Annotated in this window: 42 protein-coding genes and 1 tRNA gene; 13 read left to right on the top strand and 30 right to left on the bottom strand. The window is 58.9% G+C overall.

What is annotated here, in order from left to right:
• Positions 1-93: 93 nt before the first annotated feature.
• A complete protein-coding gene (nadA, locus tag KGB20_RS20295) occupies positions 94-1152 on the bottom strand; it encodes a quinolinate synthase NadA (protein WP_007995624.1) in 1059 nt (352 codons plus the stop codon).
• Between the two features lie 352 nt (positions 1153-1504).
• Between nadA and KGB20_RS20290 the strand changes: the two genes are divergently transcribed.
• On the top strand, positions 1505-2461 hold the full coding sequence (locus KGB20_RS20290) for an alpha/beta fold hydrolase (RefSeq protein WP_154860425.1): 957 nt from the start codon (positions 1505-1507) through the stop codon (positions 2459-2461).
• Between the two features lie 98 nt (positions 2462-2559).
• Here the strand turns inward: KGB20_RS20290 and KGB20_RS20285 are convergent.
• The 17 genes from KGB20_RS20285 to KGB20_RS20205 all read right to left on the bottom strand — a co-directional run bounded on the left by KGB20_RS20285 (position 2560) and on the right by KGB20_RS20205 (position 15661).
• Positions 2560-2635: transfer RNA gene (locus tag KGB20_RS20285), tRNA-Lys, on the bottom strand.
• A gap of 63 nt (positions 2636-2698) precedes the next feature.
• Complete coding sequence (gene queC / locus KGB20_RS20280) at positions 2699-3391, bottom strand: 7-cyano-7-deazaguanine synthase QueC (protein ID WP_090457445.1); 693 nt, start codon at positions 3389-3391, stop codon at positions 2699-2701.
• A gap of 1 nt (position 3392) precedes the next feature.
• A complete protein-coding gene (gene queE, locus KGB20_RS20275) occupies positions 3393-4040 on the bottom strand; it encodes a 7-carboxy-7-deazaguanine synthase QueE (RefSeq protein WP_053155342.1) in 648 nt (215 codons plus the stop codon).
• 166 nt (positions 4041-4206) lie between these two features.
• Positions 4207-5040 (bottom strand): tol-pal system protein YbgF, encoded by an 834-nt coding sequence (gene ybgF, locus KGB20_RS20270; RefSeq protein ID WP_057713519.1) that lies wholly within the window; start codon positions 5038-5040, stop codon positions 4207-4209.
• Positions 5041-5046: 6 nt separating this feature from the next.
• Positions 5047-5544, bottom strand: coding sequence for a peptidoglycan-associated lipoprotein Pal (pal, locus tag KGB20_RS20265; RefSeq protein ID WP_003178634.1), 498 nt, complete (start codon positions 5542-5544; stop codon positions 5047-5049).
• A gap of 52 nt (positions 5545-5596) precedes the next feature.
• Positions 5597-6877: a Tol-Pal system beta propeller repeat protein TolB gene (tolB, locus tag KGB20_RS20260; protein WP_167362903.1), complete on the bottom strand. Its 1281-nt coding sequence runs from the start codon at positions 6875-6877 to the stop codon at positions 5597-5599.
• 17 nt (positions 6878-6894) lie between these two features.
• A complete protein-coding gene (gene tolA / locus KGB20_RS20255) occupies positions 6895-7974 on the bottom strand; it encodes a cell envelope integrity protein TolA (protein ID WP_056726036.1) in 1080 nt (359 codons plus the stop codon).
• The gene (gene tolR, locus KGB20_RS20250; protein WP_162135951.1) at positions 7974-8426 is read right to left on the bottom strand and encodes a protein TolR; all 453 of its coding nucleotides are present in this window, start codon (positions 8424-8426) and stop codon (positions 7974-7976) included. The genes tolA and tolR overlap by 1 nt, the downstream gene beginning before the upstream one ends.
• Before the next feature lie 23 nt (positions 8427-8449).
• On the bottom strand, positions 8450-9145 hold the full coding sequence (tolQ, locus tag KGB20_RS20245; RefSeq protein WP_007897030.1) for a protein TolQ: 696 nt from the start codon (positions 9143-9145) through the stop codon (positions 8450-8452).
• Positions 9135-9602, bottom strand: a complete 468-nt coding sequence (ybgC, locus tag KGB20_RS20240; RefSeq protein WP_057713518.1) for a tol-pal system-associated acyl-CoA thioesterase — start codon at positions 9600-9602, stop codon at positions 9135-9137. Before ybgC ends, tolQ begins: the two co-directional genes overlap by 11 nt.
• 127 nt (positions 9603-9729) lie before the next feature.
• Complete coding sequence (gene ruvB, locus KGB20_RS20235; protein ID WP_057713517.1) at positions 9730-10791, bottom strand: Holliday junction branch migration DNA helicase RuvB; 1062 nt, start codon at positions 10789-10791, stop codon at positions 9730-9732.
• On the bottom strand, positions 10792-11400 hold the full coding sequence (gene ruvA / locus KGB20_RS20230; RefSeq protein ID WP_008052450.1) for a Holliday junction branch migration protein RuvA: 609 nt from the start codon (positions 11398-11400) through the stop codon (positions 10792-10794). It abuts the gene before it with no gap.
• 113 nt (positions 11401-11513) lie between these two features.
• Positions 11514-12038, bottom strand: coding sequence for a crossover junction endodeoxyribonuclease RuvC (gene ruvC, locus KGB20_RS20225; RefSeq protein ID WP_008015799.1), 525 nt, complete (start codon positions 12036-12038; stop codon positions 11514-11516).
• 158 nt (positions 12039-12196) lie between these two features.
• On the bottom strand, positions 12197-12943 hold the full coding sequence (locus KGB20_RS20220) for a YebC/PmpR family DNA-binding transcriptional regulator (protein ID WP_007995641.1): 747 nt from the start codon (positions 12941-12943) through the stop codon (positions 12197-12199).
• Between the two features lie 129 nt (positions 12944-13072).
• Positions 13073-14848, bottom strand: coding sequence for an aspartate--tRNA ligase (aspS, locus tag KGB20_RS20215; RefSeq protein ID WP_150813302.1), 1776 nt, complete (start codon positions 14846-14848; stop codon positions 13073-13075).
• 119 nt (positions 14849-14967) lie between these two features.
• On the bottom strand, positions 14968-15189 hold the full coding sequence (locus KGB20_RS20210; protein WP_032829812.1) for an FmdB family zinc ribbon protein: 222 nt from the start codon (positions 15187-15189) through the stop codon (positions 14968-14970).
• A 136-nt stretch (positions 15190-15325) separates the two neighbouring features.
• Entirely contained in the window at positions 15326-15661 is a 336-nt protein-coding gene (locus KGB20_RS20205) for a ribbon-helix-helix domain-containing protein (RefSeq protein WP_057713516.1), read from the bottom strand.
• Positions 15662-16173: 512 nt separating this feature from the next.
• Between KGB20_RS20205 and KGB20_RS29140 the strand changes: the two genes are divergently transcribed.
• Positions 16174-16776: a cold-shock protein gene (locus KGB20_RS29140; protein WP_057713515.1), complete on the top strand. Its 603-nt coding sequence runs from the start codon at positions 16174-16176 to the stop codon at positions 16774-16776.
• A 64-nt stretch (positions 16777-16840) separates the two neighbouring features.
• Here the strand turns inward: KGB20_RS29140 and KGB20_RS20195 are convergent, their stop codons facing one another.
• Both KGB20_RS20195 and KGB20_RS20190 read right to left on the bottom strand, forming a co-directional pair.
• Entirely contained in the window at positions 16841-17044 is a 204-nt protein-coding gene (locus KGB20_RS20195; protein WP_154860426.1) for a SlyX family protein, read from the bottom strand.
• 3 nt (positions 17045-17047) lie between these two features.
• Complete coding sequence (locus KGB20_RS20190) at positions 17048-17473, bottom strand: HIT domain-containing protein (RefSeq protein ID WP_150813356.1); 426 nt, start codon at positions 17471-17473, stop codon at positions 17048-17050.
• Between the two features lie 908 nt (positions 17474-18381).
• Between KGB20_RS20190 and KGB20_RS20185 the strand changes: the two genes are divergently transcribed.
• On the top strand, positions 18382-19710 hold the full coding sequence (locus KGB20_RS20185; protein ID WP_154860427.1) for an OprD family porin: 1329 nt from the start codon (positions 18382-18384) through the stop codon (positions 19708-19710).
• Positions 19711-19854: 144 nt separating this feature from the next.
• Here the strand turns inward: KGB20_RS20185 and KGB20_RS20180 are convergent, their stop codons facing one another.
• Positions 19855-20697: a mechanosensitive ion channel family protein gene (locus KGB20_RS20180; RefSeq protein ID WP_057713512.1), complete on the bottom strand. Its 843-nt coding sequence runs from the start codon at positions 20695-20697 to the stop codon at positions 19855-19857.
• 137 nt (positions 20698-20834) lie between these two features.
• The gene (locus KGB20_RS20175; RefSeq protein ID WP_007990750.1) at positions 20835-21320 is read right to left on the bottom strand and encodes a YajQ family cyclic di-GMP-binding protein; all 486 of its coding nucleotides are present in this window, start codon (positions 21318-21320) and stop codon (positions 20835-20837) included.
• 135 nt (positions 21321-21455) lie between these two features.
• On the opposite strand from KGB20_RS20175, the gene KGB20_RS20170 reads away from it, so the two are divergent.
• Genes KGB20_RS20170 through KGB20_RS20160 form a run of 3 tightly spaced genes read left to right on the top strand, consistent with a single transcriptional unit; the run spans position 21456 to position 25039 of the window.
• Positions 21456-22373 (top strand): putative 2-dehydropantoate 2-reductase, encoded by a 918-nt coding sequence (locus KGB20_RS20170; protein WP_150813305.1) that lies wholly within the window; start codon positions 21456-21458, stop codon positions 22371-22373.
• 45 nt (positions 22374-22418) lie between these two features.
• On the top strand, positions 22419-24455 hold the full coding sequence (locus KGB20_RS20165; RefSeq protein WP_150813357.1) for a sensor histidine kinase: 2037 nt from the start codon (positions 22419-22421) through the stop codon (positions 24453-24455).
• Positions 24456-24457: 2 nt separating this feature from the next.
• Positions 24458-25039: a cob(I)yrinic acid a,c-diamide adenosyltransferase gene (locus KGB20_RS20160; RefSeq protein ID WP_057713510.1), complete on the top strand. Its 582-nt coding sequence runs from the start codon at positions 24458-24460 to the stop codon at positions 25037-25039.
• A 106-nt stretch (positions 25040-25145) separates the two neighbouring features.
• Here the strand turns inward: KGB20_RS20160 and KGB20_RS20155 are convergent, their stop codons facing one another.
• From KGB20_RS20155 to secA, 4 genes are all read right to left on the bottom strand, one after another.
• The gene (locus tag KGB20_RS20155) at positions 25146-26093 is read right to left on the bottom strand and encodes a Nudix family hydrolase (RefSeq protein WP_150813306.1); all 948 of its coding nucleotides are present in this window, start codon (positions 26091-26093) and stop codon (positions 25146-25148) included.
• Positions 26090-26722 (bottom strand): glutathione S-transferase family protein, encoded by a 633-nt coding sequence (locus KGB20_RS20150; protein WP_154860428.1) that lies wholly within the window; start codon positions 26720-26722, stop codon positions 26090-26092. The genes KGB20_RS20155 and KGB20_RS20150 overlap by 4 nt, the downstream gene beginning before the upstream one ends.
• Before the next feature lie 179 nt (positions 26723-26901).
• Entirely contained in the window at positions 26902-28119 is a 1218-nt protein-coding gene (gene argJ, locus KGB20_RS20145; RefSeq protein ID WP_056726069.1) for a bifunctional glutamate N-acetyltransferase/amino-acid acetyltransferase ArgJ, read from the bottom strand.
• 120 nt (positions 28120-28239) lie between these two features.
• On the bottom strand, positions 28240-30975 hold the full coding sequence (secA, locus tag KGB20_RS20140; RefSeq protein WP_150813309.1) for a preprotein translocase subunit SecA: 2736 nt from the start codon (positions 30973-30975) through the stop codon (positions 28240-28242).
• 307 nt (positions 30976-31282) lie between these two features.
• On the opposite strand from secA, the gene KGB20_RS20135 reads away from it, so the two are divergent.
• Positions 31283-31738, top strand: coding sequence for a DUF721 domain-containing protein (locus KGB20_RS20135; protein ID WP_154860429.1), 456 nt, complete (start codon positions 31283-31285; stop codon positions 31736-31738).
• Between the two features lie 121 nt (positions 31739-31859).
• Here the strand turns inward: KGB20_RS20135 and KGB20_RS20130 are convergent, their stop codons facing one another.
• Entirely contained in the window at positions 31860-33338 is a 1479-nt protein-coding gene (locus KGB20_RS20130) for a helicase HerA-like domain-containing protein (protein WP_154860430.1), read from the bottom strand.
• A gap of 188 nt (positions 33339-33526) precedes the next feature.
• Here KGB20_RS20130 and KGB20_RS20125 point away from each other — a divergent pair, with 188 nt between their 5' ends.
• From KGB20_RS20125 to KGB20_RS20110, 4 genes are all read left to right on the top strand, one after another.
• A complete protein-coding gene (locus KGB20_RS20125) occupies positions 33527-35416 on the top strand; it encodes a methyl-accepting chemotaxis protein (RefSeq protein WP_150813312.1) in 1890 nt (629 codons plus the stop codon).
• A gap of 210 nt (positions 35417-35626) precedes the next feature.
• Positions 35627-36739 carry a glycosyltransferase family 4 protein gene (locus KGB20_RS20120; RefSeq protein ID WP_154860431.1) on the top strand — a complete coding sequence of 371 codons (1113 nt, stop codon included), beginning with the start codon at positions 35627-35629 and terminating at the stop codon, positions 36737-36739.
• Positions 36732-37508 (top strand): DUF2334 domain-containing protein, encoded by a 777-nt coding sequence (locus KGB20_RS20115; protein ID WP_154860432.1) that lies wholly within the window; start codon positions 36732-36734, stop codon positions 37506-37508. The genes KGB20_RS20120 and KGB20_RS20115 overlap by 8 nt, the downstream gene beginning before the upstream one ends.
• Entirely contained in the window at positions 37505-38500 is a 996-nt protein-coding gene (locus KGB20_RS20110) for a YbhN family protein (protein ID WP_154860433.1), read from the top strand. The genes KGB20_RS20115 and KGB20_RS20110 overlap by 4 nt, the downstream gene beginning before the upstream one ends.
• Here the strand turns inward: KGB20_RS20110 and KGB20_RS20105 are convergent.
• Both KGB20_RS20105 and purU read right to left on the bottom strand, forming a co-directional pair.
• Positions 38487-38663: a hypothetical protein gene (locus tag KGB20_RS20105; RefSeq protein WP_173677941.1), complete on the bottom strand. Its 177-nt coding sequence runs from the start codon at positions 38661-38663 to the stop codon at positions 38487-38489. The genes KGB20_RS20110 and KGB20_RS20105 overlap by 14 nt on opposite strands.
• A gap of 86 nt (positions 38664-38749) precedes the next feature.
• Positions 38750-39598, bottom strand: coding sequence for a formyltetrahydrofolate deformylase (gene purU, locus KGB20_RS20100; protein ID WP_057713501.1), 849 nt, complete (start codon positions 39596-39598; stop codon positions 38750-38752).
• Positions 39599-39934: 336 nt separating this feature from the next.
• Here purU and mvaT point away from each other — a divergent pair, with 336 nt between their 5' ends.
• Positions 39935-40312, top strand: coding sequence for a histone-like nucleoid-structuring protein MvaT (gene mvaT / locus KGB20_RS20095; RefSeq protein ID WP_007933316.1), 378 nt, complete (start codon positions 39935-39937; stop codon positions 40310-40312).
• Between the two features lie 99 nt (positions 40313-40411).
• Here mvaT and sbcB read toward each other — a convergent pair whose 3' ends face one another.
• On the bottom strand, positions 40412-41842 hold the full coding sequence (sbcB, locus tag KGB20_RS20090) for an exodeoxyribonuclease I (protein WP_154860434.1): 1431 nt from the start codon (positions 41840-41842) through the stop codon (positions 40412-40414).
• 200 nt (positions 41843-42042) lie between these two features.
• Between sbcB and KGB20_RS20085 the strand changes: the two genes are divergently transcribed.
• Positions 42043-42535 (top strand): RDD family protein (locus KGB20_RS20085; protein WP_223532952.1); only part of this gene is annotated, 493 nt, incomplete at its 3' end.

Raw genomic sequence — 42535 nt, 5'->3', positions numbered from 1 at the left:
GGCGTAGTGTCAGCTGATATCAATGCTGCCTGACACTACGCCTTCGCGAGCAAGCCCGCTCCCACAGTTTTTGCTACCAGCTGACAGATAATCTCAGGCGTTACCGGCCAGCTTCATCCGCGCCGCCTGGGTGAAATCAAGCATGCGCTTGAGCGGCCGAATCGCCTGCGGAATCAGTGCCGGGTCGACAAAGATCTCGTTCGCCCCTTCCTTCAACGCCTTGAGCGTGCGCTCAAGGGTGTTCATGGCCATCCACGGGCAATGTGCACAACTGCGGCACGCCGCGCCGTTACCCGCCGTTGGGGCTTCGATAAAGACCTTGTCCGGGCACAACTGCTGCATCTTGTAGAAAATGCCGCGGTCGGTCGCAACGATCAGAGTCTTGTTCGGCAGGCTCTGTGCCGCCGCGATCAACTGACTGGTGGAGCCCACGGCATCCGCCAGTTCGATCACCGAGGTCGGCGACTCCGGGTGCACCAGAATCGCCGCATCCGGGTACAGCGCCTTCATGTCTTCAAGCTGCTTGGACTTGAACTCTTCGTGAACGATGCAGGCACCGTCCCACAGCAGCATGTCGGCACCGGTCTGGCGCTGGATGTAGGTCCCCAGGTGCTTGTCCGGGCCCCAGATGATGGTCTCGCCGTTGTCCATCAGGCTTTCGACGATCTCCAGCGCACAGCTTGAAGTCACCACCCAATCCGCTCGGGCCTTTACCGCAGCCGAAGTGTTGGCGTACACCACCACCGTGCGCTCCGGGTGCTGATCGCAGAACGCGGAAAACTCGTCCACAGGGCAACCCAGGTCGAGCGAACAGGTCGCTTCGAGCGTAGGCATCAGCACGCGTTTTTCCGGGTTGAGGATCTTGGCAGTCTCACCCATGAACTTCACGCCGGCGACAACCACGGTCTTGGCCGGATGGGCGTTGCCGAAACGGGCCATTTCCAGCGAGTCGGAAACACAACCGCCCGTCTCTTCGGCCAGCGCCTGAATGACAGGGTCACAATAGAAGTGGGCCACCAGCACCGCGTCCTGAGCCTTGAGCTCGGCAGCGATGGCAGCACGGTAATAAGCCTCTTCATCGGCAGTCAGCGGCTTGGGCTGTTTGGCGTCGAGGTGGGCTTGAACCAGAAGGCGTTCGGAAATTTGCGTCATGTTCGCAAGACCTGCAGGCGCATTCGCGCGAAAGTCGAGTATACACCCGGCTCCGGACCCTACGGGGTACCGCCGGGAAAGTGAGTATTCATCAGGCACGGACAGCCTTGAAGCTGCGCAAGGCTACAGAATATCCGATGGATGCAAAAGATGATTCTGACCAGGGTGATGAATAGACGCGCCCTGATACAAAGCCTATGGCCTTGATCCTTCGGGAAAAACATTCGCCGTTGCAGTTATCGCACAAAACCTGAATGGCTTTGCCACTAACCTGCGCAAGGGCGGATAGAAGGGTGACGCCGATTAAAGGAAACCGCCCAACCGAAACTGGAACAACCAAAGGACTGAACACATGTCGATCCAACGCCTGATCAAAATCATGACCGCCTCAACCTTGCTGCTCACGGTATGGCTGATGTCTTCAACACTCGTCCTGGCGGGCGCTGATCTGAATCCAGCCGCGACAACCCGGCATTGTGAAACCCCACCCCTCTGCGCGCGCCTGATCCAGGCAGGCAACAGCACCTGGTCGTATTACGAAAGCGAGCGGCAGGGGCCAACGGTGATCCTGATCCACGGGTTTTCATCAAGCAAGCAAGTCTGGTTCGAACCTGGCAAGGCATTGAGTTCGCGTTTCCACGTCATCATCCCCGACCTCCCGGGCTGGGGAGCCTCCACTGACAATGACCATTCCAACTACGACATCGAAGCGCAAGCGACTCGGCTCCGTGACTTTATCCTGGCGCTCGAAGCCGAGAACATCACCCTCATCGGGCATTCAATGGGTGGAGCCATCGCCGGCGTGTATGCAGCCGATCAACCGCAGCGCGTCAGCCGGCTGGTATTGGTAGGCGCGCTGGGGCTGAGCTTCAAAGACAATGATTTCATGCGGGAATTGAATGCTGGAGGCAATCCATTTATCTACGACGATCGTGCAGGCGTCGAACGCACTGCCCGCCTCGTCTATCTGAACCCTCCACAGATGTCTGACCGACAAGTGCAGGAAGCAATCCTTGCCAACCGCGCACAGCGAGCGTTTATCGAATCCACCCTGGCGCAGATTCGCCCCTCCTCGCAATGGCTCGCCCTCGACCACCGGCTGACAAAATTGAACATGCCGGTACTCGGCATCTGGTGTCGCGAGGATAAAGTGATTGATGTCTCGGCGCTGGACACGTTGCGCAACGGTCTTCCTGCCAGTTCAGCGAACGACTCGGTCATCCTTGAAGGGTGCAACCACCTGCCGATGGTCGAACGCCCGGCCGAGACGCTTCAAGCATTGGACGCCTTCATTGCAACGAGTGACTAGCCCAATGCAGCGGTGGCAAGGGCACGTTCTTGCGGGCAAAAAAAAACCCGGAAATCCTCACTTGCGTGGGCCTTCCGGATTTTCTAAACCGCCAAAAATGGTGGGTCGTGTGGGATTCGAACCTACGACCAATTGGTTAAAAGCCAACTGCTCTACCAACTGAGCTAACGACCCGCTGTGTGGTGGCGCGTATAATACTGATTTTTAAGGACTATTCAACACCTATTTTGAAATAAATCAAAAATAAGGGGTTGGATCGCTGATTCCGGCCGCTGCAAAGCCTTCCGCACGCAGTCGGCAGCTGTCGCACTTGCCGCACGCACGGCCTTCATCGTCGGCCTGATAGCAGGAAACGGTCAGCCCGTAGTTCACGCCAAGCTTCACGCCCGCCTGGACGATTTGCGCCTTGCTGAGGTTTTGCAGCGGTGCCTGAATACGGAAGCCATTGCCTTCAACGCCGGCTTTGGTTGCCAGGTTGGCCATGCGCTCGAACGACTCGATGAACTCGGGACGGCAGTCCGGGTAACCGGAGTAATCCACGGCGTTGACGCCGATGAAGATGTCCCGTGCGCCGAGTACTTCTGCCCAGCCCAGCGCCAGGGACAGGAACACCGTGTTACGCGCAGGCACGTAAGTCACGGGAATGCCTTCACCGAGCTCCTCTGGAATATCGATGCTGCTGTCGGTCAGGGCCGAGCCGCCCATGCCGTTCAGGTTCAGGCCTATCACCTTGTGCTCGACCACACCCAGGTCCCGCGCCACACGCTCGGCGGCGTACAGTTCGGCGTGAGAGCGCTGGCCGTAGTCGAAGCTCATGGTGTAGCAGCTGTAGCCTTCGGCGCGCGCCATGGCCACGACGGTCGCCGAGTCCAGGCCACCGGACAGCAGGATGACCGCACGTTTTTCAGCAGTATTGAGTTGTTCAGTCATTTCAGCGCCCCGGCTCGTCATTCCATAGATATTTATGCAGCTGCAATTGCAAACGCACTGGCAGGTTGTCCGCCACCACCCAGTCCGCCAGATCCCGGGCATTGAGATCATGGTGACTTGGCGAGAACAGGACTTCACCGGCACGCCGGTCCAGACCGTACTGGATCAGCTTGGAAACGGACCAGTCATAGTCCTCTCGCGAGCAGATGACAAACTTCACCTGATCGTTGGGCGTGAGCAGCTCGATGTTTTCGTAGCGGTTGCGGTGCGCTTCTTTCGAACCCGGGGTTTTCAGGTCGACAACGCGACTGACCCGGGAATCTACTGCCGAGATATCGATGGAGCCACTGGTTTCCAGTGACACTTCGTAACCGGCGTCACACAAGCGCTTGAGCAAGGGAATGGCGTTGGGCTGTGCCAGGGGCTCGCCGCCCGTGACGCAGACGTAACGCGGGCGAAATCCTGCGACCTGCTCGAGGATGTCGTCGAGCGTGCGAATGGTCCCGCCGGTGAACGCGTAGGCGCTGTCGCAGTATTGGCAACGCAGAGGGCAACCGGTCAGGCGCACAAAAACAGTGGGCAGGCCGGCAGTCCGCGTTTCACCCTGCAACGAGTAGAAAACTTCGGTGATTCTCAATGTGTCTTGCATAGTCGCCACGGGCGTAACAGCTAAACAGGCTGTCCGCCTCCGTCAGGCACTTGAAGGAACCCCGGCAAAGCGCAGGCCCCCAAAAGCGTGTTTCATAAAAAGGGCGTGAATTCTAACGAAAAAACCCGCGACAAGCGCGGGTTTCTTTGAAACGGGTCAAGCAGGCTTACATTTTTTGCAGATCGCGCTGGGCCAACTGAGCGGCGGAAGTGCCCGGATACTGGGAAACCACCTGCTGCAGAATGCCTTTGACTCGGTCGGTATGCCCCAAGCGGCGCTCTACATCAGCGAGCTTGTACAGCGAGTCCGGCACTTTGGCGTGCTTGGGATACAACTGCGAAACCTTGGCAAATGCCTGACCTGCGCCCTGCAGATCGCCTTTGGCCAGGTTCACTTCGCCCAACCAGTATTGGGCGTTGCCCGCGTACTGGCTGTTCGGGTATTTGCGCAGGAATGCGGCAAAAGCCTGACTGGCCTTGTCGAAATCCTTGGCTTTGATCAGGTCGAAGGCAGCATCGTAGTAGAGCTTTTCCTTCGCCGGATCCGCCGGTTCGCTACCAGCGGCCGGTGCCTGGGCGGCAGCTGCCCCTGCACCTGCTGCTGCACCGGGGGCGTTCAAATCGCCACCGGTGGAAGAATTTTCAGGAGTCGCGGCTGGTGCAACGCCGGTTCCTATGCGCCGATCAAGATCCTGATATCGCTCCAGGTTTTCCTGCTTCATGCGCGCTACATCATTTTGCAGAACTTCAATCGCACCTTGCTGGCGCTCGATCTGTTGCTGCATTGATTGCAGTTGGTTGAACAGCTCGCCCTGTGCCGAGACAGGGGCCGAAACCCCTCCCCCGGCATAGGCGCCGTTCGTACCGTAACCTGCAGGCGGATAACTGCTCCCGCTATTGTTATAGCCGGAGTCGTTATCGACCACAGGAACCGCAGCCCACACCGCAAGCGGCGCGAGGCTGAGAGCCAGAACAGTTACAGCACGACGGCACGTTCGCATGACGAATTACTTACGCAGTTCGACGCGACGGTTTTGAGCCCAGGACTGCTCGTCGTTGCCGGTAGCAACTGGACGCTCTTCGCCGTAGGAAACCAGTTCCAGCTGAGCTGGGGAAACACCTTGCAGTACCAGGTAGCGCTGAACGGCTTTCGCACGACGCTCGCCCAGTGCCATGTTGTACTCACGAGTACCACGTTCGTCGGTGTTGCCTTCCAGAACAACGCGAGCGCCGTTTGCTTTCAGGTCTTTGGCGTGAACGTCCAGAGCGCGCATGGCTTCTGGCTTCAGGTCCGAACTGTCGTATTCGAAGTAGAAAGTGGTGATAGCGCGCAGAGCAGCTTCTTCGCTCAGGGAGCCGTCAACTGCACCAGTGTTTGCGCCGTAACCAGCGTTTGGATCTACCGCGCCTTCACCGGCATTGTCGCCGCCTTTGGACGAGCAACCTACAGCTACAGCCATGGCCAGTGCCAGCGCAGCAAATTTACCAAACTTCAGCATTTCCATCGTGAAACTCCTAATGAACCCCAGTGTGTTAAGTACAACGTATAGCGCCGCGTCAGTTCAGGTAAGGGGACCAGGAAGGTTCTCTGACTTCGCCTTGTGCGGTAGGAAGCGGGAGCCTTACGCGTCCATTGATGGACACGAGCATCAAGACTCCCCGGCCCTGCTGGCGGGTGGCGTAGATTACCATGGTGCCGTTGGGCGCGACAGTAGGCGACTCGTCCAGAGTGCTATCAGTGAGGATTTTTACACTACCGCGCTGCAAATCCTGGGCCGCCACCTTGAAATTGGTGAAGCCATCCTGACGGTGAATCATGACAAGCGTCTTTTCATCGGCCGACAGTTTAGGGTTGGCGTTGTAGTTACCGACGAAAGTCACGCGTTCGGCACCGCCACCACCGGCACTGGTCTTGTAGATCTGCGGTTTGCCGCCACGGTCGGAAGTGAAGTAGATGGTCGAGCCATCCTTGCCCCAGAACGGTTCGGTGTTGATGCCAGGACCGTTGGTGACGCGGCTGATCTGACGCGAACCCAGGTTCATCACATAGATGTCCGGGTTGCCGTCTTTCGACAGTACGAACGCCAGGCGATTGCCATCCGGCGACCAGGCTGGCGCACCGTTCAGGCCTTCGAAGTTGGTGATCTGTTCACGGCGACCGGTGTCGATGTTCTGCATGAAGATGCGTGGACGCTTCTGCTCGAAGGAGACATAAGCGATGCGCTTGCCATCCGGCGCGAAACGCGGCGACAGGATCGGCTCGCGCGACTGCAGCAGGGTCACGGCGCGAGCACCGTCGTAGTCCGAACGTTGCAGGGTGTAGCGAGTGTTGTTCTCGGAGAAACGCTCGGCCGTTACGTACAGCAGGCGAGTCGAGAAGGCACCCTTGATACCCGTGAGTTTTTCGAACGACTGGTCGGAGATGTAGTGCGCCATGTCGCGCAACTGATCGACGCCGCCGGACACGCTGCCGGTCAGCACTTGCTGCTCGGTGGCCACGTTGAACAGTGCGTATTGCACCTGCAGGCGACCGCCCGCCGGCACAATGCTGCCGACCATGACGTACTGGGCACCCAGCGCCTTGAAGTCACGGAAGATGATTTCGCTGGCCTGGCTCGGCTGGCTGATCATGTTCTGCTTTGGAAGCGGCGAGTAGTAACCCGAGTTGCGCAGGTCGTTACCGATGATTTCCGCCATGTCGTCCGGCAGTACGCTACCGCCCTGGAAGCCGAACGGCACGACTGCGATCGGGGTCGCCCGATCGCTGCCGCTGGTAACCAGAATGTTTTTCTCATCTGCCATCGCCATCCCTGCCATGCAGCAGATAACGACCAGCATTCCTCGAAGAAGGTTTCTCACAAGGCTAGATCCTCAGGTGTGAATGTCATCTTGAATGAACGATACGGAGCGAAATCACTCGGCTTCATTCCCTGCATTTCTGTCAAACGTCCAATATTCTTCACCGCTGCAACAGCCGATGCGTCAAACGGACCGTCGCCACTGGACTTGGACACGCTGACCGAAGTCACCGTACCGTCCGGCAACATGCCGATTTGCAACACGACCGTCATGCCTTTGCGTGCCGAAGGTGGACGAGCCCAGCCTTCCGCTGCACGCGCACGAATCAGGTCATCGAAACTGCCGGCGACTTCGTCGCCCTGCTCATCGGCCAAGGCCTGCTGACGCTGCGGCGTGTCTGAAAGCAAATCTGCCAGGGCCTGGGCCTTTTTGTCTTCGGCGGATTTACGCGCCGCATCCTGCGATTTCTTCTTCGCAGCATCGGCAGCAGCTTTCTTCTTCGCTTCCTCGGCGACTTTCTTCTTCGCCTCTTCAGCTTCAGCTTTCTTCTTGGCGTCTTCCGCGGCTTTCTTCTTCGCGTCTTCGACGATCTTTTTCTTGGCTTCTTCAGCGGCCGCTTTCTTGGCCTCTTCTTCAGCAGCCTTCTTGGCTTCTTCTTCAGCTTTCTTCTTGGCTATATCAGCCAATTGTTTCTCTTCTGCCTTCTTGGCTTCCGCGGTTTTCTTCGCATCGTCGGCTTTCTTGGCTTCATCAGCCTTTTTCGCCTCGTCCGCTTTCTTCGCCTCGTCGGCCTTCTTGGCTTCTTCGGCCTTTTGAGCAGCCTCTTCTTTCTTTTGTTCCGCAGCCTTCACCGCTTCCTGCTCGACCTTTTTCTGTTCCATCTGCTCGACTTCGGTCTGACGCGCAGCAGATTTCTGCGCCTCACCGGCAATCTTCTGATTGGTCTGGGTGGTGGCCCGACTTTTCGATTTCAGCTGGTACAAGGTCGCCTGGACAATCGGCTTGGCCGGCGGCAGTTCCGGGGTAAAGGCAAAGCTGACGAACAGCATGCCGAACACCAGCACGTGCAAGCCAATCGCCCAGACACTAGGCCAGAAGTAGCTTTCCGAGGCGGACGGCTCTCGCTGTTGCTGCATCAGGGCGCCTCGGTAATCAAGCCAACATTACCGACCCCGGCTTTCTGCAACCCGCCCATGGCGCCCATTACGGAGCCGTAATCGACACTCTTGTCGCCGCGAATGAAGACCTGGGTACGCTTGCCGCCTTCGTTGCCGACGCGAATGATCTTGGTCACCGCGTCAGTCATCTGCGGCAGGGTCATGGCCCGATCCTGCTGTTTTTCGGTGTCGACTTCGCTACCAAGGTTCCAGTAGTAGGTCTTGTCGGATTTGATGGAAATGGTCAGGACCTGGGTGTTGTTGTCCTGCGGCAAGGCTTCGCTGGAAACCTTGGGCAGATCAACTTTCACGCCTTGATTGAGCATCGGCGCGGTCACCATGAAGATGACCAGCAGTACCAACATCACGTCGATGTAAGGCACTACGTTCATCTCGGCGACCGGCTTGCGCTTTTTGCGAGCTCGAGCGATTAAAGCCATTGGAAATTACCTGCTTATTCTTCGCTGGTGTGCACTTTGCGGTGCAGGATCGCCTGGAACTCGTCGGCGAAGGTGTAGTAGCGGCCCAGCAGGGTTTCACTGCGCGCAGCAAAACGGTTGTAAGCGATAACGGCTGGAATGGCAGCGAACAGACCGATCGCGGTGGCAATCAGTGCTTCGGCGATACCCGGGGCCACAGTGGCCAGGGTCGCTTGCTGGGCGGTCGCCAGACCGCGGAAGGAGTTCATGATCCCCCAGACCGTACCGAACAGACCGATGTACGGGCTGACGGAACCAACGGTGGCCAGGAAGGGCAGGCTCTGCTCAAGCTTTTCTTCTTCACGGGAAATGGCAACGCGCATGGCACGCGCCACGCCTTCCATGACCGCTTCCGGATCAACGCCTGACTGCTGGCGCAGACGGGAGAACTCCTTGAAACCGGCACGGAAGATTTGTTCGACACCAGAATCAGGGTCCGGATTGCTTCCGGCCTGACGGTACAGCTTGGACAGGTCGATACCCGACCAGAAGCGCTCTTCAAAGCTCTCCAGGGCACGTCGACCGGCGCGCAGCAGGTTGCTGCGCTGAAAGATCATGATCCACGAGGTCACCGATGCGGCTACCAGGATCAGCATTACCAGTTGCACTACGATACTGGCATTGCTGACCAGGCTCCACATGGAGGAATGGTCGACGACGTTAGCTTCCACGCTTTATCTCCTGCTTTGAGTGTGTACCCGCGCCGCTCACGTCGGCAAAGGCCGCTCGTAGAGCTTCGGGAATGGCCCGGGGTTTTAAACTTTCAGTGCGCACACAGGCCACCAGAAACTGCCCTTCGCAGAGCAGTGCATTATCCGTTGCTCGCCTGACCTGCTGCTTGAAGCGCAGGCTGGCACGGTTCAATTCGATTACTTCAGCGCTTACCAGCAGCTCGTCATCCAGTCGCGCCGGCGCGTGGTAGCGCGCTTCGCTGGAATGCACGACGAACAACAGGTCCTCCCCTGCCAGCTGCGATTGGGCAAAGCCCAGATCTCGTAGCCGCTCGGTTCGAGCCCGTTCCATAAACTTGAGGTAATTAACGTAATACACGATGCCGCCCGCATCGGTGTCCTCGTAATAAACGCGACAACGATGTGCGAAAGGCTCAAGCCCGTTTTGCGCGCGCATACTCTAGTGCTTACTCCTCAGGTTGCCAATCCGGCATGGCAACTGTTTTTCATTGTTCTGCGGCTTTCACGTGAAAGTACGGTCCTGGGACCCTACATTGCCCGAAAAAATCAGCACGCAATGTTAATTAATCGTCAGCGGCTTCAAGAAACTCGTCTACCACGGGCATTTCGCCCAATCGTGACGGAATGTTTAAGCCGAAATGCAGGTAGGCATGCCGCGTCACCACCCGCCCCCGTGGCGTGCGCATGATGTAACCCTGCTGGATCAGGTAAGGCTCCAGCACGTCTTCGATTGTGTGACGCTCTTCACTGATGGCGGCAGCCAGGCTGTCGACCCCGACTGGCCCGCCGTCGAACTTCTCGATCATGGTCAACAACAGACGCCGGTCCTGGTGATCGAAGCCACGTTCGTCGACGTCCAGCAGGTTCAGCGCCAGGTCGGCAATCGGCTTGGTGATATGCCCCTTGGCGCGAACTTCGGCGAAATCACGCACCCGGCGCAGCAGCCTGTTGGCGATCCGTGGCGTGCCACGGGCACGGCGGGCGATTTCGAAGGCGCCTTCCGGATCCAGCGGCAAACCGAGGATGCTCGCCGAACGACTGACAATCGTCGACAAGTCGGCGTTATTGTAGAACTCAAGACGCTGAACGATGCCGAAACGGTCACGCAACGGGTTGGTGAGCATCCCCGCCCGCGTCGTTGCGCCCACCAGGGTGAACGGCGGCAGATCCAGCTTGATCGAACGCGCGGCCGGACCTTCGCCGATCATGATGTCGAGCTGGAAATCCTCCATGGCCGGGTACAGCACCTCTTCAACGATGGGCGACAGGCGATGGATCTCGTCGATAAACAGCACATCGTGGGGTTCAAGGTTGGTCAACAGCGCCGCCAGGTCACCGGGGCGCTCCAGCACCGGCCCCGAGGTGCTCTTGATCGACACGCCCATTTCCTGGGCGATGATGTTGGCGAGGGTGGTCTTGCCCAGGCCGGGCGGCCCGAAGATCAGCGTGTGATCCAGGGATTCATTACGACCGCGCGCAGCCTGAATGAACAATTCCATCTGCTCGCGAACGGTCGGTTGGCCAATGTACTCGGCCAGGCTGACCGGGCGAATGGCTCGGTCCTGGACTTCTTCGCGCTCACGCGGACTGTGCGTGGCAGCGATCAGACGATCAGCTTCAATCACTTAGATCATTCCCTTCAAGGCGCGGCGGATCATGTCTTCACTGCTCAAATCTTTCTCCTTGATCGCAGACACCGCCTTGCTCGCTTCCTGGGGCTTGTAGCCCAGGGAAATCAAGGCGCTGACGGCGTCAGTCTCGGCAGTGTTCACCGGGGCCGGACCGTCCGGCTGGTTCGGCACCAGGGCGAACATGGCCGGTACGGTTTCCCAGGCCTTGAAGCGATCCTTGAGTTCCACCAGCAAACGCTCGGCGGTTTTCTTGCCGACGCCCGGGACCTTGGTCAGCGCCGACGTGTCCTGTGACTGTACACAACGAACCAGTTCGTCGACTTCCAGGCTCGACATCAAGGCCAGGGCCAGTTTCGGCCCGACGCCATTGAGGCGGATCAATTCACGAAAAAAATCGCGCTCACGCTTGCCGACAAAACCATAGAGTAACTGTGCGTCTTCGCGCACGACCAAATGCGTGTGCAAGGTTAGCGGCTCACCGACCGACGGCAAGCGGTAAAGGGTCGTCATGGGCACTTCAAGTTCATAGCCCAGGCCATTTACATCCAGGATCAGATGGGGAGGCTGCTTCTCAGCCAGGGTGCCGCGCAAACGTCCAATCACGTTACAAATCCTTGAGCGTTGGCCAGCTCATGGCCAGCGACTGATAGAGCGAGGAATACCGCCGACAACACAGGCGGAATGCCCTCACTCCATGAAAATGATTGCTGATGCTATCAGAGACGCAGGCGCCCGCCACGACTGCGTGCAGCTCCCAGACCATGGGGCAACAGACTGGAACGGGTATGAGCGTGGCAGATGGCAATGGCCAGGGCATCCGAAGCATCGATCTGCGGTTTGCTGGTGAGTTTGAGCATGTGCATGACCATCATCTGCACCTGTTCCTTGTTGGCCGCACCGGTGCCGACGACCGCCTGCTTGACCTGGGTTGCAGTGTATTCGGCAATTTCCAGGCTTTCCTCGGCTCCCGCCACGATCGCGGCACCACGGGCCTGCCCCAGTTTCAGGGCGGAATCGGCGTTACGGGCCATGAACACCTTTTCGATCCCCATGGTCACCGGGTGGTAAGTCTGAATGATCTCCCGCACCCCGCGGTAGACAATCTGCAGTCGCTCATGCAACTCGCCGGCACCGGTGCGGATACAACCGGAGGCAACGTACTCACAGCCACGGCCGGTATCGCGAACCACACCGTAACCGGTGATGCGCGAACCGGGGTCGATACCAAGAATTAAAGTCATAACGCCTGCGGGTTAAGAAAAAACACGATCTTCAGCTCAGCGAAAAATAAATGTGGGAGCGGGCTTGCTCGCGAATGCGGACTATCAGACAACATCGTTGCTGAATATTAAACCGCTTTCGCGAGCAAGCCCGCTCCCACATGGGACATTGTTGCCCTTTAGCCGAGCTGTGCGGCCACCGACTCCGGAATCTCCGCGTTGGAATAGACGTTTTGCACGTCATCCAGGTCTTCGAGCATATCGATCAGCTTGAGGACTTTCTCCGCACCTTCAAGATCGAGCTCGGCGCTGGTGGTCGGCAACATGACGATTTCCGCGTCGTCACCCTTGAAGCCCGCCGCTTCCAGTGCGTTACGCACGGAATAGAACCCGGCAAACGAGGTGAAAACGTCGATCGAACCGTCTTCGTTGGTCACCACGTCATCGGCGTCGGCTTCCATGGCGGCTTCCATCAGTGCGTCTTCGTCAACGCCGGCAGCGAAGGAGATCTGCCCCTTGCGCTCGAACAGATAGGCCACAGAACCGTCAGTCCCCAGGTTGCCACCGCACTTGCTGAACGCGTGACGAACAGCGGCTGCGGTGCGATTACGGTTGTCGGTCATGCATTCGACCATCACCGCCACGCCGCCCGGACCGTAACCTTCGTAGGTCAGTTCGACCACGTCGTCCGTGTCGGCAGCGCCGGTTCCGCGGGCGACGGCACGATCGATGATGTCACGGCTCATGTTCGCACCCAGGGCCTTGTCCAGGGCCAGGCGCAGACGCGGATTGGAGCCCGGATCACCACCACCCTGACGGGCAGCGACGGTCAGCTCACGAATCCACTTGGTGAAGATCTTGCCCCTCTTGGCATCCTGACGTTCTTTGCGGTGCTTGATGTTCGCCCACTTGGAATGACCTGCCATAACTCGCTCCGAATTCTCTTTGAAACATTGCCCGCCGCGCTGCATTGCGCCGGCCGGCAAACAAAAATCTTGAACTGCTCTGCCTATAAAGGAAAGGGCGCATCCACAGATGCGCCCTTCAGGTCAGCCTTACTCGGCCTTAGGCGTTTCGCGCAGACGAATGTGCAGCTCGCGCAATGCCTTGGCATCCACCTGGCCCGGCGCCTGAGTCATGACATCCGCCGCGCTCTGGGTTTTCGGGAAGGCGATCACTTCACGGATCGACTGGGCGCCGGTCATCAGCATGACCAGACGGTCCAGACCGAAGGCCAGGCCACCGTGCGGCGGCGCGCCGTATTTCAGGGCATCGAGCAGGAAGCCGAATTTCTCTTCCTGTTCCGCTTCGTTGATGCCCAACAGACGGAATACCGACTGCTGCATCTCTTTACGGTGGATACGGATCGAACCGCCACCCAGTTCGGTACCGTTCAATACCATGTCATAGGCACGGGACAGAGCGGCAGCCGGGTTGGCCTCCAGCTCTTGCGGGGTGCACTTCGGCGCGGTGAACGGGTGGTGCAAGGCGGTGAAGCTGCCGTCGTCGTTTTCTTCAAACATCGGGAAGTCGACGACCCACATTGGTGCCCACTTGCAGGTCAGCAGGTCCAGGTCGTGGCCAAGCTTGATCCGCAGCGCGCCCAGGGCTTCGCTGACGATCTTCGCCTTGTCGGCGCCGAAGAACACGATATCGCCGTCGACCGCACCGACGCGATCGAGGATCACGTTGAGGTTGTCTTCAGGGATGTTCTTCACGATTGGCGACTGCAGGCCTTCAACGCCCTTGGCACGCTCGTTGACCTTGATGTACGCCAGGCCCTTGGCACCGTAGATGCCGACAAACTTGGTGTAGTCGTCGATCTGCTTGCGCGGCATGCTCGCCCCGCCAGGTACGCGCAAGGCGGCGATACGGCATTTCGGGTCGTTGGCCGGGCCGCTGAACACCTTGAAGTCGACTTCCTTGAGCTGATCGGCCACGTCCACCAGTTCCAGCGGGTTACGCAGGTCTGGCTTGTCGGAACCGTAGCGGCGCATGGCTTCTTCGAAGGTCATGTGCGGGAACTCGCCGAATTCCAGGCCCAGCACTTCCTTGAACAGGTTGCGGATCATTTGCTCGGTCAGGCCCATGATCTCTTTTTCATCGAGGAAGCTGGTCTCGATGTCGATCTGGGTGAATTCCGGCTGACGGTCGGCACGCAGGTCTTCGTCACGGAAGCACTTGGCGATCTGGTAGTAACGGTCGAAGCCGGCCACCATCAGCAGTTGCTTGAACAGCTGCGGCGATTGCGGCAAGGCGAAGAACGAACCGGCATGAGTACGGCTCGGCACCAGGTAGTCGCGTGCGCCTTCCGGGGTGGCACGGGTCAGGATCGGCGTCTCGACGTCGAGGAAGCCGTTCTCGTCCAGGAAGCGGCGGATGCTTGTGGTCATGCGCGAGCGCAGACGCAGCTTCTCGGCCATTTCCGGGCGACGCAGATCGAGGAAGCGATAGCGCAGGCGGGTTTCTTCGCCGACGTCGGAGAACTCGTTCAGCGGGAACGGCGGGGTTTCCGACTCGTTCAGCACTTCCAGCTCGTAGCCCAGGACTTCGATCATGCCCGACGCCATGTTGGCGTTGGTCGCGCCGGCCGGACGCAGGCGAACCTTGCCGGTGATCTTCACGACGTACTCGCTGCGCACGCGATCGGCAGCGGCGAAGGTTTCAGCACGGTCCGGATCGAACACGACCTGGGCCAAGCCATCACGATCACGGATATCGAGGAAAATCACCCCACCGTGGTCACGGCGACGGTGGACCCATCCGCAAAGGGTAATTTCCTGGCCGTCCAGGCTTTCGTTCAGTTGGCCGCAATAATGGCTGCGCATCATGGTCGTGGTTTCACTTCTCGTAATTCGAAATTCGGTGGAGATCCTGCAGCAGCCCCGCCTTTTAAAAAGTCGTCGGGTGATGCAAGAGCACGCGTGTCGTTCAACTCAGGTTCCAGACCTTAGTCAGCTTTGTCGCCGCCGGCCAGGTTCTTCTTGGAACCGGTCTTGAAATCGGTTTCGTACCAACCCGTGCCGCTGAGGCGGAAGCCCGGCATGGACAGCAACTTTTTAAGCTCTGGCGCCTGACAGGCAGGGCAGTCGACCAGCGGTGCATCGCTGATCTTTTGAATGGCTTCCAACTGATGACCACAGGAAGCACATTGATAATCGTACATCGGCATGGAGGTTGTCTCGGCGATCAGATTGCTACCGCAAACGCAGGGTTTTGCGGCAAAGAGCGGGATTATATCCATTAAATGCGGCCTGTGCAGCCGTAAGACTGCACAGACCGACACTCTGCTGTTTTCGCCGTCCAGACTAGGCCGTGGCGATGCAACCCCCTTCCTTGAGACTGTGCACGACACAGACAACCCGCACCAATCCACTGAAGTTCCTTACCCCGCCGTGACGCAAGTGAACTTCGCGATCCACATGAGACAACAGGTTGTTGACCGAGCAACCATTGACCCGCGCCATCCCCCCCAAAATATCCCAATAAACCTGCTCGAGCCGCAAACAGGTGGCGAAGCCATTCAATCGTACGGAGCGGGACAAGGGCTGCGCCAGCCCCATATCGAACTCGCGAACAAACGGATCAACCTTTACATCCTTGTGCGAACCGTATCGCCCCTCTTCCTGCCTTTCATAAACCATAACGCTGACACTCCTTTGCCATCCTGGTTTTTAAGAGCAACTGCCTGTCGACTAATAAAAACGCAGGTGCAAAGGTATATCCAGACGACTTTCATGACCCTCGACGTAGGATAAGCCAACAACTATTGGCAGACCCTGGAGAACGTCCTACTCCGGATATTTTCCCACACTGCGAAGCGATACCCCCTTCAGAAGCACCTTATGGAATGGCGTAGGAAAGAAGAGCGCGAACAACACTCCAAGGTGCCTGGCACAACCCGCCGTTGTGCCGCAGCCCCGGAACTTCGGGCAACCCGCGGCAAATCCCCCTCCCAAAAGAGCCGCCGGACGCCCTGATTTGAGTAGCCTGCGGCTTTGCTGTTAAATAGACAGCGTGTCGCCAGTGCCCATTTTTACCGGGCTCGGCGCATAGGCTGATACCGGGTACGTGTCCAACGCCTCTTTATTATCTTGAAGCGAACCGTGCGCCATCAGCTCTTCCTTGTGAGCTGTCTTAACGTGAGTTAATCAAAATGTTGAAAATCGTCCATCTGTTGATAGGCGCAGCGGCCTTGCTGCTGTCCTTCATCCCTAGCCTGCAATCCGAAGCCTTACCTTACCTGCAACAACCCGACGCGCTGTACCTGGCCTTTTTCGGTCTGCTCAACCTCACACTTGCGCCTGTCATCCCTTACTGGAACAAAGGCCCGCGTCACCAACTGCAAAACCTGGTCAGCGCCCTGCTGGTTCTGAGCGTGGTCCTGCAGACCCTGACGCTGATCGCACCGATGCCCGTCATCGCCGGTCAACCCGCCGTACTGTTCAGCCTGGTCGCTGCCCTGATCGCCGTTACCCTGCACCTGGGCATCAGCTTCTACAAGTCGTCACCAGCCGCCACCTCGCCAAGCTACGACATGAGCAACCGCGATACCGGCACCGTCAAGTGGTTCAACACATCCAAAGGCTTCGGCTTTATCTCCCGCGACTCCGGTGACGATATCTTCGTCCACTTCCGAGCCATTCGCGGCGAAGGCCACCGTGTCCTGGTCGAAGGCCAGCGCGTGGAGTTCTCCGTCATGAATCGTGACAAGGGCCTGCAAGCCGAAGATGTGATCGCCGCACTGCCGCGCCGCTGATTCAAGGCTAAAAAAAACCGCGCACAGCCGAGCTGTCCGCGGTTTTTTCATGCCTGCGACACTCTTAATAGTGCGGCGGCGCCTCTTCTTCGAATGACTCGAACTGCCCGACCATTTCCTCCTGCCGCTTGAGCAGCGCAGCCATTTGCAGCTGCAGGCGCTCGACCACCCGCTGCTGCGCCACCAGCACATCGTTCAACGCCTGGATGGTGTCATCCTGAAACGCCAGACGGCTTTCAAGCTCGGTAACGCGCTCTTCCAGGCTCATGCTTCAGCCCTCCAGAAACGTAAATTCATCGGTCAAAATCAAGCGCAAACGTTCGCGAATCGCGGCGATCTGCTCCGAACTGTAGGGTTTCGCCGGATGCTTACCCCAAACCGGCGCTGGCCAGGCGGCATCTTCGCGCTTGCGCACAATCACATGCATGTGCAACTGACTCACGACATTGCCCAGCGCCGCCACATTCAACTTGTCCGCATCGAACGCGTCCTTGAGCACTTGCGACAGCACTGTTGTTTCCTGCCAAAGCTGTTGCTGCTCTGCGACATCCAACTGAAATATCTCGCTGATAGCCTCGCGACGAGGTACCAGGATGAACCAGGGATAGTTCGAATCGTTGGACAGCAGCAACCGGCAGAGCGGAAAGTCCCCGATCGGTAACGTGTCTTGTTGAAGTCGTGGATCTAAAGTGAACACTGCGCGTACTCCCGCCGGGCCATCATTTTTCAGCTTAGCGCCCATCCAGAGGGACAGCGCACCAAGCGACCGGACGGCAGCATACCTGCGAACGGCGCAGGCTTCACGGCGAACCTTGCATCGAAGCCACGAGCGCCAGTGGAAATCTGACAGCCGCCCCCGAATGGGACAATTTTCGCTGCCGCGCACCTTTACAGAACCGAACGACAGGCAACAAACGCCGAAATGACTGATCAACAAGGAAAAGTTCGCTTCAGGCAAGCGGCCGACAGAGATGAATTCAGTACAGGGCTAAAATTTTTTGCACCAAAACCGCACAGTGGGTCTACGCTGAACGCTTCGACATCCGCCATTTACTCAGTGGTGGGGTGAACCGGTAACATTTTTGGTTGCCAGACTGTCGACCAGAAGGCCGCAACATGATGTCAGGCAAGGCGTCAAGCCCAAACCAAAAGCGCTTGAACCCCCCGGTTTTATGAGGTTTTTACAGCACCTGGCAGCCAACAAGAAAAAAATCGAAAAAAAGACGATTTTGTGCACGCTTGTTGCATTCATACCCAACATCGCCCGAGTCGCACCCGCTGGAAGCGGAGGCCCTCAGGCAAAAAAAACAGTGGCAAGGTAGCCCGATGGAGATTCAAACGTTTCACCAGGACTCTTTTTACCGACGACAAGGCGCAAAAAACAGCATTAAAGTTGTCCGCCCGGTTGCGTCGGAGCTGGAAATTTGCGACATCTACCACGCTGTTTGCGACAGGGTCGTAAAGAAGGCGAAAGGTTAGATGCGCAAGTATCGCCAACATTGTCGGCGTGATATAAGTTTGCGCCGACACAAAAAGAAAGAGCCGCCCAGATAATAAAACAGGTGGGACGGCAGTACTCTTCTAAAACCAAAGGAGCAAATCACGATGCGCGTGATGAAGTGGAGCATGATCGCACTGGCAGTTGCAGCAGCAGCCAGTACCCAATTGGCTACGGCCGCCCCTTTCGTAAGTGACCAGGCTGAAGCCAAAGGTATTGTTGAAGACAGCACGCTGAACTTGCTGGTTCGCAACTACTACTTCAACCGTGATAACAAAGACGGTGGCCGAGACCAGAAAGACTGGACCCAAGGCATCTGGGGCAATTTCAGCTCCGGTTACACCCAAGGCCTGATCGGTGTTGGTGTTGATGCATTCGGTTACCTGGCAATCAAACTGGACGGCGGTGATGGCACCGGCGGCACCGGCAACATGAGCCGCGACGCCGATGGCGAAGTCAACGACAGCCAGGGCAAAGCAGGCGGCGCAGTTAAATTCCGCGTATCCAAAACCGAGCTGAAAGTCGGCGACATGCAGCCAAGCACTGCTCCAGTGTTTGCAGTTGGCGGTTCCCGTATCCTTCCTCAAACTGCCAGCGGCATCCAGCTGCAGAGCAGCGAAGTCAAAGACCTTGACCTCGAAGCCGGTCACTTCTACTCGGCGACCAGCCAGGACCGCAACGCCCGTGACGGCGGCCTGTTTGCAACCTACGCTGGCGTAGAAGCCAACAGCATCGACTACTTCGGTGGTAAATACGGCATCACCGACAACCTGTCGGCATCGCTGTATGGCGCCAAGCTGGAAGACATCTGGAACCAGTACTACGCCAACCTGAACTACACCATCCCGCTGGGTGGCGATGAGTCGCTGAACCTGGACGGTAACATCTACAACACCAAAGATACCGGTGACGCCAAAGCGGGCGAGATCAGCAACACCGCTTACTCCCTGGCAGCCGCTTTCTCGTTCATGAAAGCACACACCATCACCCTCGCCTTCCAGAAGATCAACGGTGACACTCCGTTCGACTACATCGGCGTGGGCAAAAACAACCGCGGTGGCGACTCGATCTTCCTCGCCAACTCCATCCAGTACTCTGACTTCAACGCTCCGAACGAGAAGTCTGCCCAGGTTCGTTACGACCTGAAAATGGCTGAGTACGGCGTTCCAGGTCTGAGCTTCATGACCCGTTACGTTAAAGGTTGGGACATCGACGGCACCAAGGCTCCAGTTGGCGGCGCTTACGAAGGCATCTACGGTGCAGACGGCAAGCACAACGAAACCAACTTCGAAGCCAAGTACGTTGTTCAGTCTGGCCCGGCAAAAGATCTTTCCTTCCGTATTCGTCAAGCATGGCACTTCGCTAACGCTGACGAAGGTGAAGGCGACGTGAAAGAGTTCCGTTTCATCGTCGACTACCCGCTGTCGGTTTTGTAATCGCATCCAGTTAGTTTGCGGTAACAAAACAAAAGGCCCATCTCCGGATGGGCCTTTTTTGTTGGCTGTCGCCTGACTGCTTTAACGACCTGCCCCTTACAGAACATGCCTGACCAAAGAGTCAGACATTGTTCAAATGACCTGTTACTGCACCGCAGACTCCTGAACCACACGAATAACCCGCTGTGGAAACGGAATATCGATGCCGGCCTCTCTCAGGCGATCACGGGATAGTTCGTTGAACATGAACAACACATCCCAGTAATCGGCAGTCTTTACCCAGACACGAAGCGAAAGCGTGATCGAACTGTCACCCAGGGTAGAAACAACTGCCTGTGGTTCCGGATCTGTCAATACTCGCGGGTCCCTGGCCAATTCCAGTAAAACTTCACGGGCTTTCTGAAGGTCCGCTTCGTAATCAACGCCTACATCAAACACGACTTTACGAGTCGGCTGACGGTTTGTGTTAGTGATGATGCCATTCGACAGATTGCCGTTCGGCACGATGATGGTCTTGTTGTCACCAGTACGCAGTACGGTATGGAAAATCTGGATGCTGTCGACAGTACCGGCGATACCCTGAGCCTCGATCCAGTCGCCGATGCGAAACGGACGGAACAGCAAAATCAGCACGCCACCGGCGAAGTTCGCCAGGCTGCCCTGCAAGGCCAGGCCAATGGCCAGGCCTGCCGCACCAATCGCCGCCACAAACGAAGTGGTTTCCACACCGATCATCGAGGCCACGCTGACGACCAGCAGGATCTTGAGGATGATATTCGCCAGGCTGCTGATAAAGCCTTGCAGCGCCAGGTCGGCATTACGTAATGCAATCAGGCCGCCGAGCTTTTTCGTGACCTTGTTGATCAGCCACCAGCCGATGGCCAGGGTGATGACCGCCAGCAGTACACGGCTGCCGTATTCCATGATCATCGGGATCCAGCTTTGGGATACCTTGACCAGATTGTCTACCTCGGCATTTAAGTCCATCTACATTCTCCTGTTTTCCGGCTACCCGGCATGCGTAAAAAAAGCGGCAGAAAGATCTAACCGCGACGGGCTCAATCGTTTCTGCCGTTGCTGGGGTCTGCGACGTCGCAAACGCCAGGAGGTTCCCGCTTTCAAGATCAGTCGCGGAAGTTGTTGAACTGCAGCGGCATACCGAATTCTTTGGCCCGCAGCACTGCAATGGCTTCTTGCAGGTCATCACGCTTTTTACCGGTGATGCGAACCTGCTCGCCCTGAATGGCTGCCTGGACCTTGAGCTTGGCATCTTTGACATGAGCGACGATTTTCTTCGCCAGCTCCTTGTCGATGCCTTCCTTGAGGACGGCGTCCTGCTTCATCAGCTTGCCCGACGCGAACGCGTCCTTGACTTCAAGGCACTGCACGTCGATTTTGCGCTTGACCAGCGCCAGCTTGAGGATCTCAATCATCGCTTCGAGCTGGAAATCCGCTTCGGCGGTCAGGTTGACGGTCAGGTCTTTTTCCTTGAACTCGAAGCTGCCTTTGCCTTTCAGGTCATAACGACGATCGAGTTCCTTGACGGCGTTCTCGACCGCGTTGGTGACTTCGTGTTTGTCCAGTTCGGATACCACGTCGAACGACGGCATGTAATCTCTCCAAATTTAAAGGCGCACTGATGGAGCACGCCTGGCTTGCGGTTAAAATCCGCGCTGATTATAACGGGTCTTTCCCATCATTCACTGCGAGCTGCCGATGCACGCCTTAAACAGAGCAAAAAGCTGATGTCCACCACCTGGCATGTACTGGGCGCCGGCAGCCTCGGCACATTATGGACGACACGTCTGGCACGGGCTGGCGTGCCGGTCAGGCTGATCCTGCGGGACACCGCGAGACTGCAGGCCTATGAGGCGGCCGGTGGATTGACACTGGTGGAACACGGCGAGGCACAACACTATGCCGTGCCCGCCGAGACAGCCGACAGCCCGCAACCGATCCACCGCCTGCTGGTGGCGTGCAAAGCTTACGATACCGAAAGTGCGGTGGCTCGATTGGCGCCACGCCTGGCCCCAGGCGCCGAACTGATCCTGTTGCAAAATGGCCTGGGCAGTCAGGACGCGGTAGCCGCACAGGTTCCTCAGGCTCGCTGCATCTATGCCTCGAGCACAGAAGGTGCCTTCCGCGATGGCGATTGGCGCGTGGTGTTTGCCGGGCATGGTTTCACCTGGCTGGGGGATGCGAGCCATCCGGTGGCGCCGATCTGGCTCGATGACCTGAGCGCTGCCGGCATTCCCCACGAGTGGAGCACGGAGATTCTGACCAGGCTGTGGCGCAAACTCGCCCTCAACTGTGCGATCAATCCGCTGACGGTGCTGCACGATTGCCGCAACGGCGGTTTGCAGCAACATCAATGTGAGGTCGCCACCCTGTGCGGCGAACTGGCGGAGTTGCTTGAGCGTTGTGGTCAGCCGGCAGCCGCCGAAAACCTGCAGCAGGAAGTCGAACGAGTGATTCACGCCACCGCAGCCAACTACTCCTCGATGCATCAGGACGTCACGAGCCAGCGCCGCACGGAAATCAGCTACCTGCTCGGTTACGCCTGCAAAGTGGCCGGGCGTCATCAACTGAACCTGCCTCACCTCAATCAACTTGAGGCAAGGTTGATCGCTCGCCTGCAAAGCCTTGGATTGCCCAGCGACTGAGCAGCGGCTACGCTGGCCACTTGTTCCTTGTCTGCGATGAATCCGATGCCATTGCGCCAGCGCCTTGAAAACCTGCCCGTCGGCCAGAAACTGCTGGCCGCCCTGCTGGTACTGATGGTCACCGTCCTGCTGGTTGCCAACCTGACCTTTATCAGTGCCGCCTACTACATCTCCCAGGAAAGCATGGCGCCCCAGGCTCTGCAGACCATCGGCCGCCTGATATCCAACCCGACCCTGGCCTCCGAAGCCCTGGCGTCACCGCAAAGCGCCGAGCGCCTGCTCAATGAACTCAACAGCTATTCGCCGTTGCGCGCGGCGGCCCTGTATGACGGAAAGGGTGAGCGATTGGCGCAATTGCAGCATGGCGACAACCTGGAACTGCCGAAGCGTTTCCGGCATATCGAAGACTGGCAGGCCACCGAGTTTCGTACCAACCAGGTCATCCCCCTGGCCCGCACCGGTGCGGCACCAGGGCACCTGTTGTTGGTGGCCACGAGCGAACTGCCAGTGGCGTTCTACACCGGGACCCTGACGGCCAGCCTGGGGATTCTGATCTTCAGCGTGCTGCTGTGGCTGATCATTGCCCGCCAGATCAAGCGCTTGATTACCCGGCCGATCCACCAACTCGAGGAATTGTCCCGGCAGGTAACCCGTGAAGAAAACTATGCACTGCGTGCTTCGCGCGGAAACCACGATGAAATCGGCAGCCTCGCCGAGGCGTTCAATACCATGCTTTCGCGGATCGAGGCCAGGGAGCAGCAACTCAAGCGGGCCAGGGACGACTCCCAGGCAGCCTACGACCAGGCCCAGGGTCTGGCAGAGGAAACCCGCCATACCAACCGCAAACTGGAGCTCGAAGTCCAGGTGCGCAGCAAGATCGAGAAAAAGCTCACCGGTTTCCAGAACTACCTCAACAGCATCATCGACTCCATGCCGTCGGCGCTGATCGCACTCGACGAACAGCTCTACGTGACGCAATGGAACCAGGAGGCCAGTGCCCTGTCCGGCACGCGTCTCGATGAAGCCCTGAACCAGCCTATCTTCCTCGCCTTCGAACCGCTCAAGCCGTTCTTGCCGCAACTCAAGGAAACGGTCGAGCAGCATACGGTGGCCAAGATCGAACGTGTCACCTGGCTCAAGGACGATGAGCCCCGCCACTACGCCCTGACTTTCTACCCGCTGATGGGCGGTGCCGGGCGTGGCGTGGTAATCCGGATCGATGACATCACCCAGCGCCTGTCTCTGGAAGAGATGATGGTGCAGTCGGAGAAAATGCTTTCGGTGGGTGGTCTGGCCGCCGGCATGGCCCACGAGATCAACAACCCGCTGGGCGCGATCCTGCACAACGTGCAAAACATTCGCCGGCGCCTGTCACCCGATTTGCCGAAGAACCTCGAAGTGGCTGAACAGGCCGGCATCGAACTGACGACGGTCAACCAGTACCTGCAAGTTCGCGAGGTGCCACAGTTGCTCGACGGCATCCAGCAGGCAGGTGCCCGGGCGGCGAAAATCGTCACCCACATGCTCAGCTTCAGTCGTCGCAGCACCCGCCAGATGGCCCCTTGCGACCTGCCCGCCCTGATCGACCAGGCGGTGGAGATCGCCGGTAACGATTTCGACCTGGCGATCGGCTTCGACTTCAAGGGCCAGGCCATCATTCGTCAGTTCGATCCCGCGCTGGGACCGGTCCCCGGCACCGCCAACGAACTGGAGCAAGTGCTGCTCAACCTGTTGAAAAACGCTGCGCAAGCCATCCACCAGCGCGAAGATGACAGCGAGCCTGGACGGATCATTCTGCGCACCAGGCTCAACCCGCCATGGGCGGAAATTCAGGTCGAGGACAACGGCATCGGCATGAGCGAAAGCGTGCGCAAACGGACCTTCGAACCATTCTTCACCACCAAGGAAATCGGCCAGGGCACCGGGCTTGGCCTGTCGGTGTCGTACTTCATCGTCACCAATAACCACAAAGGGCAGATGGAAGTGCAATCGACGCTTGGCCAAGGCACCTGCTTCACCTTGCGCCTGCCCCTGGCGAGCACGCCGCCTGTCTCGCAACAACTCAATCTGCTATCGAGGTAACCATGGGCTTTCGTTTGTCGAAGATTTACACCCGCACTGGCGACAAAGGCGAGACCGGGCTGGGCGATGGTCGTCGCGTGCCCAAGGATCACCCGCGGATCGAGGCCATTGGCGAAGTCGATACGCTGAACAGTCAGGTGGGCGTGTTGCTGGCCGGGTTGGCAGCGCAAACGGGTCAGTTTCCGGACTTGAACGAAGTGATCGAGGTATTGGCCCCCTGCCAGCATCGGTTATTTGATCTGGGTGGCGAGCTGGCGATGCCGGTGTATCAGGCGTTGAATGCAGCGGAAATCGAACGACTGGAAGCGGCGATCGATCTGTGGAATGAAGAGCTGGGGCCGCTGGAAAACTTCATCTTGCCCGGCGGCTCGACGCTGATTGCCCAGGCCCATGTCTGCCGCAGCCTGGCGCGCAGCGCAGAACGGCGATGTCAGCAGCTCAACGCGATTGAACCGTTGGCCGGGGTTGGCCTGGCGTACATCAATCGGTTGTCGGATTTGTTGTTTGTTGTGGCGCGGTTGATTGCCAAGCGTCAGGGAGTGGCGGAGATACTTTGGCAGCCTGCGGCGAAACCTGAGGTTTAATCGGCGCCTGTCAGGGCCCCTTCGCGGGCAAGCCCGCTCCCACAGGTTTTGTGAACGCCACAAATCTACTGTGGGAGCGAGCTTGCTCGCGATGAGGTCATTTGCATCACTGGGAATCAGGCCAAAACGCCCGAATCCCCGCCACCCCCTGCGCACCCGCAGCCCAGGCTTTCTCGACCTCCGACGGACCTACACCACCGAGCAGGAACACCGGCTTGCTGAAGCCCTCGATCAGGCTCGATGCCTGCTCCCAACCCAACGGCTCGGCGCCAGGGTGAGTCAGGGTCGGTTGAACCGGCGACAGGGTCACGAAATCCACCCCCATCTGTTCGGCCAGCGCCAACTCTTCAGCGTTATGGCAAGACGCCGCCAGCCAGCGCGATGCCGGAAGCGGTCGGCCAGCCGCTGCGTATTTGCGCAGTTGCGCCGCGGTAATGTGCCAACCGGCGGACGGGAAGTCGCCCAGCCATTCGAATGGCCCCTTGATCATCAATTGCGCCTTGCCGGCACACAGCCCCACAGCATCCACTGCCAGGTCGCGGTATTTCGGGTCGTAGCCGTTCGGTGCACGCAACTGGATCAGCTTGACGCCGCCGGCAATGGCCTTCTGAATACCACGCAACAACGCGGGGGGTTCCAGGTCTTCCGGGGTGATCAAGTACTGCTCGGGTAACCGTGCGGCCGCGACGATCGGCCGGTTGGCTTCAGGGAACTCATAATCCGACAGGTCGCGGGGTGTCACCCAGGCCAGCGGTTGTCCCTCGGCACCGTGGGGCTCGCCGCTAAACGCCGAGACTTCCCAGACATCCAGCAACACCTGCTTGTCCGGGTAATCGTGCCGGACCTTGATCAGCGGGCGCGCCGCGCCGACCACGATGCCCAGTTCCTCATGGAGTTCGCGGGCCAGTGCGGTTTCGACCGACTCGTCGGCCTCGACCTTGCCCCCGGGAAACTCCCACAGGCCACCCTGGTGCTGGGTATCGGCACGGCGGGCGATAAGGATCTTGCCGTTGTTATCACGGATAACGGCGGCGGCTACATGAACTCGTTTCACCGCTCGATTTCCTCCAGTCCGGCCTTCTGCCAGGCCTTGAACGCTGGCCATTGGTAGAGGGTTTCAACATAGGCTTCATCAGCCGCGGACAGTTTCACCCGATAGGTGCGCAGGCGCACGGCGATGGGTGCAAAGAACACATCCGCCAGACTGATACGACCAAACAGGTACGGTCCGGTTTCTGTCGCGACAGCACGGCACTCCGCCCACAACGCTGACATGCGCTCGATGTCCGCCTGGACATCGGCCGGGACCGGCGACAGCGCTGAGTCATGGCTCAGGTCGAACGGCATGTTGCCGCGCATGGCGAAAAAGCCACTGTGCATCTGCGCGCACGCCGAACGCGCCTGGGCACGGGCGGCGGTGTCTTTGGGCCACAGGTTCGCGTCGGGAAACTGTTCTGCCAGGTATTCGGCAATCGCCAGGGAGTCGGCGATGGTACCGTGTTCGGTTTTCAGCAGCGGGACCTTGCCGGTTGGCGAATGCTTGAGCAGACGCTCACGGGTGTCCGGCTGATTCAGCTTGATCAGTTCTTCGGTGTAGGAGGCGCCGGTCAGATCCAGAGCCAGGGCCCCGCGCAGGGACCAGGAAGAAAGCAGTTTGTCGCCGATGATCAGGTGCAGGCTCATGTTCGGGGTGCCTTCTCGTCAGGGTAACAAGCAAGAATATCCAGCGTCTGGTCGTCAGCCTTCGCGAGCAAGCCCGCTCCCACAGTTGATCGGACAGTACTCACATTTTGTGTTCACTGAAGATCTCCTGTGGGAGCGGGCTTGCTCGCGAATGGGACGACTCGGTCTTTAGCCGTGTATCAAGTACGGTACTCGGCGTTGATCTTCACGTACTCGTGGGACAGATCGGTAGTCCAGATGGTTTCACTGCAATCGCCACGACCCAACTCGATACGGATGGTGATTTCTTCCTGCTGCATCACCGCCGCGCCCTGGGCTTCGGTGTAGGTCGCCGCGCGCGCACCACGGCTGGCGATGCACACGTCGCCGAGGAATACGTCGATCTTGCTCACGTCCAGGTTCGGTACACCGGCACGGCCGACGGCGGCCAGGATGCGGCCCCAGTTCGGGTCGGAAGCGAAGAGCGCGGTCTTGATCAGCGGCGAGTGAGCCACGGTGTAACCAACGTCCAGGCATTCCTGGTGGTTGCCGCCACCATTGACTTCAACAGTGACGAATTTGGTCGCGCCTTCACCGTCACGAACGATGGCCTGGGCTACGTCCATGCACACTTCGAACACCGCTTGCTTGAGTTTGGCAAACAGTTCGCCTTCGGCGCGGGTGATTTCCGGCAGCGCAGCCTGACCGGTGGCGATCAGCATGCAGCAGTCGTTGGTCGAGGTATCACCATCGATGGTGATGCGGTTGAACGACTTGTTGGCGCCATCCAGCATCAGGTTTTGCAGCACATCGCGGGAGACTTTGGCGTCGGTGGCGATGTAGCCGAGCATGGTCGCCATGTTCGGGCGAATCATGCCGGCGCCTTTGCTGATGCCGGTAACGGTGATGGTCACACCGTCGTGCTGGAACTGACGACTGGCGCCCTTTGGCAGGGTGTCGGTGGTCATGATGCCGGTGGCGGCAGCTTCCCAGTTGTGGATCGACAGGTCATCGAGGGCCGCTTGCAGCGCGCCTTCGATTTTCTCGACCGGCAGCGGCTCGCCGATCACACCGGTGGAATACGGCAGCACCTGGCTGGCATCGACACCGGTCAACTCGGCCAGTTTCGCGCAAGTGCGCTCGGCGGCAGCCAGGCCAGGTTCGCCCGTGCCGGCGTTGGCATTGCCGGTGTTGGTCAACAGATAACGCACAGGGCCTTGTACGCGTTGCTTGGCCAGGATCACCGGTGCGGCGCAAAAGGCGTTCAGGGTGAACACGCCGGCAACCGTGGAGCCCTCAACACAGCGCATGACCACAACATCCTTGCGCCCCGGGCGCTTGATGCCAGCCGAGGCGATACCGAGTTCAAAACCGGCAACCGGGTGCAACGTTGGCAAAGGACCAAGACCAACAGCCATGAATGCGCTCCTTTATAAATGATGTCAGCACCGTTTCAGCAGAACGGTGGTTCGAATGGTAAAACGCCGCGACGGCAGAAGCCGGTCGCGGCGCGGGTATTTCAGCGATTGAAACGGGTTTTACTGAATCTGCCCGTGGCAATGCTTGAACTTCTTGCCCGAACCGCAGTAGCACAACTCGTTGCGACCCAGCTTCTGCTCGTTGCGAACCGGCGCGGCAGCGAGGGCAACATCGACCTCTTCGCCCAACACTTCAGGCTGTTCAAGGCCTGGAGCCTCTTCATGCAGGAACTGCATGCGAGCGGCCAATGCCTCGGCTTCCTGACGCAGGCGCTGCTCCTCTTCGATCGGGTCTTCGCGACGAACCTGAACGTGGGACAGCACACGGATCGAATCGCGCTTGATCGAATCCAGCAATTCGGAGAACAGGGTGAAGGACTCGCGCTTGTATTCCTGCTTCGGGTTCTTCTGGGCATAGCCACGCAAGTGGATACCGTGGCGCAGGTGATCCATGGTCGACAGGTGGTCTTTCCACAGGTCGTCCAGTACGCGCAGAACGATTTGCTTCTCGAAGGTGCGCAACGCTTCGGCGCCCGCCTGGTCTTCTTTCTCGTTGTACGCCGCGATCAGTTCCTGCATCAGTTTCTCGCGCAGGGTTTCTTCGTACAGGTGGTCGTCTTCGTCGAGCCACTGCTGGATTGGCAGCGCCACACCGAAATCGCTCTGCAACGCGGCTTCCAGACCGGCCACGTCCCACTGCTCGGGCAGCGATTGTGGAGGAATGTGCGCGCTGACGGTGGCGTCGAGCACGTCCTGACGGAAGTCAGCGATGGTCTCACCGATGTTGTCGGCGGCCAGCAACGTGTTACGCATGTGATAGATCACTTTACGCTGTTCGTTGTTGACGTCGTCGAACTCGAGCAGTTGCTTGCGAATGTCGAAGTTGCGGCCTTCGACCTTGCGCTGGGCCTTTTCGATAGCGTTGGTCACCATGCGGTGCTCGATCGCTTCGCCAGGCTGCATGCCCAGGGCCTTCATGAAGTTTTTCACCCGGTCAGAGGCGAAGATGCGCATCAGGCTGTCTTCCAGCGACAGGTAGAAACGGCTGGAACCGGCGTCGCCCTGACGACCGGCACGACCACGCAACTGGTTGTCGATACGGCGCGATTCATGGCGCTCGGAGGCAATCACCTGCAAACCGCCCGATTCGAGCACTTGCTGGTGACGTTTCTGCCAGTCGGCCTTGATCTGGGCAATCTGCTCAGGGGTCGGGTTTTCCAGGGAAGCCACTTCCACTTCCCAGTTACCACCCAACAGGATGTCGGTACCACGACCGGCCATGTTGGTGGCGATGGTCAGCGCGCCCGGGCGACCGGCCTGGGCAATGATCTCGGCTTCCTTTTCGTGGAACTTGGCGTTCAGGACCTTGTGTTCGATGCCTTCCTTCACGAGCAGGCTGGACATGTGCTCGGAGGTTTCGATAGTGGCGGTACCGACCAGGACCGGACGGCCCGCGGCCATGCTTTCCTTGATGTCGGCCACGATTGCCGCGTATTTCTCGTCGGCGGTCAGGAACACCAGGTCGTTGTAGTCCTTACGGGCCAGCGGCTTGTTCGGTGGAATCACCATGACCTGCAGGCCATAGATCTGGTGGAACTCGAACGCTTCGGTGTCGGCCGTACCGGTCATGCCGGACAGTTTGTTGTACAGACGGAAGTAGTTCTGGAAGGTGGTCGACGCCAGCGTCTGGCTTTCGGCCTGGATGTTCAGGTTTTCCTTGGCTTCGATGGCCTGGTGCAGGCCTTCGGACAAGCGGCGGCCCGGCATGGTACGGCCGGTGTGCTCGTCGACCAGTACGACCTGACCGTCCTGCACGATGTATTCGACGTTGCGATGGAACAGCTTGTGCGCGCGCAGGCCGGCGTAAACGTGAGTCAGCAGGCTCAGGTTGTGGGCCGAGTACAGGCTCTCGCCTTCAGCCAGCAGGCCGATGCGGGTCAGCGTTTCTTCGACGTACTGGTGACCGGCTTCGTTGAGTTCGACCTGACGGGTCTTCTCGTCGACGGTGAAGTGACCGGCCTGGGTCACTTCGCCTTCGACTTCTTCAACGTGCAGCTTGAGCTGCGGGATCAGCTTGTTGACCTCGATGTACAGCTTGGAGCTGTCTTCGGCCTGACCGGAGATGATCAGCGGCGTACGGGCTTCGTCGATGAGGATCGAGTCGACTTCGTCGATCACGGCAAAATTGAGTTCGCGCTGGAATTTTTCTTCCATGCTGAACGCCATATTGTCGCGCAGGTAATCGAAACCGAATTCGTTGTTGGTGCCGTAGGTGATGTCGGCGGCGTAGGCAGCGCGCTTCTCTTCCGGCGGCTGGAACGGCGTCACAACGCCGACCGTCAGGCCGAGGAATTCATACAGCGGGCGCATCCAGTTGGCGTCACGGCGGGCCAGGTAGTCGTTCACCGTCACAACGTGCACGCCGTTGCCGGACAGCGCGTTGAGGTAAACGCCCAGTGTTGCCACCAGGGTCTTGCCTTCACCGGTACGCATTTCCGCGATCATGCCTTCATGCAAGGTCATGCCGCCGATCAGCTGGACATCGAAGTGGCGCATGCCCATGACACGCTTGCCGGCTTCGCGGGCGACCGCAAAGGCTTCTGGCAGCAGTTTGTCGAGGGATTCCCCTTTGGCGATGCGGGCCTTGAACTCGCTTGTCTTGGCACGCAATTGATCGTCCGAAAGGGCCACCATTTGCTCTTCGAAGGCATTGACGAGTTGCACCGTCTTGAGCATGCGTTTGACTTCACGCTCGTTCTTGCTTCCAAAAAGTTTCTTTAACAAAGGCGCAAACATATCGGCAGGATCTTCCACACTAAAGGGATGGAGGGCGGCCCCGTGAGTCGCCCGTGCAGCCCTCATGGCCGCATGCGAACGAGCATTCTACCCGGAAACGATGGAGAGGAAAGTGGCGATATTCCACGATGCTGGCACAGCGCTTTGACGGGGCTCACTTAAAATAAGGGCGTTTTGCTCAACTTCAAGCCGTTCAAGGCAGAAGTTAGTTGTTGATTTAATGGGTAAAGCGCCCACAAAAGCAATGGGCGGGTGCACTCGGCGCTTTCTGCTACCATGGCGCCTCTGTTACTTCAGGTGTCTGATCATGGCATTTCGCCCACTTACGGCCAAAGTACCTGCCGTTCTACTACGCGAAGCCAAGCCGCTGAAGGCCATTCTCGGCCACGCTCAACGCCTGGGTCATCTGCAACGTTTGCTCGAAAGCCAATTGCAACCCGCCGCTCGCGAGCATTGCCACGTGGCTTCCTGGCGCGAAGGCAGTTTGTTGCTGATTGTCACCGACGGTCATTGGGCAACTCGCCTGCGTTACCAGCAAAAGCGTTTGCAGCGGCAATTGCAGATGTTCGATGAGTTCGCCAATCTGACCCGGATCCTGTTCAAAGTTCAACCGCCGACCGTTCAGCAAGGTGCGGCCGGGCATACCATGGATTTGTCCAACGACGCGGCAGCGACCATCCAGGCCACGGCCGATGGGATCAGCGACCCGAATTTGCGGGCAGCGCTGGAGCGACTGGCGGCGCACGCCAAATCCAAATCCTGACACAGAACCCATGTGGGAGCGGGCTTGCTCGCGAAGGCGGTGTGTCAAACAACATAACGTTGACTGACATGCCCCCTTCGCGAGCAAGCCCGCTCCCACAGTTAGATTGTGGTCGCTCAAGCTAGCGGCGTTTTTTGCTGCCTAGCAACGAACCCATCAACCCGCGCACCAACTGTCGGCCAATCTGGTTCGCCGCCTGTTGCATCGCCGATTTCAGTGCCTTCCCTGCCGCGGTGCCGAGGAACTCTCCCGCCTGTTCGGTGAAGCTCGGTTCCTGTTTACCCTGCTCCGCTTCAGGCTCAGGCGCCAGGCCCTTGCGTCCCATCAGCACCTCATAGGCCGAGTCACGGTCAATCGGCTTGTCATAACGCCCTTGCAAAGGTGAACCGGCAATCAACGCCGTGCGCTCGGCGGCGGTCAAAGGCCCGATCCGCGATTGCGGCGGTGCCACCAGCACCCGCCGGACCATTTCCGGCGTGCCTTTTTCCTGCAGGGTGCCGACCAGCGCCTCCCCGATCCCGAGCTCGGTCAGCACCGACAACGCATCAAACGCCGGGTTCGGCCGGAAACCATCGGCTACCGCGCGCAGGGACTTCTGTTCCTTGGCGGTGAACGCACGCAGACCGTGCTGGATGCGCAAGCCCAACTGCGCCAGCACATCATCCGGCAGGTCACCCGGCGACTGGGTGACGAAATACACGCCCACGCCTTTCGAACGAATCAGCCTCACGACTTGCTCCAGACGATCACGCAATGCCTGGGGCGTACCGTTGAACAACAAGTGGGCCTCGTCGAAGAACAGCGCCAGCAACGGCTTGTCGGCATCGCCACGCTCCGGCAACTGTTCGAACAGCTCTGCCAGCAGCCACAGCAGGAACGTCGCGTAGACTTTCGGCGCTTCATGCACCAGGCGGCTGGCATCCAGCAAATGAATGCGACCGCGCCCGTCCGCCGTGGGCTGGAGGATGTCTTCGAGTTGCAGCGCCGGCTCGCCGAACAAGGCTTCGGCGCCCTGTTGCTCCAGGGTCGCCAGACGTCGCAGCAATGCCTGGCTGGAGCCGGTGGTCATCAACGCCGCATCGTCGCCCAGCAACTGGGGGTTGTCCCGCAGGTGATTGAGCAATGCCTTCAGGTCCTTGAGATCAAGCAACAACAGGCCTTCGCGGTCCGCCACCTTGAACGCGGCGTACAGCGCCGACTGCTGGCTGTCGGTCAGCTCCAGCAGACTGCCCAGCAGCAGCGGCCCCATTTCACTCAAGGTTGTGCGTAAAGGATGACCGGACTGACCGTGTATGTCCCACAACGTCACCGGATAAGCCTGAGGCTTGTGGTTGAGCCAGGGCATCCCGGCAATCCGCTCGGCGATCTTGCCTTGGGGATTGCCGGCGGCGCCGAGGCCGCACAGGTCACCCTTGATGTCCGCGGCGAACACCGCCACGCCGGCATCGCTGAAGGCTTCGGCCATTCGTTGCAAAGTGACTGTCTTGCCGGTGCCGGTCGCGCCCGCGATCAATCCGTGGCGGTTCGCCAGGCGCATGGCCTGGGCAGTCGGCTGCCCTTCTGGATCGGCGCCGATAACGAGTTGCAATGAGTCAGGCATTTGGTCACCCATGATTAATCTTTGGTCCTACACGGCCGATAGAGATAACGACAAAGCAGTCAGACACGATCTGGTCGGAAATTTCCCTAAGGAGAGTCGGAAAATTCACTTGCTTTCAACCTTGCCCGTCGTGCGTCCCTTTATAAAAGCACGCGCTGGACATTAAGACCTTAGCGGAACCCCAAGCCATGAACAAAAATCTGCGTTTCAGCCATAAAATCCTGCTTGCTGCCGCCCTCATTGTGATTGCCGCCTTCGCCTCCTTTACGCTGTACAACGACTACTTGCAGCGCAATGCCATCCGCAAAGACCTGGAAAATTATCTGCAGGAAATGGGCGCGGTGACCGCCAACAATATCCAGACCTGGTTGAACGGGCGCAGCCTGCTGATTGAAAACCTGTCACAAACTGTTGCGCTCAACCCCGATGCCGACAACGTTTCCAGCCTGCTTGTACAAAAAGCCGTGACCTCGACCTTCATGGGCGCCTACCTCGGCAACAAGGATGGCTCTTTCATCATTCGCCCGGACAGCAAGATGCCCGATGGCTACGACCCGCGTGCACGTCCCTGGTACAAGAGCGCGCAAAGCAGCAGCAGTTCGGCATTGACCGAGCCTTACATTGATCTGGCCTCCGGCCAACTGGTGATTTCCATTGTCGACAGCGTTATCAAGGACGGCCAGAACATCGGCGTGGTCGGTGGCGACCTGAGTTTGCAAGTGATCGCCGACAGCCTTGGCAAGCTGGATTTCGACGGCATGGGTTATGCGTTCCTGGTCAGCTCCGACGGCAAGATCCTGGTACATCCCGACAAAGCGCTGGCGATGAAGGCGCTCAAGGATGTCTACCCGCAAGACACGCCGGCCATCAGCAGCGCCATGAGCGAAATCCAGGTCGACGGCAAAACCCGCATCGTGACCTTCACCCCGATCAAAGGCTTGGCATCGGTCAACTGGTACATCGGTCTGTCGGTCGATAAGGAAAAAGCCTACTCGATGCTCAGCGAATTCCGCACCTCGGCTGTGGTTGCGACCATCATCGCCGTGGCCATCATCATCGCCCTGCTCGGCATGCTGATTCGCATCCTGATCCAGCCGTTGCACGTCATGACCCGCGCCATGGCCGACATCGCCGACGGCGAAGGCGACCTGACCAAGCGCCTGACCATCCAGAACAATGACGAATTCGGCACTCTGGGCACCGCGTTCAACCGTTTCGTCGAGCGCATTCACGGCTCGATCCGCGAAGTGTCTTCGGCCACCGGGCAAGTCAACGAAGTGGCATTGCGCGTAGTGGCCGCTTCCAACTCGTCGATGTTCAACTCCGACCAGCAAGCCTCGCGCACCAGCAGCGTCGCGGCCGCAATCAACCAGCTCGGCGCCGCCGCCCAGGAAATTGCCCGTAACGCCGCTCAGGCTTCGAGCCAGGCCAGCGATGCCCGCAGCCTGGCCGAAGACGGCCAGCAAGTGGTGGACCGCAGTATCGTGGCGATGAATCAACTGTCGAGCATGCTCAGTGCATCGAGCTCCAACATCGAATCGCTGAACAGTAAAACGGTGAACATCGGGCAGATTCTCGAAGTGATCACCAGCATTTCCCAGCAAACCAACTTGCTGGCGCTCAACGCCGCCATTGAAGCCGCCCGCGCCGGTGAAGCCGGTCGTGGATTTGCCGTGGTGGCGGACGAAGTGCGCAACCTGGCACATCGCACGCAGGAATCGGCGCAACAGGTGCAAACCATGATCGAGGAGCTGCAGGTCGGCGCCCGGGAATCGGTCAGCACCATGAGCGATAGTCAGCGCCACAGCCAGGACAGCGTGGAAATCGCCAACCTTGCGGGTGAGCGCCTGAACAGCGTGACGCTGCGTATCGGTGAAATCGACGGCATGAACCAGTCGGTGGCCACCGCGACCGAAGAACAGACCGCCGTAGTGGAGTCGATCAACGTCGACATCACCGAAATCAACACGCTGAACCAGGAAGGTGTGGAAAACCTGCAATCGACATTGCGCGCGTGCTCGGACCTTGAGCAGCAGGCGGCGCGGTTGAAGCAGTTGGTAGGTAGCTTCAGGATCTAAGGCAACCTCACCGGCCTCATCGCGAGCAAGCTCGCTCCCACAGTAGATCTATAGTGCGACAAAGATTCCTGTGGGAGCGAGCTTGCTCGCGATAGCGGCCTGCCAAACGATACATCCCCCCGCCGACATCCCTCCCGCACAACCCCAACCGAACATCTATCCTTCATATAGGTCAACCAAAGGAGAAACAGGACCGGAGGATCGTTCATCGTGCATATCGCGGACATCACCATGTTCTACGCCCCTGCCAGCGGAGGCGTGCGCACTTATCTGGATGCCAAGCACCGTCGCCTGGGCATCAAGCCAGGCATTCGCCACAGTTTGCTGATCCCCGGATCGTCCTTTGGAGAGCAGGATGGCATCTTCACAGTTCCCGCCCCTGCCCTGCCCTTCGGCAAGGGCTATCGCTTTCCTCTGCGTCTGGCGCCCTGGCGCAATGTCCTGCAAGACTTGCAACCCGACCTGATCGAAGTTGGCGACCCCTACCTCACCGCTTGGGCGGCGCTGGATGCGCGGCGCCAACTCGATGTGCCGATCATCGGTTTTTATCACTCGGACCTGCCCCTGCTGGTCAGCAACCGCATGGGCAACTGGGTGACCAACAACGTCGAGGCCTATGTCAGCAAGCTCTACGGCAACTTCGACCGGGTCCTGGCGCCCAGCCGGGTCATGGCCGACAAACTCACCGGGCTTGGGGTCAGGAATGTCTTCGTGCAGCCGCTCGGCGTCGACCTGCAAACCTTCAATCCCGATGCCAGAGATTCCGGGCTGCGGGCCGAACTGGGTCTGGATGAAAACACCCACCTCTTGATCTTTGCCGGGCGCGGTTCCAAGGAAAAAAACCTGCCGGTGCTGCTCGACTGCATGAAACGCCTGGGCCGACGCTATCACCTGCTGCTGGTTGGGTCGTCGATGCCCACGGCCGTGCCCTCCAACGTGACGGTGATCGACGAGTTCTGCCCGGCGGCGCAGGTGGCTCGCCTGATGGCCAGCGCCGACGCCTTGCTCCACGCTGGCGATCAGGAAACCTTCGGCCTGGTGATACTCGAAGCCATGGCCAGCGGTATTCCGGTGGTAGCCGTGGCGGCCGGGGCTTTCGAAGAAATCGTCACCGAGGACTGCGGCCTGCTCTGTGCGCCGAACAATCCCGCCGCGATGGCCACCGCGGTTCGAGAACTGTTCGGCTCGGGCAGCGTAGCGCTGGGCCGACAGGCGCGATTACATGCCGAACGACATTATGCCTGGGACACGGTGGTCACCAGTTTGCTGCGCCACTACCACGCCGTGCTCGGCAGCCAATGGCCGCTGACAGCCAATGGTTGAGCCCATGAACAGTCCCGCTTTACTGCTGGTACTGCACGACGTGGCGCCGCCCACCTGGGCCGATTACCAGCCGTTCGTCAAAGCCGTCGACGCTTTGGGTGGCGTGCCGATCACCTGGCTGGTGGTGCCGGATTTGCACAAACACAACAATCTGGACGCCCATCCGCAATTTTGCCGCCAGCTCAGTGCCAGGGTCGCCCGGGGCGACGAACTGGCACTGCATGGCTATTTCCATTGCGACGAGGGGCCGATGACCCGCAATCCCCGCGACTGGTTCATGCGTCGGGTCTACACCCACGAAGGCGAGTTTTATCGTTTGTCGCAGGAAGACGCCCTCGCCCGCCTGCGTTCGGGCATCGAGATGTTCCACCGCCATGACTGGCCGCTGGAAGGGTTCGTCGCCCCGGCCTGGCTGATGAGCCAAGGCACTCGCCAGGCATTGCGCCAATTGCCGCTGAGTTACACCAGCGACTCGCAACATTTATACCGGCTACCGGATTTCACCGCGCTCCAGGCGCCGGGGCTGGTCTGGAGTGCGCGCAGCGCCTGGCGCCGGGGTGTGTCGAAGCTCGTCTGCGACCGGCGTGAACAGCGCTGGCAGCACGCTCCGGTGATTCGCCTGGGCCTGCACCCGGTGGACATGCGCCATGAGTTCTCGCGCCGATACTGGCTAAAAACCCTTGAGCGCCTGCTCGACAACGGACGGGTGCCAATGACCAAGGCCCACTGGCTGGCGATGCAAAACGACCGACTGGTCCGTGCCGCATGAGTCGCGCACTGCTGTTGCTCGTCGGTCTGCTCGCGGCAGTGCTGATTCCATTACTGTTGGGCGGCAGCGAAATCTGGTCTCGGCTGACCGCCTTTCCGCTGCCGTGGTTGCTGGTCATGTTCGGCATGATCCTGTTGTGCTGGGGGGTGAACACCCTGCGTTTGCGCCTATTGCTGGGGGATCAATGCGACAAGGTCGGCCGGCTCAGGAGCCTCGGCATGGTGATGGCCGCCGAATTCGCCTACTGCGCCACGCCCGGCGGTAGTGGCGGGCCTCTGACGATCATGGCTTTGCTGGCGCGTCACGGTGTGCGTCCAGCCAGGGGCAGTGCGGTGTTTGCCATGGATCAACTGAGCGACTTGCTGTTTTTTCTCTGTGCCTTGAGCGGGATTCTGATTTACGCCCTGTTCCAGCACCTCAGCCAGCGTATGGAATGGATGCTGATGGTCAGCGCCGTTTCGCTGTTCGGCGGCCTGGTCAGTTGCGTCATGGTGGCGCGCTATCACCGATTATTGATTCGCCTGAGTGGTCGCTGGCTCGCCCGACTCAATGTCAAAGCGGCCACTCGAATGCGCTGGGCGCGCAAACTCCTGCAGTTTCTGGCGGCGTTTACCGACACGTTGAAGTTGCCCGTGCAGACCTTGATCAAGGTATTCGCCCTGACCTGTGTACATTGGGGCCTGCGCTACAGCGTGCTGTACCTGGCGTTGCGCGGGCTCGGCGCGGATTTGCAGTGGGCCTGGAGTTTTCTGATCCAGATGCTGGCACTGAGCGCCGGGCAATTCAGCCTGCTGCCGGGCGGAGCCGGGGCGGCTGAGCTGACGTCCGCCGCGCTGCTGGCGCCCATGGTCGGGAAGTCCACGGCAGCCGCGGCGATTCTGATTTGGCGGGCGGTAACCTATTACTTCTATTTACTGGTTGGTGGGCCGGTGTTTCTGCTGATGCTGGGTCGGCCGCTGCTGAAGAAGTTGATGAAACTCAGGCAGGCTTAGGTTTGTCCTCGGGCTCTTGCTGCAACTGTTCCCACAACTGCGCGGCGTCGGGAAACTCCGTACCGGTTTCAGGCCCCATGTCATCCGGGTCGTAGCGGCTCAGGCAACCCTCGCCCAGCGTGGCGGGAGCCTTGGAAGTGGCTTTGTCCAGTGGATCGGCCATGGTCATGTCCTCGGTGCAAAAACGGCGAAGGGCCTGAAGCGATTGAACGCCCAGGCCCTTCGAATTTCAACGGTGACGTACGTCTGTCAGAAGACGACGGTCTTGTTGCCGTGCACCAGCACGCGGTCTTCCAGGTGATAACGCAAGCCACGGGCCAGCACCATTTTCTCGACATCGCGGCCGAAACGCACCATGTCTTCGATGCTGTCGCTGTGGTTGACGCGCACCACGTCCTGCTCGATGATCGGGCCGGCATCCAGCTCTTCGGTCACATAGTGACAAGTCGCGCCGATCAGCTTCACGCCACGCAGGGAGGCCTGGTGGTACGGCTTGGCACCGACGAATGACGGCAGGAAGCTGTGGTGGATGTTGATGACCTTGTGCGCGTATTCGCTGCACAACTCAGGCGGCAGGATCTGCATGTAGCGGGCAAGTACCACCACTTCGGCATCGTGTTGCTTGACCAGGCGCGAAACCTCGGTGAAGGCTGGCTGCTTGTCCTGTGGATTGACCGGGACGTGGTAGTACGGGATACCGTGCCACTCCACCATGCTGCGCAAGTCATCATGGTTGGAAATCACACAGGAAATTTCACAGTCCAGTTCATCGCTGTGCCAGCGGTGCAGCAAGTCGGCCAGGCAGTGCGACTCGCGGCTGGCCATCAGGACCACGCGCTTCTTTTGCTCGGTATCGGTGATGCGCCAGTCCATCGAGAACTCTTCGGCGATCGGGGCAAAGGCTTCACGAAACGCTTCGATACCAAATGGCAGGGAGTCGGCACGGATTTCGTGACGCATGAAGAACCAGCCACTGAGATTGTCCGAGTGATGGCTCGCTTCAGTGATCCAGCCGTTGTGTGATGCCAGAAAGTTACTGACTTTGGCAACGATGCCAACACGGTCCGGGCAAGAAATCACCAGACGAAAAGTGCGCATGAGGGGGGAACTCCAGAACTTCGCAAAGGCCGCCATTCTAGCGATTGCGCAACAAAACTGCAGTATTGTTGACGTTTCGCCCTGCCGGAAGGTCAGTGCGACAGGGTGGACACCAGCAGCGCCTGCTTGCACAGATGCTCTTGCGGTGCCGGCCAATTGTTAATTTATGTATATCTGACAGACCGGGACCACACTAATAATCGCACTACCAATGCGCGCAAAAACCCCGGCAATTAAATTAAATAAACTTGCCTTAAATGTTTACTTGATGAAACACCGTGACTATTATTGCCGCACTGTCATCTGCCATCCAGCGCACAACATAAGGTAGTCCACATGTCCTTGATCAACGAATATCGCGCCACCGAAGAAGCTATCAAAGAGCTGCAAGCCCGTTTGAAGAACCTGTCCCAAGACGACAAACTGCAAACCGAGCTGGAATTCGAAGGCAAACTGCGCACCCTGATGGGTGAATACTCCAAGTCCCTGCGCGACATCATCGCGCTGCTGGATCCAGAATCCAAAACCAAGGCACCACGCGGCGGTGCAGTGAAAACTACCGGCACCAAGCGTGCTCGCAAAGTTAAACAATACAAAAACCCGCACAACGGTGAAGTCATCGAAACCAAGGGTGGCAACCACAAGACTCTGAAAGAGTGGAAAGCCAAGTGGGGCGGTGACGTGGTGGAAGGCTGGGCAACCCTGCTGGGCTAAGCCTCAGAGCTTGTCGCAGATGGATCCGTGACAAAAAATAACGCCAGCAAATGCTGGCGTTTTTTTATGCTCGGCGTTTAAGCCCTGGCATGTTCGATTTCAAAGACTCAAACGCTGGCGCAGTCCCTGGACATAATCCTGCCACTCACCGAGCACCCCCTGCTGAAACGCAGTAGCACTAACGCTCAATTGGGCCGCGGCTTCTACAAAACTTTCAAGGGTATTTGGCGCCCCCCATTCAGGGTCTGACAAACGTTTCTGACAGAATATTCGCCAGCGTTCTTGCTCTTCGGGATTCAACGTGTCGGGAAAGTTGCGTGCGCGATATCGAAACAGCAATTCAGGCAAACGTTCGTCATCGAAAGGCCACTGTTCTTGTGCCAATTGCATCGGGTCAACGGCCCTGACTTGTTCACACAATCGCCGATCCCGATCACCGATAAATCCATCGTATAACTGTTGCTCCGGATCCTGGCTCTGGGAAAAGTCTTCGCGGGCATAAATCGCCAGGATTTTATCCAGCCAAACTTTCCGGGCGCCATTGAGCTGCGACACCCTCTGCTGATACAGCGCCATATCCAGCCCCAAACGCTGCTGATCTTCCTGGCGAAGTACCGACAACGGTGCCACCACCGGACACTTGTTGATGTGAATCAGCTTCAACGGCACCGGCAACTCGCCTTCGGCCAGTTCGTCGCGGCGGGTATACAAGCGCTGGCGCAAACTTTCGGCATCCAGGTCGAGCAGGCCCTGGGGATCGAGGTGCAGGTCACAGACAATCAGGGCGTTCTTGTTGCGCGGGTGCCAGGCCAGCGGCAACACCACCCCCACATAGTTGCGCGCGGCCGAAAAACGTCCGGAAACATGCACCAGCGGTTGCAGCAGGCGTATCTGGTCCATGACTTTTTGCTTGCTGCGCAGTTGAAACAGCCAGGCGTACAGCTTTGGCTGTTTTTCCCGTATCAGGCGCGCCAGGGCGATCGTCGCGCGAACGTCCGACAGTGCTTCGTGGGCATTGCCATGATCGATGCCATTGGCAGCGCTGAGGCGTTCGAGCTTGAGCGTGACCCGCCCCTCGTCATCGGTCGGCCAGACCAGGCCATCGGGACGCAAGGCATAGGCGGCACGCACCACATCGATCAGGTCCCAGCGGCTATTGCCGCCCTGCCACTCCCGCGCATAGGGGTCGAAAAAGTTTCGGTACAGGCTGTAGCGGGTCATCTCGTCATCGAAACGCAAGGTGTTATACCCCGCACCACAGGTACCGGGCGCCGCGAGTTGGGCATGCACCCGGGTCATGAAATCGGCTTCGCTCAAGCCGTGCTCTTGCAGTTGCCCGGGGGTGATTCCCGTGATCGCGCAGGCGGCAGGATGCGGCAGGATGTCCTCACTGGGCTGGCAGTAAAGATTGACCGGCTCGTCGATTTCATTGAGATCGAAGTCGGTGCGCAGGCCGGCCATTTGCAACGGACGGTCACTACGGGGATTGATGCCAGTGGTTTCGTAGTCGTACCAGAAAATGGAGGTCACGGGCGATTCCTGAACTGAAGATCGGCAAAGTCTAGGCGTTCACCGCCCGCCCCGGCCAGTAGTCTTGTCATTCAAGCACCTTGCGCGACTTACCATGCAATACATAGTTATGTCGTTCCCCCCCGCCCCCGCCCCTCGATTAGGCTGCTAGCATCGAATGGATACACAATCCCGAATAAGGCCACATCATCAGGTTGCCCATGCTCGAGACCACAGCACAGCCACGGAATGCGCCGCTGTCACCTCCGCTGGATACGCGGTACCAGGTCGAAACGCCGGAGGGCGTCGACCTGCCACTGCGCCCGGCCGGGTTGATGGTCCGTGCGCTGGCATTCTCCATTGATCTTGGTTTACGCGGCCTGGTCCTGGGCGTGCTGTTCATTGTGCTGGCGATGCTCGGCAAACTGGGAGCCGGGCTCGGCTCGATCCTGCTGTTCGTGGTGAGCTGGTGGTACATGGTGCTGTTCGAGGTGCTGAACCACGGTCGCTCGCCGGGCAAGCAATGGATGGGCTTGCAGGTGGTGCACGACGATGGCACCCCGATCGGCTGGTCGGCGTCGCTGTTGCGCAACCTGCTGCGGGTTGTCGACCTGCTGCCGTTCGGTTACTTCCTCGGGGCCATCAGTTGCCTGCAACATCCCCACTTCAAGCGCCTCGGCGATATCGCCGCCGGGACCCTGGTGATCTACCTGT

Origin of the sequence: Pseudomonas sp. BF-R-30 (genome assembly GCF_019956175.1) — a bacterium.
Lineage (GTDB): Bacteria > Pseudomonadota > Gammaproteobacteria > Pseudomonadales > Pseudomonadaceae > Aquipseudomonas > Aquipseudomonas jessenii.
Note: the sequence above shows the minus strand (reverse complement) of the source record. Positions and strands in the feature narration are given on the sequence as shown.

Excerpts from the sequence above, each read along its gene's own strand:
- nadA (WP_007995624.1), bottom strand. The coding sequence starts at position 1,152 with ATGACGCAAATTTCCGAACGCCTTCTGGTTCAAGCCCACCTCGACGCC.
- KGB20_RS20290 (WP_154860425.1), top strand. The coding sequence starts at position 1,505 with ATGTCGATCCAACGCCTGATCAAAATCATGACCGCCTCAACCTTGCTG.
- queC (WP_090457445.1), bottom strand. The coding sequence starts at position 3,391 with ATGACTGAACAACTCAATACTGCTGAAAAACGTGCGGTCATCCTGCTG.
- queE (WP_053155342.1), bottom strand. The coding sequence starts at position 4,040 with ATGCAAGACACATTGAGAATCACCGAAGTTTTCTACTCGTTGCAGGGT.
- ybgF (WP_057713519.1), bottom strand. The coding sequence starts at position 5,040 with ATGCGAACGTGCCGTCGTGCTGTAACTGTTCTGGCTCTCAGCCTCGCG.
- pal (WP_003178634.1), bottom strand. The coding sequence starts at position 5,544 with ATGGAAATGCTGAAGTTTGGTAAATTTGCTGCGCTGGCACTGGCCATG.
- tolB (WP_167362903.1), bottom strand. The coding sequence starts at position 6,877 with ATGCTGGTCGTTATCTGCTGCATGGCAGGGATGGCGATGGCAGATGAG.
- tolA (WP_056726036.1), bottom strand. The coding sequence starts at position 7,974 with ATGCAGCAACAGCGAGAGCCGTCCGCCTCGGAAAGCTACTTCTGGCCT.
- ybgC (WP_057713518.1), bottom strand. The coding sequence starts at position 9,602 with ATGCGCGCGCAAAACGGGCTTGAGCCTTTCGCACATCGTTGTCGCGTT.
- ruvC (WP_008015799.1), bottom strand. The coding sequence starts at position 12,038 with ATGACTTTAATTCTTGGTATCGACCCCGGTTCGCGCATCACCGGTTAC.
- KGB20_RS20220 (WP_007995641.1), bottom strand. The coding sequence starts at position 12,943 with ATGGCAGGTCATTCCAAGTGGGCGAACATCAAGCACCGCAAAGAACGT.
- aspS (WP_150813302.1), bottom strand. The coding sequence starts at position 14,848 with ATGATGCGCAGCCATTATTGCGGCCAACTGAACGAAAGCCTGGACGGC.
- KGB20_RS20210 (WP_032829812.1), bottom strand. The coding sequence starts at position 15,189 with ATGCCGATGTACGATTATCAATGTGCTTCCTGTGGTCATCAGTTGGAA.
- KGB20_RS20205 (WP_057713516.1), bottom strand. The coding sequence starts at position 15,661 with ATGGTTTATGAAAGGCAGGAAGAGGGGCGATACGGTTCGCACAAGGAT.
- KGB20_RS29140 (WP_057713515.1), top strand. The coding sequence starts at position 16,174 with ATGTTGAAAATCGTCCATCTGTTGATAGGCGCAGCGGCCTTGCTGCTG.
- KGB20_RS20195 (WP_154860426.1), bottom strand. The coding sequence starts at position 17,044 with ATGAGCCTGGAAGAGCGCGTTACCGAGCTTGAAAGCCGTCTGGCGTTT.
- KGB20_RS20185 (WP_154860427.1), top strand. The coding sequence starts at position 18,382 with ATGCGCGTGATGAAGTGGAGCATGATCGCACTGGCAGTTGCAGCAGCA.
- KGB20_RS20180 (WP_057713512.1), bottom strand. The coding sequence starts at position 20,697 with ATGGACTTAAATGCCGAGGTAGACAATCTGGTCAAGGTATCCCAAAGC.
- KGB20_RS20175 (WP_007990750.1), bottom strand. The coding sequence starts at position 21,320 with ATGCCGTCGTTCGACGTGGTATCCGAACTGGACAAACACGAAGTCACC.
- KGB20_RS20170 (WP_150813305.1), top strand. The coding sequence starts at position 21,456 with ATGTCCACCACCTGGCATGTACTGGGCGCCGGCAGCCTCGGCACATTA.
- KGB20_RS20165 (WP_150813357.1), top strand. The coding sequence starts at position 22,419 with ATGCCATTGCGCCAGCGCCTTGAAAACCTGCCCGTCGGCCAGAAACTG.
- KGB20_RS20160 (WP_057713510.1), top strand. The coding sequence starts at position 24,458 with ATGGGCTTTCGTTTGTCGAAGATTTACACCCGCACTGGCGACAAAGGC.
- KGB20_RS20150 (WP_154860428.1), bottom strand. The coding sequence starts at position 26,722 with ATGAGCCTGCACCTGATCATCGGCGACAAACTGCTTTCTTCCTGGTCC.
- argJ (WP_056726069.1), bottom strand. The coding sequence starts at position 28,119 with ATGGCTGTTGGTCTTGGTCCTTTGCCAACGTTGCACCCGGTTGCCGGT.
- secA (WP_150813309.1), bottom strand. The coding sequence starts at position 30,975 with ATGTTTGCGCCTTTGTTAAAGAAACTTTTTGGAAGCAAGAACGAGCGT.
- KGB20_RS20135 (WP_154860429.1), top strand. The coding sequence starts at position 31,283 with ATGGCATTTCGCCCACTTACGGCCAAAGTACCTGCCGTTCTACTACGC.
- KGB20_RS20130 (WP_154860430.1), bottom strand. The coding sequence starts at position 33,338 with ATGCCTGACTCATTGCAACTCGTTATCGGCGCCGATCCAGAAGGGCAG.
- KGB20_RS20125 (WP_150813312.1), top strand. The coding sequence starts at position 33,527 with ATGAACAAAAATCTGCGTTTCAGCCATAAAATCCTGCTTGCTGCCGCC.
- KGB20_RS20115 (WP_154860432.1), top strand. The coding sequence starts at position 36,732 with ATGGTTGAGCCCATGAACAGTCCCGCTTTACTGCTGGTACTGCACGAC.
- KGB20_RS20110 (WP_154860433.1), top strand. The coding sequence starts at position 37,505 with ATGAGTCGCGCACTGCTGTTGCTCGTCGGTCTGCTCGCGGCAGTGCTG.
- KGB20_RS20105 (WP_173677941.1), bottom strand. The coding sequence starts at position 38,663 with ATGGCCGATCCACTGGACAAAGCCACTTCCAAGGCTCCCGCCACGCTG.
- purU (WP_057713501.1), bottom strand. The coding sequence starts at position 39,598 with ATGCGCACTTTTCGTCTGGTGATTTCTTGCCCGGACCGTGTTGGCATC.
- mvaT (WP_007933316.1), top strand. The coding sequence starts at position 39,935 with ATGTCCTTGATCAACGAATATCGCGCCACCGAAGAAGCTATCAAAGAG.